The sequence below is a fragment of the Winogradskyella sp. ABM4_392 genome, assembly GCF_056160445.1.
This window is the reverse complement of record NZ_JBSWXE010000007.1, coordinates 1-57671: the sequence shown is the minus strand read 5'-3', so window position 1 is coordinate 57671 and position 57671 is coordinate 1. Positions and strand designations below refer to the sequence as shown.

Sequence of the window (57671 nt, the reverse complement as noted above, 5' to 3'; positions counted from 1 at the left end):
TGATATTACTCAGCATATCTAATTTAGCACCAAGTGTCTCAAAAGCTCTTGCAGTACTCTTTATGGTATACCCTTTGGTGACTTCCAAATCGTCCTCGTTATAATTTTTTCCATAGTCTTCTAAAATTTCTTTTACAAGACTGGTTGCTTCATAAGTTACATTGGTACGTATACCACTACTTATCGTATATTCTCCAAGATATTTGGACCCGGAAAAGCGAGATCGTATACCATAAGTGTAGCCTTTCCCCTCTCTTAATTCTTGTGTTAGTTGAGATGCAAAACCACCTCCACCTAAGCGATAATTCATTACATTGGCAAGATAAAAGTCTTTATGTGTAGCCTTTAAAGATGGATATCCAAAACGAATTACTGACTGTTTTGCGCCTGGTACATCATAAAAGTAAACGGTTGATTTTTCAGGATACAATGGTAATGGTAATTCTGGGATTGTAATTGATTTTTCTTCCCACTGATTATCAATTTTTCTTAAAGCACTTACAACCTCTTTTTCTGATATGGAGCCAACAACATGGAAATTGGCAAGTTGCGGTGATAAATTTTTATTGTAATAATCTTTTAAATCGATTATATCAATACTATTTACAGAAGTTTCTGTACCTCTGTTATTGTAAGCTAAAATGTTATTCTCTCCATATAGTAATTTTGAATATTCATCAGAAGCTATGGCATTAGGATTGGCTTTACTACGTTGAATACTACTGATGGTACTCTGTTTTAAAAGCTCAAATTCTGTCTCGTCCCAACGTGGTTCTAATAAGATTTCAGTAACCAATTCAATTGTTTTGTTAAAATGTTTAGAAAGTGTAGTGCCCGAAATGATAATATTTTCTTCAGTCGCATAGCTATAAATACTTGCACCAATACTTTCAATCGCGTTCTCAAGTTCCTCTGTGGTTTTGTTTTTTGTGCCTTTTGTCATTAATTCTGCCAAAAGGTTGGATACACCAACTTTATCCTTGTTTTCTAACAGTAAACCACCAGTTATTTGCATTTCAAACTGTACTAGTGGTACTTCATTATTTTCTATACCATAAACCTTAATACCAGATTTCAATTCTTTTTTCCACACCTTTGGAATGTTTAATTCAGGGCTTGGTCCATAAGGTGGTTCTATACTTCTGTCGAAACTACTAGGTGTTTTTTCATAAGTAGCAGCTATGCTTGCATCAAATGTCTCTTCAGCACCTTCAATAATTTTTTCTTCTTTTATATCGGCTAATTGTGAGTTATCTAGCACCAAATTCTTTTGTCCTTTTGGAACAAAACTAGTGGCTACAAAATTTTTGTCTTTTATATATGTATTGTACACACGCATTACGTCTTCTGATGTTACAGCAAGTATATTCTTAACATCTTGATTAATAAAACCAGGATCGCCAGCAAAAATTTCGTATTGTGCTAATTGAAACCCTTTGCCTAAAACACTAGATAATCCTTGGTAAAAATCTGTTTCTTGCCCTGTCTTTATGCGATTCAAGTCTTTTTCGGATATACCATTGAGTTCAAAATCTTTAAGTCCATCTTTTATTGCAGAAGCAACAGTATTTAAGTTGGTTTGGTCAAATGCGGTAACGGTGAGCATTAATTGACCAGCTAATTCTGAGTTGTATTGATAAAAAGAAACGTTATCAGTTAGCTTTTCATCATCAATGAGCACTTTGTTTAAAGGTGCTTTTTTGCCATTAGATAAATAGTTTGTAAGCACGCTTAAAGCATAAGAATCTTTGTGATATTGCGGTACACTTGGCCAAGCCATGGTGAGTCGTGGTGCTCTAGCAAAATTATCTTCGTAGAATAAGCGTTTTGCAGATTTTAAGGTTACTGGTTGTTTTTCCAGTTTGGGAATATCTTCACCTCTTGGAATTTCATCAAAATATTTTTTAACCCAAGTTTTGGTCTGTTCTACATCAATATCTCCAGCAATAGTAAGTGTAACATTGTTTGGTACATACCAGCGCCTAAAAAATTCTTTAACGTCTTCTAAAGTAGCGTTTTGTAAATCTTCAAGAGAGCCTATGACTTCCCAACTGTAAGGGTGTCCTTCAGGATAAAGATTACTGTTTATTACAGCGGAATTATGACCATAAGGTTGATTGTCTACACGTTGGCGTTTTTCGTTTTTAACCACTTGTTTTTCTTTTGCTAAAACTGGTTCTGTAACGGTGTTGATAAAGAAACCGAGTTTATCGGCTTCTGCCCAAATCATTTTTTCTAAGGCATCCTTTGGTACAGTTTGGAAATAATTGGTTCTGTCTCTACTCGTAGAACCATTGGCACCAGAACCTCCAATACGAGCACTCATTTGGTCTAAACCACCTTTGCCTAAATTTTCGGATTCTAAGAATAAAAGGTGCTCAAATAAATGTGCAAAACCAGTACGACCTTCTTTTTCTCTAGCAGAACCAACATGAGCTGTTAGTGCTACAGCTGCAACAGGATCTGATCGATCTACGTGTAGTATAACTTGTAAGCCATTATCTAAAGTGAATTTTTCAAAATCAACTTTAAATTCTGGCGTGGTTTCTTTGGTGTCATTTTGTTTACAAGCTGATATGGCTATTAAAACGAATAAACTTAGAAATAAGGATTTAATTGGTTTCATAATGTATTTTGATTGATGATAATTATAATTCGTATGCGTTATTGTTCACAAAGAAAATGGAGTTCACCAAGAATAATTTTCCGTTTTCCCAAAAACTTCTAAATAAGGTGTTGTCTACAAAATAGATAAAACTACCGTTACCTTTGCGTTCTTCACCAAATACTAAAGTGTTGTCTAAATTGGCTAATGCATCTTTACCAGCAAAACCAGAATATACTTTAGTGTCTGCTAAATGACCAACGTTGTAGCCGCTATCCAATAAATCATAAGCGGAACTCCCTAATTTTAAAGTGAAATAATCTTTGCTGTAACCAAAGGCCATTGGGTGTGTGTTGTCTATTTTAGTTTTAAAGATAGCACCAGTAATAAGATTGTTGGTGTACTCGCGCTCACGTTCTGCATAAGGTGTTAGATTGTCATTACTATTATTGTTGTCAGACGATTTATATTTTAAACTAAAACCATCTTTACCAGCAAAACTTCTAAGTGCACCATCAATAGCAATAATTTTTCCACCAGCTTGTACCCAATCATTAATCTTCTGCATATTATCATCATTTAGCACGCTGCCATAATAGCCATTAGGTATAATAAGCACATTGTATTTGTTGAGGTTGGTTCTGCTTAGATTGTCTGTATTTATAGATGTTAATGGATAATGTAATTGCTGTTCAAAGAAATGCCAAATTTCACCATAACTCAAAGAAGAAGTCCCTTCACCAGAAAGCACAGCAACTTTTTGCTTATTCACTAGCTTAATGTCTGGAGAGCCAATATCTGGTGTTGTTTGAGAAAATCCTGAGTTGATTTGAGTTAAGTGCTGTTCATGTTTCTGCTTGATTTGATTTAGAATCCCAAGAAAATCTTCAAGGTGTTTATTATCTCCTTTTGTGATTATTAGAGAACCTCTATCAAATTTTTCACCATTAGAGGCGAAAGGTTTTTCGGTAAATCTTACTTTAAAATCATGCTTTAGTAGATCTGCTAAAAACTGAGCGTCTTTTAATGAGTTCCATTTGCTTACGTAGCCATAAGCTTTGGCTAATACAGTTGGCATTTTGCTTTCATAAGCCTTAGTGCTGTTGACTTTAGATGTGCTGGCAATAGCATCTAAACCGTAAGCATATGGTACAGACCAAGCTGTAATATCATAAGTTAGTGAATCGTTTAATTTGGCGTTTGGTTCAAACAAAACTTTAACCATTTTGCCTTTTGGTTGATTGGTGTGAATTACTAGAGAATTGGTATCAAACGACATAGTTCCTTGTTTGCCAGTAGCATAATCATAACCTGAAACTTTCCCATTATTGGCATTTTCGAATTCGATATCATGCTTGCTTAACAAGCTTTTAAGGCTGTTCAGTTTGTCTTGGTTACCTTTCACTACATAGCTTTTATATTTTAAATCACTATTGTCAAAGAATTTTGCAAACTCAGTATTTAGTTGTTTTGCATTTTTTGAAGCAATTTCAACCGTTGAAAGTCCTGTAATGGTATGATGTGTTAAACGCTCTACTAAAGTGAGTACATGACCTTCATCGTTTAAAATTCCTAAGCCAGACATGCCATGTCCACCTTGTTCGTAGGTCATTCCAATGGCTCCCATATATGTAGGGTAGGTGTCACCATAACTTGGATAAAACAAATCGAAACGCTCTCTTGTGAAGAATAACCAACCTTCAGCATCAAAATACTTAGCGTGGTTTTTACCAATTTGAGTCTGAAAATCGCGTTGCCAATCGCTAATAATTTCATGGAATGGTTCTGCAGCAGGAGCAAAGTAATACGGCTCATTTGGACCTTGCTCATGAAAATCGACATGAATATGAGGCATCCATTTATTGTAAACTTTTAAGCGTTCTTGAGTTTCAATTTGTGTTGCCCAAGCCCAATCTCTATTCAAATCAAATAAGTAATGGTTTGGTCGTCCTCCTGGCCAAGGTTCTTTGTGCTCACTCGCCTGTTGGTCTATATCATAAGGCGTGCTTTTGGTTTCGTTATACCAGTTTACATAACGATCGCGACCATCTGGATTAATACCAGGATCTATAATAACTACAGTGTTTTCTAACAAATCTTTTCGTTCTGTGAGTAGCTTGTACAGTGTTAACATGGCAGCTTCAGAACTCGACGCTTCGTTACCATGTACGTTGTAGCTTAGCCAAACAATAGCAACATCAGTGTTGGTTGGGTTGCCTTCTAAAAGTCCAGTATTTTTTAAGTTGTTCTCACGGATTGTTTCGAGGTTTTCTATGTTTTCTTCAGAAGAAATGTAAGCTAATACAAGTGCTCTGCGCTCATTTGTAGTTCCGTATTGTTCAATTTTTACATTATTTGGAACAGTGTTAGCTACCGTCTTAAAATAATCGACAACTTGATGGTGACGACTAAATTGTGTGCCAATTTCATACCCTAAAAATGCGCTAGGTGATTGAATATTTTGTGCTATTGTTAAGGTAAAGCAACCAAGGACGACCAATACGACTAAAAGAATTTTTTGCATTAAATACGATGTTTTTTGTTTGAAAGCTAGTAAAGATAGTTCGTGAAATTGAATTAACTAAAAATTAGCAGTTAAAAAATAGAAGTAACTTATCTTTATGCCATAATTATGATTTTTATGCCAACTGACTGTATTCCGTTTAGAGCAACCGGATATTTCTCTGATTTTATTTGTGATTATTTAGATCAAAAACCTGAACTAAAACCATTATATCATCGTTTTCCAACCATAGAAAACTTTAAAGCACAGATTGAAGAAAAGTCAAAAAATGGTCACCTTGATCACAGTCGAAAGGTTCTTTCTGAAACTTTGAAAAATCAATATGCTAGTATTGAAGCTTCAGAATTAACTCTAAATAACATTGAAAGCTTAAAATCTGAGCATACATTTACCATTACTACAGGTCACCAACTTAACCTGTTTACAGGTCCTTTGTACTTTCTTTATAAGATTATTTCAACGATAAATCTTACTGAAGAATTAAAATCAGCATATCCTGATTACAATTTTGTACCTGTTTATTGGATGGCTTCCGAAGATCATGATTTTGATGAAATTAATTATTTCAATTACAAAGGGAAAAAGATTCAGTGGAATTCTAACCAAACAGGAGCTGTTGGTCATTTTAATACTAGTGGACTAGAGGATGTATATGAAGTGGTTGCGGCAGAATTTGGTTCAGGGAAGTTTGCTGAACAACTAAAAGTTTGGTTCAAAAATGCTTATCTCAATCACGATAATTTAGCAGATGCTACACGATACTTGGCAAATGAGCTTTTTGGTGAATATGGATTGGTAATTATTGATGCAGACGACAGAGAATTGAAGCGGGTGTTTATTCCGCAAATGCAAAAAGAATTGGTTGAGCAATCAGCTTTTAAAACAGTTTCAGAAACCAACAAAACCTTGGAAGATTTAGGGTTGAAAATTCAAGTAAATCCTAGGGAGATTAATTTGTTCTATATCCATGAAGATTTGCGTGAACGTATAGTTTTTGAAGACGATACTTTTAAGGTTATAGAAACTGAGATTACATGGAAAAAAGAAGAACTTTTAAATCATTTGCAGGAATATCCTGAGCGCTTCTCTCCAAATGTAATTATGCGACCTTTATATCAAGAAGTGATCTTGCCAAACTTATGTTATATTGGCGGAGGAGGAGAAATGATTTATTGGTTACAGTTAAAATCTAATTTTAAAGCTCAAGGTGTTGTGCTTCCTATGTTACTGTTGAGGAATTCAGCTTTAATAAAAACAAAAAAACAAGCAGAAAAATTAGAGAAACTCAATATTTCTAATGCTGACTTATTTTCAAATAGAAGCTCCTTTATCAATAAAAAAGTAAGACAGATTTCTAATATTGATGTTGATTTTTCGGATCAGATTAAACATTTAGAACAGCAGTTTGAGGATTTATTCAAATTGGCAGAACAAACGGATCAATCATTTATAGGAGCTGTAAAAGCACAAGAGGTTAAACAAATAAAAGGTCTAAAACATCTTGAAAAACGTTTGCTTAAAGCACAAAAGCGAAAATTAAAAGACGAAATAGAACGCTGTACAAACTTACAAGAGCAGTTATTTCCAGGAAAAAGTTTGCAAGAGCGCAACACTAATTTTTCGGAATTGTATCTAGAATTTGGTGATGCTTTAATCCCAGAATTAAAGAAGCATCTACAACCTTTAAAAGGTGAGTTTACTATTGTTACAATCTAGACTTGTTATAGCGTCAAAATTAATTCTTGTAGCGAATCTTCACTAGTTAGATTTAGTTTTTTACGTAATCTATATCGTGCTTTTTTTACACCTTCGGTTGAAATATTGAGGATATTTGCGATTTCTTTAGAAGATAGATTCATTTTTAAAAGAGACATCAATCGCAAATCGTTATTACTAACTTCTGGATAACTACTCATTACTTTGGAGTTAAAATCGGTATGCACATCTTCAAAATAGGTCCTGAATTGTTCCCAATTATTATCGTTGTTGATGTCTAGGTTTATAGTGTTAATTACTTTCTGGTAGTTTCTAGAATTTGGACTTTCGGATTTTAGTTCCTTCAATTGAGCTTTTAAATCTAATAGCACTTCATTTTTGTGTGCCAGATGTAATGCATGTGTAGTTAGTTCCTTTTCTTTAAAAGCTAAGTCATTATCTAATTTTTCGCGTTCAATTTTGTTGCGTTTCATTTTTTGGCGTAGACCATAGACTACTGCAATTGCAAGAGCTGAAGCACCTATTAGTGAAATTAGTAGAAACCATTTTTCGTTTTCGGCTTTTTGCTTACGCTCTTCTAAGAGTTTAATTTTATTTTCTTTGATGATAAGTTCTTTTTCTTTCTTTTCGGCTTGATATTGAATTTCTAACTCATTCATTTTTTTAATGTTCTCTTCGCCTAAAATTTCGTCATGAAGATTATGATAATCGACATGATATTCATAGGCCTTTTTGTAACGACCCAATCCTGCATAAGCTTTAGAAATTTCTAATAAATCTCCAATCTTTTTTTTGCGAGTACCCGTTTCTTCTGCGTTTTGAAGAGCATCTTTCATATACCTTAGTGCTTTTCGGTACTCTCCTTTTTTATTATAAAGCTCCCCAAGATGTCTATAGTTTAAACCTATTAATGATTTTTCACCATATAGTTTACTAATCTCTAGTGCCATATTATAATATTCTTCAGCAAGTATTAAACTATCCTGCTGTGCATAGATCCAACCTATATTGTCATAAGCACCAGCTAAATCATTATTGTAATTTCTTTCTTTATAATATGGGACAGCTTCAAAGAGAAGTGACTTGGCTTCTTCATACTGTTTCTGACCTTTTAAATTAAGTGCCAGATTAACATTAATAGTGGCTAAATCATCTTCAAGATTCAATTTTTTATAAATTACTTTTGCTTTGTTATAGTATTCATTTGAGATGTCGTAATTTTCAATATCTCCTTGTATGTTACCTATATTCCAATAACTAGCAGCAATACTTTCTTCAGTATCATTAATCTCTTCTTTAAGTTTTAAACTCTCCATGTGCACCTCTAAACATTCGTTATAGCGTCCCAAGCTTCTTAACGAATTAGCTTTGTTGTTCATGGCTGCAGATACTTGGGTCATATCACCAAGTTGAGTGTACATGCTAATAACACTATCATAGATTGCGAGAGATTCTTTGTATTGCGATGTCATGTTATGGTAAACACCTAAGTAGTTTGTTGTACGTGCAATGAACTTTTTATTGTTTAATCGTTTTGCTAGCACTAGAGTACTATCTAGATACGGTTTTGATGCTAATGGGTCTACATAAAGATATTCTGCCCATACCATTGCATAAGTAATAATTTGAGTTGTATCTGTTTGTGTAGAAGCTATTTTTAATAGACTATCTACACGTTTTTGATTTTGGCAAATACTTATTTGAGTAAATAAACTAAAAACAAGAATTATTAATGTTGGACATTTGTCCACCTTGATGTGTTTATTAATTAATCTTTTCAAAAAAGGGACATTACAGGAAGCTTTTGAGGTATACATAGTTTCTGGTTATTAGCTTATCTAAGATAAAGTTATTTAATTATTTGGTTTAAATAATTGAATTTCAATTTTTTATGTGTTTTTGTTTTGGCTTTGTCCACCTATAATAAATATCATTAATTTTTTAAAAAAGCGTTTTTTTTTACGGTGGACAAAAGGTGGACACACTCTATTTTGTTGAAAATCAGCCTGTTTTTTCTCTAATATTGTTTCAACAAAACTGGTCTCATGACTAAAAATTTTATCACTCTAACCGTTGCTTTGCTCTTTAGCTTTTTAAGTTTTTGTCAGCAATTATATTTTGAAATTGGTTCAACCATTTCGTCTTTTGATTATGAAAATTCTCAGGGACAACCACTCGATAATCTGTTGCCAAAGTCTAAAACACATTTTGGTATGGGATACAGACAAAGTATAAACAGAAGTAACACATTGTTTTTATCACTCGGAGCTTCATACAATAACTATGGAGCTATTGGTAGTGAAGCAAGTGTTGATAATTACTTTGAATGGGATGTAAGTTACTTAGGTGCTAAAGCAGGATTAGGTATAAAAATATTAGAACTAGGCGATATTACATTTTTAGGAAATGTCTCATTGGCTTGGGAGTTTTTAGTACGAGGTAATCAAACTATAAATAACGATGTCTATAATCTCGTTGGTGAAGAAGAGTTTAACAATAACATTTTTTTCTATAGAGGTGGTTTAGAAATGCAATATCCATTGTCTAGGAATACTGCAATATATGTAGGTTATTCTTATGGTAAATCAGTATTGCTTAGTACTCCAGATGTAGGTGAAACGCTAAAATTAAATACGCATCAGTTTGGTTTAGGATTCATTATAAATCTGCCAAGATGTAACTGTGATTATTACAGATTTTAAGTTTAGTGGACAAAAGGTGGACATTAAACAGATCTCTATTATTAATGAAAGTTTAATTATAAATTTCGGATAATGATTGATTTACATAAGACTAATAAACATAAGAATATTATGAAACTATCTATATGTACGCTATTGATTTTTTGTTTTATACAATCTAATTATGCCCAAGAAAACTCTGGGTATCGTATTGTTAGTTCCAACCTAGGAAGTGCTGGCTCATCACAAACTATACAAACTACAAATGGCACTTATAAAGTTAGCCAAAGTATTGGTCAGTCTAGTGTTATAGGCACGTATTATAACAATGGTTATTATTTAAGACAAGGTTACCAACAGCCTACAGATAAGTTAAAAGTAATTACAGATTCATACATTGAATTAAGAGCTAAAGTATATCCTAATCCTTTTAGTCAAATCCTTTTTATAAGCTTTAGCGATTTTATGCAAAGCGATATTTCGGTAAGAATTTTTAATGTAGAAGCTAAAGCTATTTACACTGAAGTTTTTCTTCCGGCACAACGAATTGAATTACAAATAGAAGGTATTTCAACAGGAACTTATTTTCTAAAAGTCTCATCTGGTGAAAAATACTTCAATACAAAACTCATAAAGATTTAAAAAACCAAAAAAACCTCCAATTATGAAAAAAATACTTACTCTAGCATTTTTTGTTTGCGCTATGTTTCAAGCTATGGCACAGACAGATGGTATTACATATCAAGCTGTAATTATAGGTCCTGATAATTTAGAATTGCCAGGAGTAGATTCCGAAGGTAATTATTTGCCAAATACAACTATAGCGATAAGGTTTACAATATACGATAGTGGAAATCAAGTGGAGTTTGAGGAAGTTCAAATCACTGAAACTGATGATTTTGGAAGAATTAATCTTTTAATTGGTGAAGCAGAACACGATTATTTTAAAGAAATAAATTGGGATGGTACACCAAAAGATTTAAAGGTGGAAATCGATTTTGAAGCTGGAAGTAATTTTGAAGAAATGAGTAGGGAGCGTTTAACATTTTTGCCTTATGCCTACCATAGAAATATAACAGCCACAGGAACTTTAACCGTCGATGACAGAACCTATTTAAATGGAGAATTAGAAGTTCATGGTCCAACAAATTTATACAGTTCTTTTACTGTATATGACAATAACTCAATATTAGGAGGTGACTTAACTGTAGATGGTGAAACAAACCTCAATGGTGCGCTTACTGTTAATAATACAAGTCCAACAAATCTAACAGGTACGCTAAATGTAGATGGCTTAACTAATCTTAACGATGATTTAGATGTATTAAGTGGGCACACCACGTTAAATACACTTACAGTTAACGGAGAAGCAGCTTTTGGTGATTTGGTTGCAGAAACATTAAAAGTAACAGATTCTACAACGCTTCAAGGAGGACTATATGTTAATACACATTCTCAGGTTAGAGTAAATAGAATATTTCAAGATAATTTTCAATTAGATACTAATATAAATCATCATGTTATGCTTATTGAAGGTGGTCGACAAGGATTAGCTATAAAGGTCAATGGAGGAAGAGATAATACCACAAATTTCATCACTTTTTTTGATGATTTAAGTGATGAGTCTTGGGGAAGAATAGAAGGTGAAAGAGTAGAGGATTTTGTAAATAATGCCGACTACGAATTTGGTTTAGAGACACTAGAGTATGATTCTTATGATGCTATTTTCGATACTGGTGTTGCAGCTTACGAATTTGCTAAATCTCTTGGTACAATTGGTATCGCATCTACATCATCTACTGGCTGTGTTGGTTTTGGTGCTTGTGTTACTGCACCTATACCTTCTTGGATAATTGGTAGTACAGCCCAATCTATTGTTGCAGGTCTTCAGATTGTAGCTGCTGGCATTGGTATTGGCATTACACAAGGTAACCTTAACTATTACCAAGATTATAAAGCAATGCTAGAAGGTGTTACCTATGCCTCTGGAGCAGGTGATTATGCCGAATATTTGCTAAGAGAAGATGTAAACGAAAAAATGGTTTTTGGAGATATAGTAGGTGTAAAAGGTGGTAAGATTACTAAAAATCTTTTGGGAGCTGATAGGATGATGGTGGTATCCTATAAGCCAATTGTTCTTGGGAATATGCCAGAACCTAACAGAGAATCTGAATACGAAAAAGTAGCATTTATGGGACAAGTGCCAGTAAAAGTATTTGGTAAGGTTAATATCGGCGATTACATAATACCAAGTGGTAAAAATGATGGTATTGGTATGGCAATTAAGCCAGAGTATATTTCATCTAGTCAACTTAAAAGTATTATTGGTATAGCATGGGCAGCAAGTGATGATCCTATGGGAATACGATTAATTAATACAGCTGTAGGTGTTAATAGAAACGATAGTCATTTTATTATTCAAAGATTAGAAAGTACAGTAGATGAACAAGCTAAAGAAATAACATATTTAAGAGGTCAAATAGAAAGTATTTTAAATAGAATTGATAGTATAGAAGATGGAAGCTATCAAGGGCAATTAGTTACAAATGAAAAAGAGAGCCATTCTAAATATGAAATCATTGAATCTCCAGAAAGCGATATCATATATCATAAAATTACAAGAGACGATTTTGAAAAAGGATTAATCCTTGCTGAGCAGATGATACTTAGCTCTAACAAAAATGGTGAAAACGAAAAATTAGTTGAAGCATTAAACAGACTTAAAACAGATGAGGAGTTTAAGACAACATTTTTTAATATGATTCAAGAAGAATTAAGTAAACAGATTCACTTCCATCAAGAGATTGATATTAAAGGAAGACATTAAAACAAGGTGTAGTTTGTAGTTGAAAACTAAAACATTATGAAAAAACTGGTTTTAATAACGTCATTCTTATCAATTATTTTATGGTCTGGTTTGAGTGCGCAGACAACTGCTATACCAGATGCTAACTTTGAGAATTATCTAGAAACACATGCTGCAGATGGTACTGAAGTTGCTGTTGGTGATGATACAAGTATGGGTGATGGTATTAGTAATAATGGATTGGTTTTTACTAATAGAATCAATACCGTTGTGCTTCTCGATGTTAGTAATTTGGGTATTGAAGATCTTACAGGTATTGAAGATTTTCTAGATTTAGAAAACCTACTTTGTAGTAATAATGATCTGGTTTCCTTAGATATCTCAAACAATACAAATTTAGTGTCATTAATCTGTGGCTCTAACAGTCTTACAGACTTAGTGTTGGATAACAACATTAACTTAGAATCCTTAAACTGTTCAGATAACCAAATTCAAAGTTTAGTAGTAGCTAATAATACAGCCTTAAAGAGTCTTACAGTTTCTGGTAATCAGTTACAAGGTATAGATGTTTCTGCCAATACAGAGTTATCATTATTAAGTGTTTCTAATAATAGAATTGATGGCGAATTAGTAGTAAGCAATAATACTAATTTAGAAAGTCTGTTTTGTGCATCAAACCAAATTACGATGCTAGATCTTTCATCTAATACGCTCTTAAGAAATCTTGATGTTTCTGATAACGCTTTAACCGATTTAGATTTAAGTGCTGTTAACTCTGTGGTTTGTCCAGATCCTCAAACAGATCCTGTTACGGTTTGTCAAGGTTTTTCATCAATTAATGTGTCACGAAATCAATTGTCATCATTGGTTGTAGCTAATGGATTTAATGATTTGGTTTCAATTTTCGATGCTTCAAACAATCCTGATTTATTCTGTATACAAATAGACAATGGTTTTACACCAAACGGATGGGTTAAAGATGATTGGACCTACTTTACAGATGCCAATTGTGTAGATATTTACACCTATGTGCCAGATGATAATTTTGAGCAAGCTCTAATTAATCTTGGTTACGATGATGTGTTAGATAATTTGGTACTTACTGCAAATATTGAAACAGTTATTGAATTAAATGTTTCTAATGCTTCCATAACAAGTTTAATAGGTATAGAAGATTTTACTGCGCTCGAAGTTTTAGATTGTAATAACAATACAGTCGAAACTATTGACACTTCTAATAATCTAGCCTTACAAGAAATAGATTTATCAAATAACAATTTATCAGCTTTGGACTTAAGTGTAAATACGTCTTTAGCTACTGTTAATTGCTCAGGCAATTCACTTGAAGAACTCAATTTAGAAACAAATACAGCTTTAACGGTACTGAATTGTTCTGGTAATTCATTGACTGGTTTAGATACAAGTAACAATTTATTGTTAACCGATTTAGACTGTTCCATGAATCAGATAGAGAATCTAAATGTTAGCTCTAATACTGCATTAACAAGTCTGTTGTGTAATAATAATAACTTATTTGCTCTAAATATTAACAATGGTAATAATAATGTAATCACCAATTTTAATGCAACAAACAATACTAATTTGTTCTGTATAAAAGTTGATGATGCTGCTTTTGCAAATGCAGCGGCAGGTTGGCAAAAAGATGCAATAGCTGTTTATAATTTAGATTGCGGAACTTATGTGCCAGACGATAATTTTGAGCAAGCACTTATAGACCAAGGTATAGATTCTGATGGGACACTAAATAATTTTGTGCCAACTGCAGATGTTAGTGGTGTAACGGTTTTAGATGTGTCTAGTTTGGCGATTGAAGACTTAACAGGAATTGAAGATTTTGCCGCTCTACAAGATTTAAATTGTTCTAACAATAGCTTAATGAGTCTAGATTTGAGTAATAATACTGCACTACAAATTTTAGATTGTTCTATTAACCAGATAGAAGATTTAGACCTTACAGTAAATATTGCTTTAACTTCAGTCCTTTGTAGTAACAATTCCCTAAGAACTTTAAATATCGAAAATGGTAATAACGCTTCACTAGTTGTATTTAATACAACAATGAATTCCTATTTATTCTGTATAAATATAGATGATGCTGTTGTTGGAAATATTCCTGCAAACTGGCAAAAAGATAATTTTACAGCGTATAATGGCGATTGTAATAATAATCGTTTTACATTAATTCCTGATACCTTTTTTGAACAAGCCTTAATCGATTTTGGGTATGATGATATTATTGATGGGCAAGTAATAACTGCTAATATAGAACACGTACAAAACCTAAATGTGAGTAATGAGAGTATATCAGATCTTACAGGAATACAAGATTTTCAATCTTTGATTGAGCTGGATTGTAGTGGAAATTTTTTAGATGCTTTAGATGTTAGCGATATGATAAATCTAGAACGTTTAAACTGTAGTTCTAATTATTTGCTTACCAATGATATTAATGATGCTAATGGACTACTTAATACTACAGGTACTGTTAATTTAGTAGAACTCTATTGCGCAAACAACAATCTAAATAATCTTGATACTTCACAGAACGTCAATTTACAATTATTAGACTGTGCAGATAATAACTTAGACATACTAAATGTTTCTGGCAATACCTTGTTATTAGAGTTAAACTGTTCTAACAATAACTTATCAGATTTAGATATAAGTAGTAATACGGTTTTAGAAAGCATTAATTGTGATAGTAATGCATTAAATAATTTGCAAACAGTAACAGTAAATAACAATACATTAATAAGTCTAAGCTGTGTTAATAATAACCTGCAAAATTTGTTGGTTAATAATTATTTAGGATTGGTAAGGTTAAATTGTGCATCTAATGAATTAACACAACTTAATACTACCAATAACACTTCATTAGAGTTTTTATCAATAGGTAATAACCAAGTTTCTGATATAGATCTTACAAGTAATATTAACTTGGTTGAAGCTTTATTATCTCAAAATAATTTAACGACACTTAATAGTAATTCTAATACACAATTAGAGTTTTTAAACTGTGATTTTAATGAGATTGCAAATCTCGATTTAAGCTCAAATACATTACTTAAATCTATAAGATGTTCTGGAAACGAATTGAGCACCTTAGACTTAAACAACAATATTAATCTAATAGAAGTTGATGCCAGTGCAAATATGTTAACGAGTGCAAGTTTGGGCACCGATTTAAGCTTGCTAAAAACATTAAATTTAAGTAACAATCAACTCGAAAATGATTTAGATTTAACTACAATTGCTCTTTCAGCTTGTGTTTTTCAGACAAATCAAACTGAATTTTGTCCAGAGAGTATTTCTATAAATGTATCTAACAATCTATTCAGTTTTATCAATATTCAAAACGGAATCAATCAAGATATTATAAACTTTAGTGCTTCTAATAATCCTAATCTAGAATGTATACAAGTAGATGATGTTAATAATGTTCCTGCAGGATGGATAAAAGATGAAGCGACATCTTATAACGAAGATTGTAATTTTGGTGAAACCTATGTGCCAGACGATAATTTTGAGCAAGCACTTATAGATTTAGGGTACGATTCAGGCCCTTTAAACGACTATGTACTTACTGCAAATATTGAAGGTGTCTTAGCCATAGATGTAAGTGGTAATAATATTGCAGATTTAACTGGACTAGAAGACTTTTTAGCTTTAGAGAATTTTAATTGTGCGTCTAATGCCATTTCAGAAATAGATTTAAACTCTAATACTAATTTGTTAGTTCTAGATTGTTCTAACAATCAACTATCAAGTTTAGATGTGATGAGTAATACAGCTTTAGTAAATTTAAATTGCTCAAATAATACAATTAGTAATCTAGATTTAGGTAATAATGCAAACCTTACAGAGTTAAATATAGCATCGAATGACTTTACTGAATTTCTTCCAAGTGAAGTGTTAACGCTTCAGGTTTTTAATTGCGATGGTAATGCTATATTAGATTTAGATTTTCAGCAAAATCAAGCTCTAACAAGCCTTAGTTGTCAGTCCAATGTATTAGAAACACTTAATTTAAGAAACACTCAAAATGCAATCTTATTAAATTTAAATGCGCAAAACAATCCTAACCTTACATGTATAGAAACAGATACAGGAGCAATACCAGCAGGTGCAACTTGGGCAATAGATGCTACAGCTCAGTTGGCAATAGAATGTTTTTTTGGTGAAACCTATGTGCCAGATGATAATTTTGAACAGGCTTTAATAGATTTTGGATACGATTCAGGTCCACTAGATGATTATGTTACTACTGAAGCTATAGAAGAAGTTGAATTTTTAAACATAAGCTCAAGAGAAATTTCAGACCTAACAGGAATTGAAGATTTTATTGGCTTACTGAGTTTAGATATAGAAGAAAATTTTATTGAAACTGTAGATTTTAGTAATAATGTGTTATTGGCTAGTCTTGACACTTCAGATAATTTGTTGGATGAAATAGATATTTCGGTTTTACCAAATCTTACAAACTTAGATGTTTCAGGTAATAATCTTTCTCAACTTATTGTTAGTGGCAATACAAGCCTAATCAACCTTGATATATCTAATAATTCTATTACAGATATAGATGTATCTACATTATTTGGTCTAGAAGATTTTAATTGTGCATTCAATTCACTAAGTAGTTTAGATCTTACACAAAATCCAAACTTAAATATCTTGTTTTGTCAATCTAATGCTTTGGCTGGTGATCAACTCAATCTTCAGAATGGTAATAATGAAAACCTACAAATTTTTAATGCTACAAATAATCCTAGTTTAGGATGTATTTTGGTAGATGATCCTGTTGCAGTAATTAATAATGAAGATGGCGTCTACGATAATTGGAGTAAGGATGTTTCAGCTAGTTATCAAATTATTTGTGAAGATGCGGATAACGATGGAGTGCCAAATGAAGATGACCTTTGTCCTGGTACAGCGTTTGGTGCACCTGTGGATTTATTTGGTTGTGCCATTATAGATTTGCCTTCAGACAATTTTATGATAACAATAACTGGCGAAACTTGTCTTAATAGTAATAATGGTAAGGTGACTATTATTGCCCAAGAGTTATATAATTATACAGTATCGCTTTTTAGTGAAGATATTATTGAACCTACAGGTGAAGATTTTTACCAAGAATACGATTTTACTAATGATGTAGAAATTTTTAATCTTTTGGCAGGTACATATAGCATGTGTATAACTATAGAAGAATGGCCAAACTATGAGTCTTGTTATACTATAGTGATAACTGAGCCAAATCCACTTGAAGTTTTTGCCAGTAGACCAGCTTCGAATAGTAAAATTGAGGTTGATTTATCTGGTGGTAATGTTTACAATGTGGATTTTAATGGTGAAGGATTTACTACCCATAACTCAAATTTAGAATTGCAATTACAACAAGGTGAGAACATTTTAAAAATAGCCACAGATTTAGAATGTCAGGGCAGTTATGAAAAACGATTCTTTTATGATAATCAATATCTAATATACCCAAATCCCTTTCAAGATGAAATAAAAATTTACAACGGTATAGTAGAGAATGATGTAAGTGTTAGTTTTTACAACACTTTAGGGCAGATGGTTTTAAGTAAAGTCATAGAAAATAAAGGTGCTGATATGACACTCTATACAGATAGGCTTAAAGATGGTGTGTATTTACTCAAAATCAGATCAAAATCAGGAGTGTCATCCTATAAAATCATTAAAAAATGAAAAAGACGATTTACATACTTTGTGCTTTAATGCTAATAGTTTCTTGTAGTGATACTACCAATGATGGCAACCCAAATGGCAATGGAAATGGACAAGATTTACCAACGGGAGTTAATCTTGTTTTCCCGCATCAGGATGATTTGTGTAATGAAGGCACTAATATTACGCAAACAGAGAGTACCGTGTTTTTTGAATGGGAACCAAATAGTAATGCAGAAACATATACACTTACTTTAGAGAATTTATCTTCGGGTAATACAACACAATATGAGACAAGTGATTTTATATTACCAGTAACTATTCAGCGAGCGGTTGCGTATAGGTGGTTTGTGGAGTATAATCACCAAGATGAAGCTAAGGCAAGTGCTATTTGGAATTTTTATAACGCAGGTCCTGGAGTTGTTACATATCCACCATTTCCAGCAGATTTAATAGCTCCTATGATGGCGCAAAACATTTCTAGTACTAATTCGGTGGTATTGCATTGGGAAGGCAGTGATGTAGAAAATGATATTGTTGGTTATGATGTATATGTCTCTACTAATAATCCACCAGAACTTAATACTAGTGATATTACAGCAAATCAACTAACAGTTACTGTAGCGCCAGACAACATTTATTATTGGAAAGTTGTAACAAAAGATGCCGAAGGAAACACCTCTGAATCTAACATTTTTCAGTTTAGAATTTTAGAATAATTGTTGTTAAAAAAATATCTAAAAAAGTTAACAACTCAAATCTTCAATGTGAGCGCATTTGTTATTTTTGCACATGCAACACAACAAAGTCCTTATTTTAGATTTCGGATCGCAGTACACGCAGCTTATTGCGCGCCGAGTTAGAGAGTTGAATATCTATTGTGAGATTCATCCGTTCAATAAAATTCCTTCAGATTCAGATAGTTTTAAGGCCGTAATTTTATCAGGAAGTCCAAATTCAGTTAGAGGAGAAGATGTACTTCATCCAGACCTTTCAAACATTAGAGGTAAAAAGCCAATGTTAGCTGTGTGCTATGGTGCGCAGTATTTGGCACATTTTTCAGGAGGTGAAGTCGCGGAATCTAACACCAGAGAATATGGAAGAGCAAATCTGGCTTTTATAAAAAGTAATGAAGATTTTTTCGAAAATATTCATGAAGGTAGCCAAGTGTGGATGAGCCATAGTGATACCATTAAAAAACTGCCAGAAGGTGGAGTTTTACTGGCAAGTACTGAAGATGTGGAAAATGCTGCATACAAAATTGAAGGTGAGGATACGTATGCTATTCAGTTTCATCCAGAAGTGTACCATTCAACAGATGGACATCAATTACTTCAAAATTTCTTAGTAAAAATTGCTAAGGTCAATCAAGATTGGACACCAAATGCATTTGTAGAAGAGACTGTTGAAGAACTTAAAGAAAAACTTGGTAACGATAAAGTAGTTTTAGGTTTGTCAGGTGGTGTAGATTCTTCAGTAGCTGCTATGTTATTGCACAAAGCTATAGGTGAAAATCTGTATTGCATATTTGTAAACAACGGTTTACTTCGTAAAAATGAATTCGAAGATGTACTTCATCAATACGAAGGTATGGGATTAAACGTTAAAGGTGTAGATGCTTCGGCACGCTTTTTGGATGCCTTAGCTGGTAAGAGCGACCCAGAAGAAAAGAGAAAAACAATAGGTCGTGTGTTCATTGAGGTTTTTGATGATGAAGCGCATCTTATACAAGATGTAAAATGGCTGGCACAAGGAACGATTTATCCAGATGTTATAGAAAGTGTTTCTGCAACAGGTGGACCAAGTGCAACCATAAAAAGTCATCATAATGTTGGTGGTTTGCCAGACTTTATGAAATTAAAGGTTGTTGAGCCTTTAAAAGCATTGTTTAAAGATGAGGTAAGACGCGTTGGTGCTTCTATGAATATGGATTCACACTTATTAGGACGTCATCCATTTCCTGGTCCAGGTTTGGCAATTAGGATTCTTGGAGATCTAACTCGTGAGAAAGTTCGTATATTACAAGAGGTAGATGCTATTTTTATTAATAATCTGCGTTCCTGGAATTTGTACGATAAGGTATGGCAAGCAGGAGCAATGTTATTACCAGTTAATAGTGTTGGTGTAATGGGAGATGAGCGTACTTATGAAAAATGTGTGGCATTAAGAGCTGTAGAGAGTACAGACGGAATGACAGCAGATTGGGTAAATTTACCATATGAGTTTTTGCAAAAGACCTCAAATGAAATTATAAATAAAGTAAAAGGTGTTAACAGAGTTGTATACGATATCAGTTCTAAGCCACCTGCAACGATAGAATGGGAATAAAATAGTGACGACAGCGTTGATTTTGTTTCTAAAAATCAGGATAAGCTAAATCAAAATACATGAAGAAATTATTAGCCGTTATAGTAATCATCTTAGGTCTAAATCTTAATGCTCAAAGCTATATTGAACATAAGATAAAAGAAGGGGAAACCATTGAGAGTATTGCAAAAAAGTATTTGGTAACACCTTTTGATATTTTTGCGTTAAACCCAGATGCTAAAACCAAATTTCAACCTAATACGGTTTTAATTATTCCAAATTCAAAAATTAAAAATGAACCTTTTAATGAAGAATCAAAAGAGTTAATAGGCTATAAAAACCATAAAGTAAAGCGTAAAGAGACACTCTACGGCTTATCTAAAAAATATGGTGTTTCAGAAGATGAAATAAAAAAGGCTAATCGTTTTTTGTATTCCGAAAACCTTAAGAAAGGTGATAAAATTAGAATCCCTAGATACAAGACTTTTATTTCAAAAGTTAGTCTTAAGAATACGGTTAAAAAGTATAAAGTACAGCCAAAAGAAGGGAAGTGGAGAATTGCATATAAATTTGGAATTACCGTTGAAGAACTTGAAGCTTTAAATCCTGACATGAAGCCTATTCTTCAACCAGGCGATGAGCTCAACGTGCCAAATATTGAAGACGAGGACGAGAAACCTATTGAGTCTGAATACAATTACTATGAAGTATTGCCTAAAGAAGGATTTTACAGGTTAAAAATAAAAACTGGACTAACGCAAGAAGAATTAGAAGACCTAAATCCTGAGCTAAAAGAGAGTGGTTTAAAAGCTGGTATGGTTTTAAAAATTCCTGCAACTGCAGAAACTACTACGGGTTTATCAGATGTTGAAACCACTAAGCTAGAATCTAAAATTAAAAACTTTAAGGTTAAGAAATTAGCTTTAATGCTACCTTACCGACTTAATAGAATTGATGTGGATTCTGTTGAAGAAGCAAAGGATATGATTAAGAAGGATAAGCTTTTACCAATCGTTTTAGATTTTCATGTTGGTGTAAGGATGGCATTAGATTCTGCTAAACAATTAGGAATTTCTACAGATTTAAAAGTATTTGATACACGCTATCAAGCATCAACGGCTAGAAAAATATTAGAGGACAACGACTTTTCGGAATATGATGCAGTTATTGGGCCTATGCAAGAACAAGCTTTCGATAGGGTTGCAAATGGTTTAAAAGGAGATAGAGTTCCTGTTATAGCAGCATTAAATAAGCCTAAAGAAGTTTATGCCAACGTTTTTCAAACTATTCCAGAGGATAAATTATTGCAGAAAGCAATGATAGACTTTGTAAAGGCTGATAGTTTAAAAACTAAAGTAGTTGTAATTGCAGATCAATCTCACAAAGCAGAAAGCGAAATGTTGAAGAAGCAGTTTCCAAATGCTGTTCAGATCTATTCACAAAAAAGTAAGAAGACAGGAAAGGATGCATACTTTATATATCCAGTTCAGTTAGAAAATGTTTTTCAACCGGGTAAAACCATAGTATTTTTAGAGACTAACAATGATGCACTTGCATCTAGTGTTATAAGTATGCTTAATGCACTGATTGTTGATAAAACTGAGATAGTTTTAGTTACACTAGATATCAATAAGGCATTTGAAGGTAAGGACGTTGATAATAATAATTTGTCTAATCTAAAATTCCATTATCCTTCTGTTCATAAAGAGTTTGATGAGTATAAGTCAAATGGCTTTGTAAAAGCTTATAAAAAGGAATTTGGTGTGTCACCAAGTAAGTACGCAGCAAGAGGATTTGATATTACATTAGATATATTATTACGTTTGGCAACAGAAGACAATTTATACGAAGCTTCAAATGAAGTTATTGAAACTGAATACATAGAGAACAAGTTTAGGTATAATAAATCATTATTTGGTGGTTATGTTAATGAGGCCGTGTATATTGTAAAATATGACAACTTAAGAATTGTTGAAGCCAACTAATTATGACCTCAAAAGTAACTTATTTAGGTAATCTTAGGACAGAAAGCGAGCATATAAAATCTGGTAACAGTTACATAACAGATGCACCTACAGACAATAATGGCAAAGGAGAAGCGTTTTCTCCTACAGATACTGTTGCTACAGGATTAGCAAGTTGTATGCTAACGGTTATGGGAATTAAAGCCAGAGACATGGATGTTGATATGTCCGGAACAACAGCTGAGGTTACTAAAACCATGGCTAGTAATCCGAGACGAATTTCTAAAATAGAAGTTGTACTTAATTTTCCGTTTAAAGCAGATTCTAAGACTAAAAAAATATTAGAGTATACAGCAAATACTTGTCCTGTGCATTACAGTTTACATCCAGATATCGAAAAGGATATCACGTTTAACTGGAAATTAAATGCAAATTAAACATCTTATAATTTCAATTTTGTTTTTGTTCGTTGGATCTTCTAATGAAGAAACCATAACATGGAACGATACTCGCAAATTGACCTGGGAAGATTTTAAAGGCAGTCCAAATCCAAATTCAGATGCAGTTGCTTTAACAGCTTCAGGAATTACTTTTGGATACTCAGTAAAAACAACAGGAAAACGTATTATTGATTATTCAGCGTCTGTAGAAGCACATTTTTATCCAAATAAGTCTTGGTATCTCTCAGAAAAGGCAGACGATTATATTCTTGCGCACGAGCAATTGCACTTTGATATTACAGAGTTATATGTACGAAAGTTTAGAGAACAGCTAGAGCGTTTAGTCGTTAATCAAAATATAAAGATTCAAATGAATCAAATTCATGTGGCTATTAATGAAGCATTAGATAAAACTCAAAAAACATACGACCAGCAAACCAACCACTCCATAAATGTTGATGCTCAAAATTACTGGGAAAATTACATTAAAGAAGAGCTTAAAAAACTAGAAAAATATAAGTCATAATACTATTGGAAGGAAGTAAAGAAGCATTAATTGAGCTAGCACACTATAAAATGCCTTTCGGAAAATACAAAGGTGAATATTTGGTTGATATCCCTGAGTATTATTATACATGGTTTAAGCAAAAAGGATTTCCTGAAGGAAAATTGGGTAGAATGATGATTCAAATGCACGATATTAAAATCAATGGTCTTGAAGAATTGATATATACCATTAAACGCGATTATAAAAAATAATTATTTTATCGCTTTTTTGTAATAATAAGCTGCAGAAATAAAAAGTACTACAATTAAAACCCATTTAGAAACAAAGACGCTTAAATCTACGTTTTCAAAAATTTCATTCACATTTCTATTGCTGAGATATCTTGTTAATTCATAGTCATTGTACATGTTCATGAATTTTTGGTTTGAAACGCGGTTGACCACAGGAAGAAAAATCAATACAATCATGAAAACCACAAACCAAAGTTTGGAATGTTTTGGTAAACTTAAATCTTTAGACCTGTTTTTCTTTACAAATAATTCAACAGTTAAAACTGCCAAGGAAAATGCAAGAACAATACCAACAATAAGCGAGTAGTACTTAAAATGTATTTCCCTAAAATCATTATTAAGGCCATAATGCATGTAAGTCACTAAGATAATTTCAATAAAAGCCTGTGCAGAAGCTATTAGAAGAAATCCAAATAGGATGTTTAGAATGCGTTTATTTGGTGTCATTTTTAGTTCTGTTGGTTAGGGAATTTTGAATCTTTAAAAATTAACGACGCTAACCAAATGTCTCATATTTACTTTAGTTTTTAAAATAAAATCGTGAAAATGCAAGTAATGGCAGATTTATACCATAGAAGGTGTTTATAAATGCGTAAAACTTATTTTAAGATTGCAACTTTATAATTGCACTTAAGCGAATTTTTATTGTAAATTTGCCTGCGTTTAACAACGCAACATGACCACAAACCCTAAGTATATTTTTGTAACAGGCGGAGTGTCTTCCTCACTAGGAAAGGGCATTATCGCTGCATCTCTCGCCAAATTATTACAAGCCCAAGGTTACAGAACTACCATCCAAAAATTAGATCCGTACATTAATATAGATCCTGGCACATTAAATCCGTATGAACATGGAGAGTGCTACGTAACGGATGATGGTGCAGAAACTGATTTAGATTTAGGGCATTATGAGCGTTTTTTAAATGTACCAACATCACAAGCTAATAACGTTACGACTGGTAGAATTTACCAGAGTGTTATTGATAAAGAGCGTCGCGGTGAGTTCTTAGGAAAAACGGTTCAGGTAATTCCTCATATTACAGATGAGATTAAGGATAGAATCCAAATTCTTGGTAATTCAGGTGATTACGATATTGTAATTACTGAAATTGGCGGTACAGTAGGTGATATTGAGTCATTACCTTACATTGAAGCTGTACGTCAGTTACAATGGGAATTAGGTGAGCATAATGCTTTAGTAATTCATCTAACATTAATTCCTTACTTATCGGCTGCTGGAGAATTAAAAACAAAACCAACACAGCACAGTGTAAAGACTTTAATGGAAAGTGGAGTGCATGCTGATATTTTAGTATGTAGAACAGAGCACGAATTACAAGAAGGCCTAAAAGAAAAATTAGCACGTTTTTGTAATGTGAAAAAAGAAGCTGTAATTCAGTCTATTGATGCTTCAACCATTTATGATGTACCTAATTTAATGCTAGACGAAGGTTTAGATAAGGTTGTTTTGCAAAAACTAGATCTTAAAAGTGACAAACCAAATCTAGACCAGTGGAACGAGTTTTTAAAGCGTCATAAAAATCCAAAAAGTGAAGTCACTATTGGTTTAATTGGTAAATATGTAGAACTTCAAGATTCCTATAAATCAATCTTAGAAGCTTTTATTCATGCAGGAGCAGAGAACGAAGTAAAGGTAAATGTAGAGCCAATTCATTCTGAATTTTTGAATGAAGATAATATAGATTTCAAGCTTGGTCATTTAGATGGTGTTTTAGTAGCACCTGGTTTTGGAGAACGTGGAATAGAAGGAAAAATAGATGCAGTTAGATTTGTAAGAGAAAACAATATTCCATTTCTAGGGATTTGTTTAGGAATGCAAATGGCAGTTATAGAATATGCCAGAAACGTTCTTAATCTAAACAATGCTAACTCTTTAGAAATGGATGAGCATACACCACATCCTGTTATCAGCTTAATGGAATCTCAAAAAGATGTTGTTAATAAAGGTGGCACAATGCGTTTAGGTGCTTGGGATTGTGATATTGTAGAAGGAAGCATAGCACATAAAGTTTATGGTAAAACAAGTATAAAAGAACGTCACAGACATCGTTTTGAATTTAATGACGATTATAAAGAACAGATTGAAGCTGCAGGAATGAAAGCAACAGGATTAAATCCAGATACTGGTCTTGTAGAAATCATTGAAATACCAGAGCACAATTGGTTTGTTGGTGTACAATACCATCCGGAATATAAAAGTACAGTTGCCAATCCACATCCTTTGTTTGTGGAATTTGTAAAAGCAGCTTTAAAATACAAGAAGAAAAAATAATGTGCCACTTTGGCGTAAAATGGATTTTGGATAACTTTTTGGGATAGCCAAAACAGTAATCATTCAATCGTAGCGTACGAACTAAATTATGGAAGAAAAGAAACTCGATATTAACTCAATCATTGGTTTTGTTCTCATTTTTGGGATTTTGGTGTATATGATGTATCAGAATGCACCAACAGAAGAAGAGATTGAAGCTCAGAAAAAAGCAGAGCAAGAGCAAGTAGAAGCAGAGAAGAAGAACAGTAAACAAAATGAAGCTGTTGTTACAACTGCATCAGATTATAGCAATACAAAAGATTTAGATTCTACACAATTAGCATCACTTCAAAGTAAAGAAGGATCTTTAGCTTATGCCTTAACAATACCTGGTGAAGACTTTACAACTGTAGAAACCGATGTATTTCAGTTAAAGTTTAGCAGAATGGGAGGGCATTTGGCAGAAGTAAAACTTAAAAAGTTTGTAACCTTCGACTCACTGCCAATATATATGGTGAAAGACCAAAATAGTGCTTTCAATATTACATTTGGTACGTCAGATAATCGTACACGTAATACAAAAGATTACCCATTTGAGCCAAGTGTAAGCAATAGTGGAGAAAATACTATTGTATCTATGAAGCTTAAGTTTTCTGAAACAGAATATTTAGAGTATAGATACGAGTTAAAACCAGATGATTACATGATTGACTTTTCAATCAAATCACAAGGTTTGAGTGGAGAGTTTAACACGTCGCAACCAATTACTTTAGATTGGAAACAAAAAGGAATTAGACATGCTAAGAGTATTAGCTACGAAAATCGTTATACAAGATTAACTTACATGCACGATGAGAATCGTGTAGAAAAGTTATCTCAAATGGGTAATGATGACGAAACGGTTGAGGATGTAGAGTGGTTATCGTACAGACAACACTTCTTTAGTTCTATATTGGTAGCTAAAGATAACCCGTTTTCAAAAGCAGAGCTCACCTCTGAAAATTTAGTTGAAGACGAAGAAGTAGATACCTTATTTACTAAACTATACACTTCAAAAATACCATTAGCCTATAATGGTGGTGAGGTAAATAAAAATCTAGGTTTATACTATGGTCCTACAGATGCTAAGGTTTTAAAAGCATATGACAAAAATTTACAGGAAAGTATTCCTTTTGGTTGGGGAATTTTTGGTTGGATCAACAAAGCACTATTTATACCGTTATTTGGTTGGTTAAGTAGTATCTTACCTTATGGTATTGCTATTATTGTAATGACCGTTTTAGTAAAACTTATGCTGTCTTTTGTGCAGTATAAGCAGTTCTTATCTCAGGCAAAGATGAAAATATTAAAGCCAGAGTTAGACGCTATTAGAGAAAAATACAAAGACAATAAGCTGAAGGCACAACAAGAAACTATGGCATTACAGAGTAAGGCTGGTGCTAGTCCGCTTAGTGGTTGTTTGCCTGGTTTAATGCAAATTCCTGTGTTCTATGCATTGTTTATGTTCTTCCCAACAGCTTTCGATTTAAGACAGAAAAGCTTCCTTTGGGCAGACGATTTAAGTTCTTATGATTCTATTTATGATTTTCCTCCAGGTGTAAGTATTCCATTTTATGGTGATCACGTAGCTTTATTCCCAATATTAGCAGCTATTGCTATTTTCTTTTATATGAAGATGACAACAGGTCAGCAGACAGCAATGCAAGCACCACCACAAGAAGGTATGCCAGATATGAGTAAGATGATGAAGTATATGATTTACTTTTCACCTTTATTAATGTTAATCTTCTTTAATAACTATGCGTCTGGTTTAAGTTTGTATTACTTTATTTCTAACCTAATTAGTATCGGTATTATGTTGGTAATTAAAAACTACATTATTGATGAAGATAAGGTATTGGCTAAAATAGAAGTAAGCAAGAGTAAGCCTAAGAAAGAAAATCGTTTCCAACGTAAAATGAAAGAAATGATGGAGCAAGCTGAGCAACAAAAACAAGCACAGCAAAGACGCAAAAAATAAGATTACATATAACATATTAAAAGCCTTGGTTTAATTAACCAAGGCTTTTTTATTTTCAATAAATATGAAGCTCTAATTCATTGTTAATAGATTATTGTTTTTGCCTAACACTTCATTATTTAATATAAAAAAACCCAGACTGTTGTCTGGGCTTTTCTACTAACTAAATCAATCAATATAAAAATGAGGTAATCAGCCTCGACTCTTATCTTATTAAGGTAATGGGAACAGTATAACTTTGTCTATTACATGTACTACACCGTTCATTGCTTGTATATCTACTAGAGATGTTACTATGTTACTTACACGGTTGTTAGCATCTGTCAATGTAAAATTACTAGTATCAGCCGTAATGTCTCCGCCTAAAGTTGTTACTGTTCCTGTAGATAATTGGTTAGATTGAACATTTGCGCCAACTATATGATAAAGTAAAACAGTATCAGTGGTTGCTGCGTTTAATTCACCTGTACCTTCACCAAATCCTGATAAACCTAATTCAGCTAAAACTCCATTTGTAGGATCGGTAAATGCATCATTTGTTGGTGCAAATACAGTAAATGGTCCGGCAGCGGCATCAGAAACGGTATTTATATATGGTACTGTAGGTGAGCCTGTATCTGCATAGGCAAGGGCATCAACTAAAACTGATAATGCAGGATTAGATGTCGCAAATGTTGCAATAGTTGGTAAATCTATAACCGTATTAACAACGTGTACTGTACCGTTTGTTGCGGTTAGGTCTGGCATGTCTACAGTAGATTGTCCATTAATTACTACACCATTTGTCGTATTAAAATATAAACTTAAGTTTTCGTTATTTGGTCCTGTAGCTGCTACATTAGTGTAGCCTGAACCAGCATTTACTAAATCAGTTGAAGATAGATTTTGCCCTATAATCACGTGATTTAACAAAATGTTTCTTACTAAATCTTCTTCAGCTGTAGAAAGATTGTTTAAATCTAAACCAGTGTTTGCCAAAAGTGTTGCAAAAGCATCATTGTCTGGGGCAAAAACGGTAAATGGTCCTGTACCTTGTAAGGTTGTTACTAAGTCGGTTGCTTCAAGGGCAGCTGCTAGAGAAGTTAAGCCATTTGCTAGTGCTACATCAACAACAGTTGTTGATTGTACGCCACCACCATTGTTGTCATCGTCGTCACTACATCCAGTTAAACCTAAAACCAATAGAAATACTGTCAGTAATTTGAAAGTTTTTGAAATAATTTTCATTTTTTTGAGTTTTTAAAATTGTTCAACATTACACAAACTTGGTTAGTTTGTTTAACAAAAATATAAAATGATTAAACAAAAAGTTTATTTCACACTTTTTTTTACAATAATTTTAACAATCGCTTTTGCTCAAAAGCCAGTAAATCAATTCGATAAGGATGGGAAACGTCACGGTATATGGACAAAGAACTACCATAAGACCGATCAAAAACGTTACGAAGGTCATTTTGTTCATGGTAAAGAGGTAGATACTTTTAAATACTACACACTCTCTAAAGGCAAAAGTGTATTAAGTGCCACCAAAGTCTTTAATTTAAAGGATAGTTTATCTGATGTAAAATTCTTTACTTCTAAGGGGAAAGTCATAAGCGAAGGCAAAATGAACGGTAAGCGCTACATTGGGCAATGGGTGTTTTATCATAAAGATTCTTCGGCAAAAATGATTTTAGAACATTATAATGATGAAGGCAAGCTAGAAGGTATTAGGACAGTCTACTATAAAAATGGACTAGTAGCCGAACAAACAAATTATAAGGATGGAAAATTAGAAGGAGAATCTAAATGGTTTTCAGAAAATAAAATGCTTCTTCGCCAATCTGTTTATAAAAATGGTGAATTAAATGGTAAGACCATTAACTACGATTCCGATGGTAATAAAACTTCAGAAGGCAATTACACTGGCGATAAAAAGTCTGGTATTTGGTTTTATTACGAATCTGGAAAGCTCAAAAAAGAAATAGACCATACTAACAACAAGGTCATCAAAAAATACTAATTGATTTCAACTATAAATAACATTGTTTTAAGGAATAGCTGTCTACTTTAGATTGCTATTTTTATTTGTAATTTTGCCGAAGTTTTTCGGACTAAAGCATTACTTGTCATTTCGAGTGTTACAACCGTAAGGAAGGAATGTATCGAGAAAAAAGAGTAAAAAAGAAATCAGGTCAATTAGTATGAAAAGAGTAATAGTAGGACTTTCAGGAGGTGTAGATTCAAGCGTTGCGGCTTATCTTTTAAAAGAGCAAGGCTATGAGGTTATTGGCTTATTTATGAAAAACTGGCACGATGATTCTGTGACCATTTCAGATGAATGTCCTTGGTTAGAAGACAGCAACGATGCTATGTTGGTAGCCGACAAATTAGGTATTCCGTTTCAAACGGTAGATTTGAGTGTGCAATACAAAGAGCGTATTGTAGACTACATGTTTAACGAATACGAAAAAGGACGTACACCAAATCCTGATGTGTTGTGTAATCGAGAAATTAAGTTCGATGTTTTTATGGACATTGCCATGGATTTAGGTGCAGATTATGTGGCTACAGGTCACTACTGCCGTAAATCTACAATCGAAAAAGACGGAAAAGAAATTCATCAGCTTTTAGCCGGAAAAGATAACAACAAAGACCAATCTTACTTTTTGTGTCAGTTGTCGCAAGATCAATTGGCAAAAGCGTTATTCCCAATTGGTGAATTAACCAAGCCTGAGGTTAGAGAGATTGCTAAGGCTCAAGATTTAATAACTGCTGAGAAGAAAGACTCACAAGGCTTATGTTTTATTGGTAAAGTAAGACTTCCAGACTTTTTACAACAACAACTAAAGCCAAAAGAAGGTGTTATTGTTGAAGTAGAAGACTCTCTTGATGTTTATAATCAAGAGCAACCAGAGTTTACTTCAAAAGAAGGTGAATTGGCATATTTAGCCAAAAAGCCAGAGTATGCTTTATCTGATGGAAAAGTTGTTGGCAAGCATCAAGGTGCACATTATTTTACCAAAGGGCAGCGAAAAGGCTTAGCAGTTGGTGGTACCAAAGAACCATTGTTTGTTATAGAAACTGATGTTGAAGAAAACGTGATTTACACAGGTCAAGGTAAAAATCATCCTGGCTTGTTACGCAATGTGCTTTTTGTGTCTAATGACGAATTGCATTGGATTCGTGAGGATTTAGCCCTAAACGAATGTGAAACTATGGATGTGATGGCAAGAATACGTTACAGACAACCTTTAGAAAAGGCAACACTTCATAAAGTCGCTTCAGGATTATACGTGGAATTCGAAAACAAACAATCTGCCATTACTGAAGGTCAATTTGTGGCTTGGTACAACAATGATGAGTTGTTAGGCTCTGGTGTAATTTCTTAATACTATTCCTGCGAAAGCAGGAATCTCTAGTAAATATTGTAACACTTTGTCAGTTCGAGTGTTTTTAGTCGATCGTAATGAGATTAAAAATGTATCGAAAACTAATAGTAGTTAAATTCTTATTCTCGATATAAATTTCACTCATTTCCATTCGTGAAATTCACTCGAATTGACGAATTTTATCAAAACAAATCATTGTCATGCTGAACTTGATTCAGCATCTTTTTGCATAACTTTACCCTATAAATTTTAAAATTCATGACAAACAGAATCACAGAACTTTTCAATATACAATACCCAATCGTACAAGCAGGCATGATCTGGAATAGTGGTTGGCGACTCGCCTCAGCAGCAAGTAACTCAGGCATTTTAGGCTTAATAGGAGCAGGCTCTATGTATCCAGATGTGTTGCGCGAGCATATCCAAAAATGTAAAGCTGCAACCGACAAACCTTTTGGCGTGAATGTGCCAATGCTATATCCAAACATTGAAGAAATTATGGATATCATTGTTGAAGAAGGAGTAAAGATTGTGTTTACCTCTGCCGGAAATCCCAAAACATGGACCAGCTGGTTACAAGAGCGTGGCGTTACTGTGGTGCATGTGGTGAGTAGTGTAAAGTTTGCGCTCAAAGCTCAAGACGCAGGAGTCGATGCTGTGGTTGCTGAAGGTTTTGAAGCAGGAGGACACAATGGAAGAGACGAAACCACGACACTCACTTTAATCCCAATGGTAAAAGAACACTTAGATATTCCATTGATTGCTGCAGGTGGTATTGCCACCGGAAAAGCTATGTTAGCCTGTATGGTTTTGGGAGCCGATGGCGTACAGGTTGGTAGCCGTTTTGTGGCGAGTGAAGAGTCCTCAGCACACCAAGGTTTTAAACAAGTTGTGGTGGATGCTAAAGAAGGTGATACACAACTGACCTTAAAAGAACTCGCACCTGTAAGATTGGTAAAAAACAAGTTTTTTAACGACCTACAAGAGTTTTATAAAACGGCACCAACACCAGAGCAGCTTAAAGAACTTTTAGGACGTGCCAGAGCCAAACGTGGTATGTTTGAAGGCGATTTAGATGATGGAGAACTAGAGATTGGCCAAATCGCAGGTCTTATCCACGACATTAAACCTGTTGCAGAAATCGTAAACGACATAGTGACTGAGTTTGAGGAGGCGAAAAAGCAGGTAGCTCAACTCTAAAAATACGTAACGTTACGTATTGACTTGTTGGTTTAAATATCCGAATTTAGCTTACTTGTGCTGAACTTGTTTTCAGTATCGATTAATATAGTTCATTGGAACGGAACTTTATCTTAACGTTAGTGATTATTATGAAAAAAACTATAACAATTTTAATACTGATATTATTTTCAATACAGAACATAAATTCTCAATCAATGGATTGGGGCTATAATATTGGTGGCCATGTCGGAGATTTACCAATTGATTTAGACAAAACTTCAGATGGTGTCTTATTAACAACGACAACTAGTCTACAAAGTAGCGGACTACATAAGTATGATTCTGATGGAAATTTACTTTGGCAATTTGACTCATTTGACAATATACCAATTGGAGGAGGGTATACAGATTATGGAGATCACGTCTTCTTGGATAGTGTAGTAGATGAGAATGATAATATTTATTCACTCTTAGATTTTGATGAGCCAACAACAATTGTAAATGGAGTTACAATTCATAATGGTGTTTCATTGTTAAAACTTAATCCAAACGGAGATATAATTTGGTGTGAAAAAATTTCAAATCTTGTAAGTATCACGGACATAAATTTATTGTATAATAATGGTGAAATTTTTGTGCTTGGGAATTTCTTAGCACCTGTAACGATAAATGACCAAATTACATTAAACGCCCAACAATATTTTGACTGTTTTTCATTTATTTGGAGAGATAGTATTGATTACTACATGGCTAAATTTGACTCAACGGGAGATTTTATAGATGCTATTAGTTTTGGAACAGAACATCATGATTATATTGTATCTGCTACTATAGATTCGAGTTCAAATATATATTTTACTGGTGGCTCTGATTTTCATAGTTGTGGTACCAGATATACTCATATTACTAAATATAATAGCAATCTTCAACTAGAATGGGAAAAAGAAATTAGCAAAGAAGAAAATGGGTCACAGCTCATATACCCTGCAAATCTCTATTACTCAGAATTATCAAATAAACTCTATTTATGGGGATATAATTTACAAGAAGTAATTCATATTGATTATAATATTCCTACATCACCATGTTATGGAAGAAGTGATGCTATAGGTGCTGGTGCAAATTTATTAGAATTTGATAATAGTGGTAATTTTATAAAGTATCGTCATTATCCAAATTGTACAGTTAATGATGTTTGGCAAGTAGGTGGCACGGTTAATACTGTTACAATCAATAAAGCTGGAATTGCAGAATATGGTGATGACTTGATAATACTTTCTAGCATACATGGTTCAATGGATTTTGATAACGGAACTTTTGAGTCTACTCACCTAATTAGCCAGTTTAATGAATTTATATGGGATGAGAATTTATTCCTAATGACAGTTAATAAAAATGATTTTAGCTCTGAATTTATAGCGAATTTTCCAGGTGAGAATATAAATGAATACCCAGAATCTATAGACAATCCAAATAAAATTCTACTAGAATCAACAAACCTATATTTATCGGCTTCATTTGAATGTAATCCAATACATATTTTTGGGTCACCTGTTAATAATAATAGCGGTAATAATGATAGTGACATTTTGATAGCAAAAGTAGATTTAAATAATGTTTTGTCTAATGGAAATGAATATTCTAATACAGATTTTCGTATTTATCCTAATCCGGCCACCAACTTCTTATTTTTCAACTCATCATCTCTAGACATTTCAAAAATTCAGATTTACTCATTAACAGGTAGTTTAATCAAAGAATCCGAATTAAATATTAATATTGAGAAGTTAGATATATCTGAATTATCTAACGGGATATATTTTATCAAATTAACAAGTTTAAATAATAAAGTTTTTGTTAGAAAAATAATCATTAACAATCACTAACAATGGCTATAATTAATTGCTTGTTCTCACCAACTTCTGAAAGTTCTCGTGGATTTTTAGTTTTGGGTATGGTTCCTAAATCAATAACTAAGAATGTTGCTCTACATAGTCCAGAACTAGATTTGTAAACATTAATAAGCTTTTGATTTATAGAAATAAATTAACATAATAAGATGAAAATGCATATTGTTAAACGTAATATATTTAGACTACTAGCACTTTTATCGTTAGTGCTTTTAATCTGTTTCTCATGTAGTAGTGATGATTCAGGTAGTAATAACAATTCAAGTAATGACAATTACTATGTAAAATATATAATTGATGCTCCTGGGCCATATGGTCGTTTCAGTAATTGGACAGCTTCTACACCAAGCGGTTTATATAGTAATAGTGGTTATCAGACAAGTGGTTGGACGCAAACTTATGGACCTTTAAATAAGGGATTTTTATGCAAAGTAGAGATTGGTGATTACCAAGGAGGAACACCAACTATTGAGATTCATGTTTCAAAGAATGATGAACCTTTTGCTCTAAAAAAAATAGTTACGGGTTCATCAGCTTCATACGTTATAAATTAATAAAATATATTCGTAGAATAAGTAGGTCTTTATTAAAACACATAATAAATATACTATAATACTATCATAAATAAACCTTAAACCTAAACCCAAAACCACTACCTTCGCGGCATGGTTTTAAGCAACTACACAAAAGAATTTCAATACAACCTAAAACTGGCTTCACCAGTAATGTTAGGCATGCTTGGGCATACTTTTGTGAGCTTTATAGATAATGTGATGGTTGGGCAATTGGGCTCAGCAGAGTTGGCGGCTGTGTCTTTGGGCAATAGCTTTATTTTTATTGCCATGTCTTTGGGTATTGGGTTTTCTACAGCTATTACACCTTTGGTAGCAGAGGCAGATACAGAGCAAAACTTCGTTAAAGGGAAATCGGCTTTTAAGCATGGGTTTTTCTTATGTACAGTTTTGGGTGTTTTACTCTTTTTAATGGAGCTGGTTGCCAAACCATTAATGTATGTTATGGATCAGCCAGAAGAAGTTGTAGAGCTCGCTATTCCATATTTAGATTTGGTGGCTTTTTCTTTGGTGCCGCTTATTGTGTTTCAGGCATTTAAGCAGTTTAGCGATGGCATGTCTTTAACCAAATACCCAATGTATGCCACGTTGGTGGCTAATATTCTAAACGTAGCCATTAACTATGTGCTTATTTTTGGGAAATTTGGGTTTCCACAAATGGGTATTGTAGGTGCTGCCGTTGGCACTTTGGTGTCACGCTTTGCCATGTTGTTCTTCTTATGGTGGCTGTTGGCAAAACGTCATCGATCTAGAGCATATGTGACCAATATAAAATTCTTTAAACTCAGTAAACAACCTCTAAAAAAGCTCACCAATTTAGGGTTGCCAAGTGCGATGCAGATGTTTTTTGAGGTGGCTATTTTTACTGCTGCGATTTGGCTGAGTGGACTGTTGGGTAAAAATGCACAGGCTGCCAATCAGATTGCACTTAACCTATCATCCATGACTTTTATGGTGGCTATGGGACTGAGTGTTGCGGCTATGGTCCGTGTTGGTAATCAAAAAGGGTTAAAGGATTATAAAAACCTAAAGCGTATTGCAGAATCTATCTTTTTTGTTGGGTTTATTTTCGCTGTCATTTTTGCGTTTCTGTTTGTGGTATTTCATAAAGCGTTACCAGAGTTGTATGTGGATTTAGATGATCCTGCCAATGCCATGGACACAGCTGAAGTGGTTAAAATCGCAGCGACTTTATTATTGGCTTCGGCAGTATTTCAAATTAGTGATAGTTTGCAAGTTATTGCGCTTGGAGCATTGCGTGGTTTGCAAGATGTTAAGATTCCGACCATCATTACCTTTATTTCGTATTGGGTGATTGGTTTTCCGATAAGTTACTATTTAGGCAAAGAAGACGCTTATGGTAGTTTAGGTATTTGGCTAGGCTTATTGGCAGGCTTAAGTGCTGCGGCTTTATTGCTCTTTATTCGTTTTCACTTTTTGACGAAGAAGTTGATTCAAAAAAGTACTTAGAATTATAAGTGCCTAGAGTACTTAAAGTTTAGGGTTTTCATAACTTTAGGGTACTTTAAATACTTATAATTTTTAACTTTAAATAATGACTAATAAAGAGTTTGCGCAGCAACTAGAGAAACGAACAGTTAGGTTTGCTATAGACATTATTAATCTATCATCTAGTATGCCTAGTACAACAGAATCTTTAGTTCTAAGAAATCAATTAACAAAATCTGGAACAAGTGTTGGTGCAAATTATAGAGAAGCTAATCGCTCTAGAAGTCCAAAAGATTTCAAGAATAAAATTAAGATAAGCTAGGCAGAAGCTAGCGAAACTGATTACTGGCTAGAAATTATAGAGGAACTTAATTGGCTAGAGTTAACAAAACTGAAGAAGTTAAGAGTAGAAGCTAAAGAATTGTTGGCAATTTTCACTTCCATTGCAAATAAACTTTAGGCACTTTAAGTACTTACAACTTTTAACTTTTACCTATTTTTGCCATAATAATAAAACTTTAGGCACTTTAAATACTTCAAACTTTTGACTTATGGAGTTACCAAAATTCATCTTAGGAGATAACACAGATTATCCAGATGCTATATTCGTTATTCATACTGAGTTTCCGAGATTTATAATCAATCTTGAAAATGATGAGGTAGAGTGGTTTGAAGAATTTGACCAACACGACCAAAAAGAACTCGAAACCGAAGCCGAAAACTATATTAGAGAAGCTACAGAATTCTACGATAGGGAAGTGGCACGTTACGACGAAGATTAATGCTAGACAAACTTTTAGATTTAGATACCGAACTTTTTGTATACCTCAATGGTCTTGGTTCACCTACTTGGGATGGCATGTGGTTGGCCATTACGCACGAGTTTACTTTTGCGCCTCTATATGCTTTACTACTGTTTTTAATCTATAGAAAACTGGGTTGGAAATCCTTATTGTTAATCATTGTGGTTATTGCCTTGATGATTGTTTTTACAGACCAAACCACAAATATTGTAAAGCGTACCGTTTTGCGTTTTAGACCTTGTGCTTGCGATGAGATAAAGGATAGTATTCGATTTATAGCAGAGCGATGCAGTAGCAATCGTAGTTTTTTCTCTGGCCATGCGTCAAACTCTATGGCTGCAGCTGTTTTTGGTGGTTTGGTATTAAGGCCTTACTTTAAAAATCTCATTTTTATACTACTATTTTGGGCATCAGTTGTGGCTTACAGTCGTATCTATGTTGGTGTACACTTTCCAATAGATATTTTATGTGGCATGACCTTTGGAGCTTTGGCTGGCTTTGGATTCTACAAGCTGAACACCTATTTGTTGAAACGGTATATTAATAATTAGAGTTACTCTTTTCTAGACAAGCGATAGAGTTTATTTACTAATCGAGATCTGTGCGCTCGAGTACCTTTTTCTGCGGTATTTAAGTCGTAAGTCGTAATAAATATAACGTGATATACTTCTGAAAGCACCTCATTATCTTCAATAGTTTCGTTGCCAACCAATAGATTAAATTCAGGCTCTTCTGGAATTATAATGCCTTCTTCGGTTTTTAAGGAATGGATTTTATCACCATAGTTGTAAATGGCTTCTGGAGAGACTTGGCTTAAACTGTACAAAGGCACACCAGAATTTACTAATTCAGAAACCGGTTTGTAATCCTTCTGAATATTACGTTGTGCCAATGGTAAAGCGAAAAATCCAATACTAAGCATCAAGGCAAGGCATAAATAGAAAACTGTTTTAATATCTTTTTTCTTTAAATATTGAATGATGAAAACACCAATGCTAATAAGTACGATAGAAGTTACAATATACCTAATGGCATAATCACTAAAGATAAAAGAACCTATAAAGAATTCAGACATCCAAAACAAAATGCCAATTAATCCTATCAGTCCAAAGTGAAAGTACACAGGATAGGTTTCGCGTTTATCCTTTAGGTTTTTAAACTCTCTGATTAAATACTCAATATAAAATCCAATATTAATAGCCAGAGGAATTAAAACAGGCATAAGGTAGCGTGATTTTTTTTCAGGAATTACGGACAATAAAATCACAGCAATAATCGTCCAGAAAAAACTAAAACGATAGGCTTTGAGATTACATACGCGCGATTTTAAATAAGGATATAATAAACTTATAAATGCAGGAACGGTCCACAGTCCACTCTGTACAAAAAAGCTCCAGTAATAATAAAAGGGTCTTACATTATAGCTGCTCCAATTGGATGTTTCTCTTGATGCAATTGCTGCAAATGTTTCAGGATCTGCAATACGAACATGCATATACCACCAGCCACCAATGATAATTCCAAAAATTAAAAGGCTAAAGAGTTTTAAAAAGTGTAAAATATTCCCTTTTAATTTAAATGCTATACCATAAGCAACCACAAAAGATATAAACAATACATATAAAGATACTGGACCTTTAGAGAGTACAGAACCAGCTATAAACAACACAAACAGAAGGCTATTGATAATGTTTGTTTTTTGATGCTTCAGCATAATGAAGAGTTGGAATAAAGCCATAAGCATAAAACCATGAGCGTAGATATCCCAAGGTGCTTCAACGGTAATACCAATAACATAGAATGAGCTCAATACAATAAAACCATTGATAAGGCTATGTGATTTGGTAAGTTCTAATTGTTTTGAAATCAGATAGGTAGAAATACCAATGCTAGCCATGAATAAAAGGGCTGGCCAACGTAAAGCAAGAATGGATTTTATACCGAAGAGCATACCAAAAAAAGCCGTTATCCAAGTTGGTAAAGGTGGTTTTTGGTAGCGTGCTTCGCCATTCATTGTGGTTAATATCCAATTGTTATCCGTAAGCATTTCTCTTGCCGAAATAAAGTTTCGAGCTTCCATTATGGTCACAGGAATTGCATCTATGGTAAATCCAAGCATAATTACCACAAAGAGTAAAAGGCTAACAATAGGATATTTTTCTATGAGCTTAATCATTGTTTTGTCTAATAAGATAAGCGTTTCTCACATAAATGATCAATCCGAAGAGATGACCAACAAATAAGACAGGATCTTGTCTTATGATAGCATAAGTTAAAATTAAAGAAGCTCCAATTAAACTCAGTACCCAAAATCCCATTGGTAAAGATGATTCTTTATGCTTTTCCGAATGAATCCACTGATACACAAAACGCAGCGTAAAAATCACTTGAGCTACAATACCTAAAATAAGTAACCATGTTGGTATGGCTTCGTTTTTAAATAGAAGCTCAATATCAATCTTATTGTTGTTATAATAGAAAATTACAATAAGAACCGGAACAATAAATAATAATATTTGAACCAGTTTTGGAAACTTTTGCCATTGACCTTGCAGCTGTAAATTTCGGATGTAGATAAAATACGTTAAACTCTGGCCAAGCATAATGGCAAAATCTAAGCGTAAGTATCCGTAAATAAATAACAAGAATGAGGCAATTAAGCTGAGTGTCCAAAACGTTGTTGGTGTTATAACTTTACGTTGTTTTTCGGACGTTACCCATTGTATGAGCAATCTAGACGAGAACAGTAACTGCGAAAAAAATCCTATGCTATAAATAATCCAGTCTTTCAAATCAAATAACTAATGGTTTCTGTCACATTGAGCGCAGTCGAAATGTAATGATGTAATGTATAAATGTTTTCGACTGCGCTCAAACTGACAATTATTTACTAGTTTTAGCAACATCGTAATTAATGTACTTTTTCTTCATCCATAAATAGGCAAAGCAATCCATTAATGGTCCAAGAAGACGATTCCAAAGTCCAAATTTTGCTGTTCCCGCTATCCTTGGAAAATGACGAACAGGTATTTGAGTTACTCTTCCATTTTGTAGCATAATCATTGCAGGTAAAAAACGATGTAAACCTCTAAACATTGGAATACGCTTGGCATAGTCTGTCTTAATGATTTTAAGAGGACAACCTGTATCATCCATGCCATCTTTGGTAAACGCACGTCTAATACCATTGGCAATCTTGGAAGACATATTCTTAACAAAAGAATCTTTGCGGTCGGCACGCACACCAGTTACTAATTCGTTGTCATTAATATGATCTAGTAATAGATTAAAATCCTCAGGAGAGGTTTGTAAGTCTGAATCGATATAGCCAACAAGTTCAGTATCAGCATAATAAAAGCCAGCTTTTATAGCAGCACTTAAACCTCTGTTTTCTTTAAAAAGTACATAATCAAAAGCCTCATTACGATTGCAAATAGCCTCAATCATAGCTTGACTTTTGTCTTTAGAACCATCATTTACAAATAATATACATGTTGGTACAGAAGCAATCTTTAAATAGTTTGAAAGCTCAGTTTCAACACGTTCTAGATTATCCTCCTCATTATAAACAGGTACTATGATGGTTAATTTGTAATTCATGTATTGATACAATTTCTGGCACAAAAGTATGCTTTTTTAACATTACGGAGAAAACCTTGATGGTTTAAGGTGAATTGAACTAAATTGAAAGATTGAGCAAATACTCAGCAGCAGCAAAAGGTGTTGTTTTTCCTTCTTCTACGAGTTTAATCTGAATAGGAAGCTCCTTTTTGATAATTTCAGATTTGTAGAAGTTAGATTTAAGGCGTTCCTCTATGGTTTGAAGCAACCAGAATTTGTTTTGATTATTTCTGTTGTGTTCAAAATAATGATTGGTAGACGTGGTTTTCAAGTACTCTTGTATTAATTCCCAAACTTCAGAAATACCTTCTTGTTTTAGAGCGCTGCAAAGTGATACTTTTGGTGACCAGCCAGACTCTTTTTCAGGATACAAATGCAAGGCTCTATTAAATTCTACTTTAGCAGATTTTGCAGCTTTTAGGTTATCACCATCAGCTTTATTAATAACAATAGCATCAGCCATTTCTATAATACCTCGTTTTATGCCTTGTAGTTCATCACCAGCACCTGCAAGCTTTAATAACAAAAAGAAATCTACCATACTGTGCACAGCAGTTTCGCTTTGTCCAACACCAACAGTTTCAATGATAATGGTATCAAATCCAGCGGCTTCACATAGAATAATGGTCTCTCTAGTTTTTCTGGCCACACCACCAAGCGAATCTCCAGAAGGTGAAGGCCTAATGAAAGCATTTTTGTCTTTTACCAAATCTTCCATTCTGGTTTTATCACCAAGTATACTGCCTTTACTTAGGCTACTACTTGGGTCAACAGCAAGTACGGCCACTTTTCTGCCAATGCTAGTTAGATAACTACCAAAAGCTTCAATAAATGTACTCTTACCAACACCAGGAACTCCAGTAATACCAATTCTTACAGATTGGTTTGCATAAGGCAAACAAGCAGTAATAATATCGTGAGCCTTTTGGGTATGCGTTTGGTTAGTACTTTCTACCAAAGTAATAGCTCTACTCAAATCAGTAATATTTCCTGAAGTAATTCCTTTTACTAAATCTTTAACAGAGGGTTGCTTTTTGCGTTTGGCTTTTATAAAATTTGCAGAATTAGTACTTAGAGTTTCAGGTGGTTCTATACCATCTTGTTCGTGTAAAGCAGATTTATATGTATCACCCTTTTTAGCCACAGTTTAGCATTGTTAGTGTTTGTGTGGATAGATCTGCATCGGAATTTCAATCAATGTCTGATCCCAAGCCATGGTAAGCTTTAAGTTACCAGTTTTATTATCAAAAGCAATAGTGAATTTTTCTACAGTTTCATCAATACTTTGCTTAGGGACTTCAATTTCAATAGCATCATAATTAGGGTCCCACATTGGTTCCATTTTTTCGTTAACTCCCCATTCATATTGCTTGGTGTTAAACATCACCTTCCAAGAATTTTCCATTGGTACGGTCCAAAGTGTGTACTTTCCTTTCTTAAGCAACATGCCATCAATCATTAAATCTTCATTGGTTTCAAATGTAGTAGCTTCGTTAGCACCAGTTCTCCAAACTTTATTAAAAGGAACAAGGGCACCAAAAATATCACGTTCGCGTTTTGATGGTCTGTTATATTCCACTTTTAACTTTAAATCGTTAAGCGTAATTTTTGCGGTATCCTTTGGACTTAGTCTTGAAGCGAAAATATTTTCAACAAAAACAGAATACAATAACAGACCTAAAGCTATTATTGATAATACAATAAGAATGCGTTTTAGCATAGTGAGATTACTTAAGCAGTTTTTAGCTAATTTATTTGTGCTGAAAATGTTTCAGCAAGTTTTAAAAAATAAAGATAATTCAATTCCCTAAATTTATAGAACAGAACGCAGAATTTTAAGCAAATCTTATAAAATCAATTTTTTTTAAATTTTTTGCAACACTTAAAAATTTGTGTCGTCTTTAAAGTGAGATCAACCAAAAACAATTAATCATCAATACGTTTCAGATTCATATTGTTGAAAAATGCAAACAGAATGACAGGCAAGCGCAAATGCAATTGTATAGACAATATTGCGATGGTATGCTTATAGTGGCACTTCGATTTGTAAAAGATACCATGGAAGCTGAAGATATAGTGCAGGAAGCCTTTATAAAAGCATTCTCTAGATTAGATCAATACAGAGCCGAAGTAAGTTTTGGTGCATGGTTAAAGCGCATTGTAGTGAATAGATGTATTGATGTTTTAAAATCTAAAAAACAACGATTAGTAGAGCTGGAAGAGCATCACCTCAATGTGGTTGACTCAAAGGATGAAAAAGGATGGATGGTTGATGATGATATTACTATTGAAGATGTAAAATCAGCAATTGAAGAATTGCCCGAAAAATATAGATATGTCGTCATGCTCTATTTAATTGAAGGTTACGACCACAGCGAAATCTCAGAGATATTAAATATTTCTGAAGTGGCTTCTAGAACACAATTATCCAGAGGAAAACAAAAGTTACAAACCGTATTAAAAACAGAAAGAAATGGCACAAGATCTTAGAAATTTATTTGAGAAAGATAGGTTGACACAGCGCGCAAAAATGTCTCAAGATCATGAAGCACGCTTTTTAGAGAAGCTAGATAAAGAATTGCCAATTGAGAAGAAATCTAGTGGATTTAGTTTTTTAAATATTGCGGCTAGTGTAGTCGTCTTACTTGGTTTAAGTTTTGGTGCGTATCAATTTTTTAGAACATTACCTGTAGAGCCAGTAAAGGTTGTAGATACAGATTTAAAGACACTTGGTGATGTATCACCAGACCTCAAAAAAGTAGAAGATTACTATTTGGCAAGCATCAATTTAGAATTGTCTAAAGTAGAGTTAACACCACAAAACAAAGAGTTGTTTGATGGCTATGTGTTACGACTTCAAGAGTTAAATAATGAATACGATAAACTTCTGGTGGAACTTGATGAAAACGGACCAAACTCTGTAACCTTAGATGCACTTATAGAAAATTTAAAGCTGAGATTAAACCTTGTAATGCGTCTAAAGGATAAGCTAGAAGAGTTTAATGACGATGCCTTTGAAGAAGAAATCGGATAATCAAATCAATAATTCATAAATCAAAAAACGAACAGTTAAATCAAAAAATCATGAACACAATTAGAATTTTAGTGTTGTGCTTGTTAACCACTTTTGGTTATGCACAAAAAAAGTTAAGTAAAATATCACAGTCTATAAAAGTAGATAAAGATGTTGTGGTAGACTTAAACACCAGTTATGCCGAAATTGAAATCGATACATGGAACAGAGATATCGTAGAAATTGAAGCGTATTTAGAAAGTGATAAACTATCTGAGGCAGAATTAGAAAAAGCACTAGAAGCTTGGAATCTTAAAGTTGATGGTTCTAATAATAAGGTTGTGATTTCTTCTCATGGTGGACGAGCATTAGCGTTTGTGGGAGAAGGAGACTATTCTGCATTATTGAAGGACTTAGAGTTTGAGTTGGCAGATTTTCCAGAAATTCCTGAAGTCATTGTACTACCTGAAATTCCAGAGCTAGCTGCTATGCCAAAGATGCCAGAATTACCAGAGATGCCAGAATTTCCTGAACTGCCAGAATTACCAGAAGGTATAAAAACTATCAAGTTTGATTACGATAGATACCAGAAGGATGGGCAAAAATACCTTGAGGAATGGAGCAAGCGTTACGAAAAAGAAGGTGGTAAGGAGCTTCAGAAGCGTATGGAAGAATGGGCAAAAAAGTTTGCAGAGTCTGGATACCAGGAAAAAATGGAAAAATGGGGTGAAGAGTATGGTAAGCGCTTTGAAGGAAAATGGGCTAAAGACATGGAAAAATGGGGTGAAGAATTTGGAGAAAAATATGCCAAAGAGATGGAGAAATGGGGAGAAGAATTTGGCGAAAAGTTTGGCAAGGAATGGGAAGAGAAAATGGAAGCTTGGGGAGAACGCTTTGGCCAACAAATGGAACGACAAGCAGAATTAATAGAACGACAAGCTGAACGCAGTGAGAGAATAGCTGAACGATATGCTGAGCGCTCTAAAGAAATGGCAGAACGAAGAGCTGAAATGGCTGAACGTAGAAAAGATGTACATAAGCGAAGAGAAGCTGCGATGGTAAGACGTTTAGAGTCTGGTAGCAATAGTAAAATTCGTAAGGTGATTAAAATAAAAATCCCTAAAAAAGCGAAACTAAAAACCAATATAAGACATGGTGAGTTAAAGATTTCTTCTGTTATATATAATTTACAAGGAGATATTTCACACACCTTTTTGGTAGCAGACAACATTGATGGAGGAGATACCTCCATCAATGTATCTTATTCGCCAGTAGTTATTAATTCTTGGAATTTAGGTACTTTAAATCTTAATTATGTCGATAAAGCTCAGATTAAAAATGCAAAGAACTTGGTCTTAAATGCTAAGTCTTCAAACATTAATATTGAAACCTTAACCGAAACTGGTATCATTGATGGTAGTTTTGGTGATCTTACCATTTCTAATCTAGAAGAGACGTTTAAAAATCTCAATTTAGTTTTAGAGAATAGTGATGCTTTTATCAACTTACCGCAAAATATAGATTATAGTATGTATTTCAAGGGTAATCGCTCTAAATTCAATAATAAAGCTACGACACAAAAAACTATTAGAAATTATCCTGATGGTCAAAGTTCTGACAGAAGCATCGTCGTTAATGCTAAGTTTAGTAATGTTATTATGAATTAACCCTTTAGATAGAGTATTATTTAAAGGGTATATTCAATTTTCTTCCTGTTTTCCATTAAAATAGATTCTTATTTTTGTGGAAATTTTGTTTTTTATGACCTTATCTTCTTTTGAAGAACTTCTTAATTCGTTTCAAGCACATCCTTTAATTCATCCAGAGGTTTCTAAGAATACCTATGTGTCACTTGATTTATCTATTCATAATAAGGAATTAGATAGTGTTGACGTATCATCTTCTAAAGCTTTAGAAGCATATATCTGGAATCATTTAAAAAGCAATAGTGCTAAAGTGGCCTTTGGTGGTTATTTAGAACAGCGAGGTATTTATAACCGAAGTGATTATTTTAATACAGAAATACCTGAGGAAGAACGAAACATTCATTTAGGTTTAGATCTCTGGGTTGAAGCAGGCACTGAAATTTATGCACCTCTAGATGGGAAAATTCACAGTTTTAAAAACAATACTAATTATGGTGATTATGGACCTACTATAATTTTAGAACATTGTATTGAAAACCAAACGTTTTTCACTTTATATGGTCATTTAAGTTTAGAGTCCATCAGTAATTTAAAAGTTGGAGTAGAAGTGAAGCAAGGAGACTCAATCGCAACTCTTGGCACAGCTGAAGTTAATGGAGATTATGCTCCACATCTACATTTTCAGATTATAAGGGATATTCAAAATTATAAGGGAGATTATCCAGGAGTAAGTAACCAACTCGATTTAGAGTTTTATAAAACGAACTGTCCAGACCCAAATCTACTTTTAAAGTTAGTTTAAGAACTTCTCAAAATCATCAATAGCAAAAGCCTTTTGGTATTGTTCCTCACCAATAGTTCCACCTTCAGAAGAATCATAATCCATAGTTATTTTCCAAGTGCCTTCACTCTTTTTTAAGAGTACATGAAACTGTCCGTAGTAGGCTTGTTCTTTGTCTGTACCTTTATTTCTAACCAATTTATAAATACCTCTTTCGCTAGCATTAGTATCGTTGTTTATACGTTCAAAAAAGCGGAGAGAAATAGTACTTGTTTGTCCTGCTGCTTTATCACGTTCAAAACCAGCTTTGTAATTGTTTATATAAGTGTCGTAATCTAAAATACGTTTTCCGCCAGAAACTCTCACCAAATCTTCAGAATGGATTTCTGCCATTAGCGTATAATCAAGGGTTTTAAAAGCTTTATAGAATTTTTCCCAAGTAGCATTGATGTCTCCTAAATTTGTTTTGGTTTGAGAGAAACCAAAAACAACAGTCAAACAAACAAAAAATACAGTAATGAGTGTTTTCATGATGCCTTATTGATTTGTTTCTCGGCTAAATGCTTACCAATTAAGAAAGCTACTATTACAAGGATACCGTCAGAAGCTGAAAACCAAAGTTCTTTTGGAAGCATAATGATGTTAGAAAAGGTAGCTAATATCATCAACCCACCAATAATATAAGATGGAATCATACTCGTTTTAGAGATTAAGGCTGCAATGTACATGCCAACAATTGGCCCAACAAAATGCGCTATAACAACCATAATTTTAGATCCTGTAGGTATTTTGTCCATATTGGCTTTTAGCCATTCCATATCCATAGCATTTGCACCTTCTGGAAGTGGAAAAAGTGTATGGCCTAAAAGTGTTTCGATAATAAAAACAGTAGCTGAAGCAGCTATAAACCCAGCAATTGTTGCTAATACATTTCTCATGATAGTTTTAGTTTAGTTAGTGGGTTTAAGTTAGTCAAAAAAAACAGAACTGCTTTTAATGCACTAGATCTAATTGTATCTGCGCTGTATATTCTTGGTAGAAAAGACAAACTGAATACCCATTTTAAGTAATAAAAAAGGAAGAATAATTAAGACTGAAGTCCATAGATTGTCTGGTGAAAATGTTTCAGGGAATGGTTTCACAATAAAAAACATAATGATACCTCCCAGTATTATAGAAATATGTAACACCAACATATTAGAAGTAAAGTGACCAATACTTGCTGTCGTTTTGTCTTCGTTGAGATTAATGTAGATATGTTCTAATAATACAAGCAGTAAATTAATATTGAAAAACCAATTCTGAAAGAATAGAATTTTCATATTGGTTAGTGTAATATCAGAGTTGTTCCAGTTGGCAATCAACCCAAAGAAAACAATAATAAATACCAAGTAGATAAACATCATAAACAATGACCCAAACATAAACTTAGATCCTATCCGATTTTCTTTACTGCTTTTGTTATGCTTGTAAAAAAGACTCCTAACTACGATTCTGATGAACTCATTCCACCAAAAAAAGTAGATGATATAAAATACCGTTGTTTGTCCGTAGCCAATAGATAGAGCAGTGAGAATGGTGAAAATTAAAAAATCCCATTCCCTAAGATGTTTTTTAGGCTGTTCTATAATGTTGGCTAGTTTGGACACTTTAATAGAGTTTTAAATTGAATTATAAAACTACTAATGTGCTTGCTATTATAGAATACGTATTTCTGCGTATTTATGCAGTATGCTCCAGAGCTATAGTTTAATAAGTTTTTTGGTCGTTTCTCTATTGTTAGAGCCAATTTTCACAAAATACAGTCCAGAATATAAATGTGAAATATCATAGACATCCCGTGTTGTGTACTTTGTAATTGTTTTGCCAGAAAAATCCATTATATCAATATAATCTATACTCATTGTATTAGAGGTCTTAATTCTAAAATGACTATTAGTTGGATTAGGATATAGTTTGATGGAATTAGATTCATCAAAGTCTTCGAGGCTTAGATTGTTTTCAACTACTGTAGTTTCGTTATTAGTTACAATAGGGAAATTATAATCGAAATAAATCTCAGCTTCATTACTGAAACTATCACCAAGTACTAACGAATTCAATGTTTTTATTTTGAAAAGTACATAGCCATCATTATTAGCATCGTCAAAAGGTAAGTTTATATTCTCGAATATAAATTCAACAGTATTACCATTTGTTATTCTAGTTGTGAAGTTGTGGCTAGCATTTATTGGAACTAATGAATTTATATCGTATTTAGACAAGTCGATATTGTCTTTTACCACTACATTAATGGCATCTGCAGTTCCTGTATTTTCAAACCTAATTAAATAGTGTACATCATCACCAACGTTTTCAGGCAAAATACTATCACCTTCTAAGCAAGTAATATCATTAGGGTCAAATGAGTTAACAGCCTCTTGGTTGAGTGTAAAAATATTATCCTCTGGTGTTTCGTCAGTGTCTAAAGGTAGAATAGAGGCGTTAAATTCTAATATATCTCCACTATTTACTGGGTAATTAGGATCTATTGGCTCGTTTATGTTTAAAGCAAAGTCAATCTCACGACTTTCAAAAGGTAAAAGGTCAGTGAAATTCCAAGATAAAATTCCTTGGTTTTGTGCATTGATATTAGGTGCTGCAGAAACAAAGTCCATATAATCATTATCAAAGCTAAAATCAACACTACCAGAAAGTGTTATATTTCCTTTGTTGCTGTAAATGAGTTTGTAAGGCACGTCAAAACCAGGTCTTGCAGGTTCTATTGGTACAATAATAACGTCTAAATCGTTATGTACGCCATTTGCCGAAATGCAAAAATCCTGTACTACTGGCGAACCATCATCAGGAAAATTTAAATTTATTACTGAAGGACTAACAGTCCAAAAATCTGAATTAACCAATAGGCTACTCAGTGTATGGCTACCTTCTGGTAATGTATAAGAATAAGTGTTAGAGGTATTGCCATAAAAGATATCGGAATTTGTATTATCTGTAACTGTAAATTGAACATCAAATAGTGGTCCATTCGAAGCTTCACAACCACTGCCTAAATCCATCAAAATATCACCAGTTACTTCATAATAATCACCACCCAAAACAAACGTACAGTAAGGATGTATAACAGCAGGATAGTCCGAGTTGTTATAACCATTTTCAACGACACTAAGCTCACCACTATCAACACATATAAACTGAATGTTACTGTCGTAACCATTACTAAAATACTGAAGATTATTACCGTTTTTCAGATTGAGTTCAGTAAGGTTAGAGCTATAAACTGTGACACGCTCAGATATTGTGGTAGATAAATCTAAAGGTACATTTGTTGTTAAATTGCTAAGCTGAAAAAACCGTAGTCCTTCAATATTATCAAAAATGATATTATCGGAGGTAATACTGTTTAATTGAAAAGAGGCATCTAATGAACTATCGATATAAGCAAAATTACTGTTTGTAAGACTAAAGGATTCATCAATGAAATAAGCCTCAATTTCGCCAATATTAACCGTGTTATTTGCAATTGATACCGAATTAGCTCCGCGTATAGTCACGTCAACCAATGCTTGATTATTAAATACTAAATCAAGGTTTGAAGGATCGCTAGAAGAATTATCTTGTTGAAAATCTAATGTTTCCAAAACGCCAGAAGCATCACTACCAGTTAGCGATGTTAAATTATCCGTATATCTAAAAATAAATTCCTCTAAAATTGTATTATTAGATATATCTAAAGTAGAACCTGTAAAATCTGCTATTGTAAGATATTTTAAATTTGGCATACCAGATAAGTTAAGCGAATTGTACTCGCCAGCAAGTATCCTTAATTCCTCAAGATTATTGTGCGTTCCAAAAACTAGATTGTCTGTTAATTGGTAACTCTGAACTCTTACATATTCTAGGTTGGGTAAATTTGTTAAGTCAAAAAGTGGGTCACTAAAACTAGTGTTTTGTAAACGAAATTCGGTTAGGTTTGGGTTGTTAAACACATAAGTTTCTATATCTGTAGAAGATAATCTTACCGATTCTAGAGTTGGCCAAACACTTAAATCTAAATAAGTAATGTCTATAGTTGTAACTTCGAGATGGAGTAGGTTGGTAAAATTTTCAAAACCTCCAATATCATCTATATTATGGGCTAGAGTAGTAAAACTAAAATATAGGACTTGTTCAGCTTCCGTTAACTGAATTTCACCATCATTATTAAAATCAGCTGTCGAATCTACAGAGCCGTCACCATCAGTATCTACACAATTTCTTGAAGTTAGATAAAAGAGTAAATCAGGATCATTAAACTGAATATTTTGAGTATAACCAAACGATGTGATTAATAAGAAAATGAAAGTAATTTTGCGCATATTTAGGTTTAATAGCTTCTAATTCAACAATTAGAATGTTACTCTCAAATCTAATGATAATAAATCTATTTTTTGTTTGAAACTATTTTATTTGCCGAAAAACAAGAAATCCTGATGCTAGACATCAGGATTTATCATTTAATTGTTTGGATTATTAATTAGGCATAAAGTAATTACCATCGTAGCTACCAGAAATTACTTGTCCATCGTTTCTGGTAAAAGTGAACGTAAAAGCAATGTTGAATTCCGTAAAATTAGTTACAGTGACTGAGCCAGACTGCGCATAAACATCTGATTGCGGATCATCATCAGAAAGTAAAACAGTACCAGGTGTAAATTCACTATTTACAATATTTCCGTTAATTGAGATGTCATAGTCTTCTATCTGACTGTATGTGGTATTCTGAATAGTAGTATCTTCAAAATCAAAGTACACGTAACTAATATCGCTTAAATCATTATTACCAGTAATCTCAGTACTGGTTTTGTTAAAAAGACTAATACTGATCTCACTTGGGTCATTATTTGCAGTATTTTCATCAACAATGATTGCTGAAACTAAATTATATGTCGTGCCATTAAAAGTAAACTCATTATTTGTTTCATCTGGAACTGAATTCGTATCGTCCGAAGAACACGATACTAATGCAATAAATAGCACTAACGCAAGTGTGCGTAATAGATTTGGGTTCATAATAAATTAATTATAAGTAGGTTATAGTGTAAATATAGGATAAAAATTTAATACACTCAATGTCTCATACTCAGCTATTAGTTAGCAATAAAAAATGTAAACGGTAGTTTGTATGAAACATTTACAGGTTTATCATCTTTAGTTGCGGGAGTTAGAGTAGGTAGTAAACCAACAACCTCAATAGCATGTTTGTTTAAAATTTCAGGTCCACCTGTAGCTTCAATATTTATAGCCTTACCTTCAGAGTCAATGATAAAAGTTATCATTATTTTAATTTTTCCAGTTTCATTTACATCAAGAGCCAAATCTGTATTAAATTTCCTCATCAAATGACGGTTTATGAATTTATTGGTACAGTTCCGCTTCTTTTCACTATCCCAGTTTTCTTTACATTCTGGTGCCAAAGGCGGATTTTCAGCATCCTGAAATTCTATAACATTAGTTTCATCAATATCTTTTGTAACAATTTCAGACTTAGAATAATCTACAGGTTCTACTGTAGGAATATCTTCCTTAGATTCTATCCATTCAGCTTCAGAAGGCTTGTCGTCACTTAGCTTTTTCATTTCTAAAGACATCATTGGTAAAGCAAAGAAGACTTTATCATCTTGTTCTTGATACCTAATGTTCATTAAATTAAAACCATTGCTTTTACTGCCAATTTTAATGAGTCCATTTTCTATAATCCAGTTGGTTTTATCTAGCATAAAAAGTTCCTTAATTCGCTCATCAGCCTCACTACCAAAGGTAATTCTAAAGACTTGGTTGCCTTTAAAATTAAATTTAGAGCCTAAAAAAGCATCTTCCATAAACTTAATAGCATCTTTTTGAGGAATCTCATCTGCATTTGCAATAATTACCTTAACAGCTTCCCATTCGCCCATTAGTTCAGTATCTTCAATGGTTTGGGCTTGAGTACTTATAACAGGAAATAAAATACAGATAAAAAATAATTTAAGCTTCATATACTTTGTATTGATTGGTTAAATGTAGCCATAAAAATTGAATGTCAGTTCGAGTGAATTTTAGGATTGAAATGAATAAAATTAGTATCGAGAACGTTTACAAATACATTACTTACATTCAGCCTGAGTGATTTTATTTTTCCATTGTATCCAATATTCTTGTAAACCTTCTTTCGTGGTTTTTAGGTCACTAATATTGAGTTGATGTCCTTTCATCAATGCTCCTTTTAGTTGTTCTTTTCTTTTGGAGAGGGCAGGAGAGTGGTTCCAACCACCAACATGATCAAAAGAGGTGTAAGCATCGCATTTTTGGGCAACCCTTACAAACGGAATTTTTAAATAATAAGTTACTGTGCCAGAACCCATACCTTCCGTAGTCATTTCAATTTTTGAAAAGTCCACTTTACTATACTTGCCAGCTTTGTATAATGCTTTTAGATGGTCACCTACTTTGGCAGACATGGTATTAGAGAATTGGTGTGCTACATCACTGCCATTTATAAATTCTTTGCCTTGGTAAGTACCTTGGCAGTTGTTGTCTATACAAACAATATTGTTGTTTTGAGTTAGGTTTGTGGCTAGCTCTTTTTTTGGGTTAGAGCATGAAAGACCTATGAATATTGCTCCAAGTATGATTATGATTTTGATTAACTTCATGTAATAAAATTAAAAAATCCTGATGGTTTACATCAGGATTTTAGATCCTGAAATAAATTCAGGATGACAATATTTGTTCAAGGTTTTAGTCATTAACCAAAACCCATTCTCCCTTATCAATTAAAGGAATAGCTTGTTTGTATTTTACTTGCTTGCTTTCGCCGCTCATCACATGCTTAATAGTTACTTTGTCGTTACGACCAATTTTTGGTTGCTCTCTAACAATAGTTTCTACCACTTGTTGCTGTTGGCGAGATGCTCCTTGTCCTGCAGCTCTACTTTGTGCAGCACGCTCGTCCATATTAGGGATTTCCTCTTTCTGTGTTTCAAGTTTTTCTTGCTTACGTTTCTTTGCTTCTTGAATCGTATTGGCAGTTTCCTGAGGAATTTCACCTTTAAATAAGAACGAAATCACATCTTTATTCACCTGATCTATCATCGCTTTAAATAACTCAAAAGCTTCAAACTTATAAATCAATAATGGATCTTTTTGCTCGTGTACCGCTAACTGTACAGACTGCTTTAACTCATCCATTTTACGTAAATGTGTTTTCCAAGCATCATCTACAATAGCAAGTGTTATGTTCTTTTCAAAATCGTTGATTAACTGCTTACCTTTTGTTTCGTATGCTTTTTCTAAGTCTGTTACAACTTGTAAATTCTTAACACCATCTGTAAATGGTACTACGATACGCTTAAATCTGTCGCGTTGTGTGTTGTACACATTTTCAATTACAGGATACGCTAAGTCTGCCGCACGTTGCATTTTTTCACGATAGTGCTTAAAGGCTTCTTTGTAGATAACTCCAGCTATTTCCTGCTCACCCATTTTAGCAAATTCTGCTTCAGTAATTGGCGATGCCATTGAGAAGTAACGGATTAATTCAAACTCAAAGTTTTTGAAATCGTTAGCAGCTTTGTTGCTCATAGCAATACCTTCAGACGTATCAAAAATCATATTGGCTAAATCCACACGAAGACGCTCACCATGTAAGGCATGACGACGACGTTTGTAAACTACTTCACGCTGAGCGTTCATAACATCATCATACTCTAACAAACGCTTACGAACACCAAAGTTATTTTCTTCAACTTTTTTCTGAGCACGCTCAATAGACTTAGAAATCATAGAATGCTGAATTACTTCACCTTCTTTAAGTCCCATTCTATCCATCATCTTAGCGATACGCTCAGAACCGAATAGACGCATTAAGTTATCTTCTAGAGACACATAGAATTGTGAACTTCCTGGATCTCCTTGACGACCAGCTCTACCACGTAACTGTCTGTCTACACGACGCGAATCGTGACGCTCTGTACCAACAATGGCTAAACCACCAGCTTCTTTAACTTCGTCACTCAACTTAATATCTGTACCACGACCAGCCATGTTGGTAGCAATAGTTACTTGGCCAGCATTACCAGCTAGTGCTACAATGTCTGCCTCACGTTTGTGCTGCTTCGCGTTAAGTACGTTATGTGGAATCTTACGAATGCTCAGCATTTTACCTAAAAGCTCAGAAATTTCTACGTTGGTTGTACCAATTAGTACTGGTCTTCCTGCGTTAGATAATTCTACAACTTCATCGATTACAGCATTGTATTTTTCGCGCTTCGTTTTATAAACTAAATCCTCTCTATCGTCTCTAGCAATTGGTCTGTTGGTAGGGATTTCAACTACATCTAATTTGTAGATTTCCCAGAACTCACCAGCTTCAGTAACTGCAGTACCTGTCATACCAGACAGTTTGCGGTACATTCTAAAGTAATTTTGAAGTGTAACGGTTGCAAACGTTTGTGTAGCAGCTTCAATCTTTACATTTTCCTTAGCTTCAATCGCTTGGTGCAATCCGTCTGAGTAGCGACGACCATCCATAATACGACCAGTCTGCTCATCTACAATCATTACCTTGTTGTCCATTACTACGTATTGTACGTCTTTCTCAAAAAGCGCGTAAGCTTTAAGTAATTGGTTTAGGGTATGGATACGTTCAGATTTAATTCCGAAGTCTCTAAATAATTCTTCTTTAAGAACTGCTTCTTCTTCAGATGAAAGTCCTTTATTTTCAATCTTTGCGATTTCGGTTCCCATTTCTGGCATCACGAAGAAATTAGGATCGTCCTTACCAGAAAGGTAGTCAACACCTTTATCGGTTAATTCAACCTGATTGTTTTTTTCATCGATAACATAATAAAGTTCTGCATCAACTTTTGGCATCTCTCTATTGTTATCTTGCATGTAGAAATTTTCAGTTTTTTGAAGTAATTGTTTTACACCTTCTTCACTTAAAAACTTAATTAAGGCTTTATTCTTAGGAATACCTCTGTAAACACGCAATAACTGGAAACCACCTTCTTTGGTATCTCCTGATGCAATTAGTTTTTTAGCTTCGGCTAATACACCTACTAAATACTTACGTTGTACATCTACAATCTGACTTACTTTTGGCTTAAGAACATCAAATTCGTGTTCGTCTCCTTTTGGGATTGGACCAGAAATAATTAATGGTGTACGTGCATCGTCAATCAATACCGAATCCACCTCATCCACAATTGCGAAGTGGTGCGGACGTTGTACTAAATCTTCTGGCGAATGTGCCATGTTATCACGTAAGTAGTCGAAACCAAATTCGTTATTAGTACCATAAGTAATATCTGCATTGTAAGCTTTACGACGTGCGTCTGAGTTTGGTGTGTGGTGATCTATACAATCTACACTAAGTCCATGGAACTCAAATATTGGAGCCATCCAAGCGCTATCACGTTTTGCCAGGTAATCGTTTACCGTTACAAGATGTACACCTTTACCAGCTAAAGCATTTAGATATACAGGAAGCGTTGCCACTAAGGTTTTACCTTCACCAGTTTGCATCTCTGCAATTTTTCCTTGGTGCATTGCAATACCACCAATCAACTGTACATCGTAGTGGATCATATCCCAAGTAATTGGCTTGCCTGCTGCATCCCAAGAGTTAGCCCAAATAGCTTGGTCACCATCTAGAGTAACGTAGTCTTTTGCACCAGATACTTCTCTGTCAAAAGCATTAGCAGTTACAGGAATTTCAGTATTGTGAACGAAACGCTTAGCAGTTTCTTTAACTACAGCAAAGGCTTCTGGTAAAATATCGTTGAGTACACCTTCAGTGACTTCATAGATTTCGTCTTCTATTTTATCAGCTTCTTGGTAGATGTCTTCGCGCTCGTCAATATCTTCTGTTTCTTCAGCTTTAGCTAAAAGCTCGTTCTGTCTTTCTAAAAGTGGTTTGCGTGCTTCAGCAATTTTTTGTTTGAACTCCGCAGTTTTAGCTCTTAATTCATCATGTGATAAGGCTTCAAGTGCTTGTTCAAAGGTTTTTATTTTGTCTACGATTGGTCTAATGGCACTAACGTCTTGTTTAGATTTATCACCTACAAATACCTTTAGTACTTTATCTAATATGCCCATTTTATATGTTTTGTTTCAGATTGATTGGTGTACAATCTGTGTATTAATTTTAGTAAAATTTATTGGCTAAAAAGCCATTGAGGTCTTCTCGTTTAAGAGAATCCGAAAATAAAAAAAGTCTCTCAGTTAAGATAACGCAAGAGACTTTTTTTGTGATTTTATTATATGTTAATATTCATCCTCATTCCAGAGGTAATCTTCATCTGTTGGATAGTCTGGCCAAATTTCTTCAATAGAGTCATAAGAATCTCCTTCATCTTCTATCGCCTGTAAATTCTCTACAACTTCTAAAGGTGCTCCAGTTCTAATAGCGTAATCTATGAGCTCATCTTTTGTTGCTGGCCAAGGTGCATCACTTAAATACGATGCTAATTCTAATGTCCAATACATTTGCGTGTGTTTTTAATTTTTTGCAAAAATAATTTTTTAGCTGAATAATTCAAGAAAAAATTAAATTAATTCATCATTAATAAAAAGAACGTGTAATCTTCAACTTCATTAAACCTAAATATTGCATTATCAAGGTTTAATAACTGAATGAAATAAGATTACGATTCTTTTTGAGGAATCCACTTAATTTCTTCAGCTTGCAAATCATGTGACAACTTCCGTGCCAACACAAAAAGGTAGTCAGAAAGGCGGTTAATGTACATTAGTGTTTCTGGTTGAAAAGGCTCTAAATCATTAAGGTGCGAGGCGATACGTTCAGCTCTACGGCACACTGTACGAGCTATGTGACAGAATGACACGGTTTGGTGACCACCAGGTAATACAAAATGCGTCATTGGTGGTAAACTTGCTTCCATAGTATCCATTTCATTTTCTAAACGCTCAATATCTTCATTGGATATTTTTGGAATTTTTAAGCGTTGCTCACCATTTTTTAAAGTGGCTTTTTCGGGATCGGTTGCTAAAATGGCACCAACAGTAAATAAGCGATCCTGAATATGCATTAAAGTGTTTTTGTACAACTGATCAATCTCTTGATCTCTTATGAGGCCTATGTGTGAGTTAAGCTCGTCAATAGTACCGTAACTTTCTATGCGAATATGATGTTTAGGAACACGCGTGCCACCAAATAGAGCAGTAGTGCCTTTGTCTCCTGTTTTTGTGTATACTTTCATAAAAACAAAGTTACGAGTTAAAAGTTGTAAAGTAAAAAGTTGGTTAAATTGTTTACTGTCGAGCTTTTTTAGTTGAAGTGTGTAACTGTTTAATCGTGTAAAAATGATACAACTTATTTGTACGTGAGTTTTAACTGTTTAGCTTCACTAATCACTAATCACTAATCACTAATCACTAATCACTAATCACTAATCACTAATCACTAATCACTAATCACTAATCACTAATCACTAATCA

At 33.7% G+C, this 57671-nt stretch carries 46 protein-coding genes and 1 pseudogene (1 of these 47 running past the window's edge); 27 read left to right on the top strand and 20 right to left on the bottom strand.

All coding sequences use genetic code 11. The features are described from left to right. A protein-coding gene (locus ACXAFS_RS13480; protein ID WP_475307586.1) for a M16 family metallopeptidase crosses the window boundary here: on the bottom strand, window positions 1-2626 show its 5' portion. 218 nt of this gene lie to the left of the window's left edge; only the first 2626 of its 2844 coding nucleotides appear in the window; the start codon lies at window positions 2624-2626; the stop codon falls past the left edge of the window. Window positions 2627-2648: 22 nt separating this feature from the next. Further along, window positions 2649-5129, bottom strand: coding sequence for a M14 family metallopeptidase (locus ACXAFS_RS13475; RefSeq protein WP_475307585.1), 2481 nt, complete (start codon window positions 5127-5129; stop codon window positions 2649-2651). A gap of 117 nt (window positions 5130-5246) precedes the next feature. On the opposite strand from ACXAFS_RS13475, the gene bshC reads away from it, so the two are divergent. Further along, on the top strand, window positions 5247-6845 hold the full coding sequence (bshC, locus tag ACXAFS_RS13470; protein WP_475307583.1) for a bacillithiol biosynthesis cysteine-adding enzyme BshC: 1599 nt from the start codon (window positions 5247-5249) through the stop codon (window positions 6843-6845). A gap of 5 nt (window positions 6846-6850) precedes the next feature. Here bshC and ACXAFS_RS13465 read toward each other — a convergent pair whose 3' ends face one another. Beyond that, window positions 6851-8626: a tetratricopeptide repeat protein gene (locus ACXAFS_RS13465; RefSeq protein WP_475307582.1), complete on the bottom strand. Its 1776-nt coding sequence runs from the start codon at window positions 8624-8626 to the stop codon at window positions 6851-6853. Between the two features lie 264 nt (window positions 8627-8890). On the opposite strand from ACXAFS_RS13465, the gene ACXAFS_RS13460 reads away from it, so the two are divergent. The 10 genes from ACXAFS_RS13460 (at window position 8891) to ACXAFS_RS13415 (ending at window position 23511) form a co-directional block, all read left to right on the top strand. Next, window positions 8891-9547, top strand: a complete 657-nt coding sequence (locus ACXAFS_RS13460; protein WP_475307581.1) for a hypothetical protein — start codon at window positions 8891-8893, stop codon at window positions 9545-9547. A 111-nt stretch (window positions 9548-9658) separates the two neighbouring features. Further along, entirely contained in the window at window positions 9659-10168 is a 510-nt protein-coding gene (locus tag ACXAFS_RS13455; RefSeq protein WP_475307579.1) for a T9SS type A sorting domain-containing protein, read from the top strand. 22 nt (window positions 10169-10190) lie between these two features. After that, window positions 10191-12353, top strand: a complete 2163-nt coding sequence (locus tag ACXAFS_RS13450; RefSeq protein WP_475307578.1) for a hypothetical protein — start codon at window positions 10191-10193, stop codon at window positions 12351-12353. A gap of 36 nt (window positions 12354-12389) precedes the next feature. Further along, entirely contained in the window at window positions 12390-18062 is a 5673-nt protein-coding gene (locus ACXAFS_RS13445; protein ID WP_475307576.1) for a T9SS type A sorting domain-containing protein, read from the top strand. Continuing rightward, window positions 18059-18760, top strand: coding sequence for a hypothetical protein (locus tag ACXAFS_RS13440; RefSeq protein WP_475307575.1), 702 nt, complete (start codon window positions 18059-18061; stop codon window positions 18758-18760). The genes ACXAFS_RS13445 and ACXAFS_RS13440 overlap by 4 nt, the downstream gene beginning before the upstream one ends. A gap of 73 nt (window positions 18761-18833) precedes the next feature. Beyond that, the gene (guaA, locus tag ACXAFS_RS13435) at window positions 18834-20369 is read left to right on the top strand and encodes a glutamine-hydrolyzing GMP synthase (protein ID WP_475307573.1); all 1536 of its coding nucleotides are present in this window, start codon (window positions 18834-18836) and stop codon (window positions 20367-20369) included. 59 nt (window positions 20370-20428) lie between these two features. Further along, the gene (locus ACXAFS_RS13430) at window positions 20429-22333 is read left to right on the top strand and encodes a LysM peptidoglycan-binding domain-containing protein (RefSeq protein WP_475307572.1); all 1905 of its coding nucleotides are present in this window, start codon (window positions 20429-20431) and stop codon (window positions 22331-22333) included. Window positions 22334-22335: 2 nt separating this feature from the next. Then, window positions 22336-22749, top strand: coding sequence for an OsmC family protein (locus ACXAFS_RS13425; RefSeq protein ID WP_475307571.1), 414 nt, complete (start codon window positions 22336-22338; stop codon window positions 22747-22749). After that, window positions 22739-23278 carry a DUF922 domain-containing protein gene (locus ACXAFS_RS13420; RefSeq protein ID WP_475307569.1) on the top strand — a complete coding sequence of 180 codons (540 nt, stop codon included), beginning with the start codon at window positions 22739-22741 and terminating at the stop codon, window positions 23276-23278. Before ACXAFS_RS13425 ends, ACXAFS_RS13420 begins: the two co-directional genes overlap by 11 nt. 5 nt (window positions 23279-23283) lie before the next feature. After that, window positions 23284-23511, top strand: coding sequence for a DUF3820 family protein (locus ACXAFS_RS13415; RefSeq protein ID WP_475307568.1), 228 nt, complete (start codon window positions 23284-23286; stop codon window positions 23509-23511). On the opposite strand, the gene ACXAFS_RS13410 is transcribed toward ACXAFS_RS13415, so the two are convergent. Next, a complete protein-coding gene (locus ACXAFS_RS13410) occupies window positions 23512-23997 on the bottom strand; it encodes a hypothetical protein (protein ID WP_475307567.1) in 486 nt (161 codons plus the stop codon). 229 nt (window positions 23998-24226) lie between these two features. On the opposite strand from ACXAFS_RS13410, the gene ACXAFS_RS13405 reads away from it, so the two are divergent. Further along, on the top strand, window positions 24227-25843 hold the full coding sequence (locus ACXAFS_RS13405; protein ID WP_475307566.1) for a CTP synthase: 1617 nt from the start codon (window positions 24227-24229) through the stop codon (window positions 25841-25843). An 88-nt stretch (window positions 25844-25931) separates the two neighbouring features. Continuing rightward, entirely contained in the window at window positions 25932-27842 is a 1911-nt protein-coding gene (gene yidC, locus ACXAFS_RS13400) for a membrane protein insertase YidC (protein WP_475307564.1), read from the top strand. Between the two features lie 213 nt (window positions 27843-28055). On the opposite strand, the gene ACXAFS_RS13395 is transcribed toward yidC, so the two are convergent. Continuing rightward, window positions 28056-29069 (bottom strand): fasciclin domain-containing protein, encoded by a 1014-nt coding sequence (locus tag ACXAFS_RS13395; protein ID WP_475307563.1) that lies wholly within the window; start codon window positions 29067-29069, stop codon window positions 28056-28058. A 67-nt stretch (window positions 29070-29136) separates the two neighbouring features. On the opposite strand from ACXAFS_RS13395, the gene ACXAFS_RS13390 reads away from it, so the two are divergent. The 10 genes and pseudogenes from ACXAFS_RS13390 to ACXAFS_RS13345 all read left to right on the top strand — a co-directional run bounded on the left by ACXAFS_RS13390 (window position 29137) and on the right by ACXAFS_RS13345 (window position 37680). After that, on the top strand, window positions 29137-29844 hold the full coding sequence (locus ACXAFS_RS13390) for a toxin-antitoxin system YwqK family antitoxin (protein WP_475307562.1): 708 nt from the start codon (window positions 29137-29139) through the stop codon (window positions 29842-29844). Window positions 29845-30025: 181 nt separating this feature from the next. Beyond that, a complete protein-coding gene (gene mnmA, locus ACXAFS_RS13385; protein WP_475307561.1) occupies window positions 30026-31213 on the top strand; it encodes a tRNA 2-thiouridine(34) synthase MnmA in 1188 nt (395 codons plus the stop codon). Window positions 31214-31471: 258 nt separating this feature from the next. Beyond that, on the top strand, window positions 31472-32413 hold the full coding sequence (locus ACXAFS_RS13380) for an NAD(P)H-dependent flavin oxidoreductase (RefSeq protein WP_475307559.1): 942 nt from the start codon (window positions 31472-31474) through the stop codon (window positions 32411-32413). A 197-nt stretch (window positions 32414-32610) separates the two neighbouring features. Then, entirely contained in the window at window positions 32611-34281 is a 1671-nt protein-coding gene (locus tag ACXAFS_RS13375) for a T9SS type A sorting domain-containing protein (RefSeq protein WP_475307558.1), read from the top strand. A 2-nt stretch (window positions 34282-34283) separates the two neighbouring features. After that, complete coding sequence (locus ACXAFS_RS13370) at window positions 34284-34409, top strand: hypothetical protein (RefSeq protein ID WP_475307557.1); 126 nt, start codon at window positions 34284-34286, stop codon at window positions 34407-34409. Window positions 34410-34454: 45 nt separating this feature from the next. Beyond that, entirely contained in the window at window positions 34455-34859 is a 405-nt protein-coding gene (locus ACXAFS_RS13365; protein ID WP_475307555.1) for a hypothetical protein, read from the top strand. A 111-nt stretch (window positions 34860-34970) separates the two neighbouring features. Next, window positions 34971-36347: an MATE family efflux transporter gene (locus ACXAFS_RS13360; RefSeq protein WP_475307554.1), complete on the top strand. Its 1377-nt coding sequence runs from the start codon at window positions 34971-34973 to the stop codon at window positions 36345-36347. Window positions 36348-36432: 85 nt separating this feature from the next. Then, window positions 36433-36786: pseudogene (locus tag ACXAFS_RS13355) on the top strand (four helix bundle protein). Between the two features lie 91 nt (window positions 36787-36877). Further along, entirely contained in the window at window positions 36878-37108 is a 231-nt protein-coding gene (locus ACXAFS_RS13350) for a hypothetical protein (protein WP_243472493.1), read from the top strand. Beyond that, entirely contained in the window at window positions 37108-37680 is a 573-nt protein-coding gene (locus ACXAFS_RS13345) for a phosphatase PAP2 family protein (protein ID WP_475307553.1), read from the top strand. The genes ACXAFS_RS13350 and ACXAFS_RS13345 overlap by 1 nt, the downstream gene beginning before the upstream one ends. A gap of 2 nt (window positions 37681-37682) precedes the next feature. Here the strand turns inward: ACXAFS_RS13345 and ACXAFS_RS13340 are convergent, their stop codons facing one another. From ACXAFS_RS13340 to ACXAFS_RS13320, 5 genes are all read right to left on the bottom strand, one after another. Further along, window positions 37683-39305, bottom strand: a complete 1623-nt coding sequence (locus tag ACXAFS_RS13340) for an ArnT family glycosyltransferase (protein ID WP_475307551.1) — start codon at window positions 39303-39305, stop codon at window positions 37683-37685. Next, window positions 39298-39921 carry a lipid-A-disaccharide synthase N-terminal domain-containing protein gene (locus ACXAFS_RS13335; protein ID WP_475307550.1) on the bottom strand — a complete coding sequence of 208 codons (624 nt, stop codon included), beginning with the start codon at window positions 39919-39921 and terminating at the stop codon, window positions 39298-39300. Before ACXAFS_RS13335 ends, ACXAFS_RS13340 begins: the two co-directional genes overlap by 8 nt. A 91-nt stretch (window positions 39922-40012) precedes the next feature. Further along, window positions 40013-40729 carry a glycosyltransferase family 2 protein gene (locus tag ACXAFS_RS13330; protein ID WP_475307549.1) on the bottom strand — a complete coding sequence of 239 codons (717 nt, stop codon included), beginning with the start codon at window positions 40727-40729 and terminating at the stop codon, window positions 40013-40015. Between the two features lie 79 nt (window positions 40730-40808). Further along, the gene (gene meaB, locus ACXAFS_RS13325; RefSeq protein WP_475307547.1) at window positions 40809-41894 is read right to left on the bottom strand and encodes a methylmalonyl Co-A mutase-associated GTPase MeaB; all 1086 of its coding nucleotides are present in this window, start codon (window positions 41892-41894) and stop codon (window positions 40809-40811) included. A gap of 12 nt (window positions 41895-41906) precedes the next feature. Continuing rightward, the gene (locus tag ACXAFS_RS13320) at window positions 41907-42470 is read right to left on the bottom strand and encodes a DUF2911 domain-containing protein (RefSeq protein ID WP_475307546.1); all 564 of its coding nucleotides are present in this window, start codon (window positions 42468-42470) and stop codon (window positions 41907-41909) included. Between the two features lie 212 nt (window positions 42471-42682). Between ACXAFS_RS13320 and ACXAFS_RS13315 the strand changes: the two genes are divergently transcribed. The 4 genes from ACXAFS_RS13315 to ACXAFS_RS13300 all read left to right on the top strand — a co-directional run bounded on the left by ACXAFS_RS13315 (window position 42683) and on the right by ACXAFS_RS13300 (window position 46211). Continuing rightward, complete coding sequence (locus tag ACXAFS_RS13315) at window positions 42683-43240, top strand: RNA polymerase sigma factor (RefSeq protein WP_475307675.1); 558 nt, start codon at window positions 42683-42685, stop codon at window positions 43238-43240. Next, the gene (locus tag ACXAFS_RS13310) at window positions 43224-43784 is read left to right on the top strand and encodes a hypothetical protein (RefSeq protein WP_475307545.1); all 561 of its coding nucleotides are present in this window, start codon (window positions 43224-43226) and stop codon (window positions 43782-43784) included. The genes ACXAFS_RS13315 and ACXAFS_RS13310 overlap by 17 nt, the downstream gene beginning before the upstream one ends. Before the next feature lie 50 nt (window positions 43785-43834). Beyond that, window positions 43835-45430, top strand: coding sequence for a hypothetical protein (locus tag ACXAFS_RS13305; RefSeq protein ID WP_475307543.1), 1596 nt, complete (start codon window positions 43835-43837; stop codon window positions 45428-45430). Window positions 45431-45524: 94 nt separating this feature from the next. Next, window positions 45525-46211, top strand: a complete 687-nt coding sequence (locus tag ACXAFS_RS13300) for a peptidoglycan DD-metalloendopeptidase family protein (protein WP_475307542.1) — start codon at window positions 45525-45527, stop codon at window positions 46209-46211. Here the strand turns inward: ACXAFS_RS13300 and ACXAFS_RS13295 are convergent. The 10 genes from ACXAFS_RS13295 to ACXAFS_RS13250 form a co-directional block, all read right to left on the bottom strand. Next, entirely contained in the window at window positions 46203-46721 is a 519-nt protein-coding gene (locus tag ACXAFS_RS13295) for a nuclear transport factor 2 family protein (RefSeq protein ID WP_475307541.1), read from the bottom strand. The genes ACXAFS_RS13300 and ACXAFS_RS13295 overlap by 9 nt on opposite strands. Next, complete coding sequence (locus ACXAFS_RS13290) at window positions 46718-47128, bottom strand: hypothetical protein (protein ID WP_475307540.1); 411 nt, start codon at window positions 47126-47128, stop codon at window positions 46718-46720. The genes ACXAFS_RS13295 and ACXAFS_RS13290 overlap by 4 nt, the downstream gene beginning before the upstream one ends. A gap of 69 nt (window positions 47129-47197) precedes the next feature. Next, a complete protein-coding gene (locus ACXAFS_RS13285; protein ID WP_475307538.1) occupies window positions 47198-47839 on the bottom strand; it encodes a hypothetical protein in 642 nt (213 codons plus the stop codon). A gap of 93 nt (window positions 47840-47932) precedes the next feature. After that, on the bottom strand, window positions 47933-50548 hold the full coding sequence (locus tag ACXAFS_RS13280; protein ID WP_475307537.1) for a T9SS type A sorting domain-containing protein: 2616 nt from the start codon (window positions 50546-50548) through the stop codon (window positions 47933-47935). A 154-nt stretch (window positions 50549-50702) separates the two neighbouring features. After that, window positions 50703-51242: a hypothetical protein gene (locus tag ACXAFS_RS13275; protein WP_475307536.1), complete on the bottom strand. Its 540-nt coding sequence runs from the start codon at window positions 51240-51242 to the stop codon at window positions 50703-50705. 77 nt (window positions 51243-51319) lie between these two features. After that, entirely contained in the window at window positions 51320-52207 is an 888-nt protein-coding gene (locus tag ACXAFS_RS13270; RefSeq protein WP_475307534.1) for an energy transducer TonB, read from the bottom strand. A 108-nt stretch (window positions 52208-52315) separates the two neighbouring features. Beyond that, complete coding sequence (locus tag ACXAFS_RS13265; protein ID WP_475307532.1) at window positions 52316-52864, bottom strand: hypothetical protein; 549 nt, start codon at window positions 52862-52864, stop codon at window positions 52316-52318. 85 nt (window positions 52865-52949) lie between these two features. Beyond that, the gene (gene secA, locus ACXAFS_RS13260; RefSeq protein WP_475307531.1) at window positions 52950-56309 is read right to left on the bottom strand and encodes a preprotein translocase subunit SecA; all 3360 of its coding nucleotides are present in this window, start codon (window positions 56307-56309) and stop codon (window positions 52950-52952) included. 168 nt (window positions 56310-56477) lie between these two features. Beyond that, window positions 56478-56699 (bottom strand): DUF2795 domain-containing protein, encoded by a 222-nt coding sequence (locus tag ACXAFS_RS13255; protein ID WP_008272287.1) that lies wholly within the window; start codon window positions 56697-56699, stop codon window positions 56478-56480. A gap of 158 nt (window positions 56700-56857) precedes the next feature. After that, window positions 56858-57433 carry a cob(I)yrinic acid a,c-diamide adenosyltransferase gene (locus ACXAFS_RS13250; RefSeq protein ID WP_475307530.1) on the bottom strand — a complete coding sequence of 192 codons (576 nt, stop codon included), beginning with the start codon at window positions 57431-57433 and terminating at the stop codon, window positions 56858-56860. Window positions 57434-57671 lie beyond the last annotated feature (238 nt).

Excerpts from the sequence above, each read along its gene's own strand:
- ACXAFS_RS13390 (WP_475307562.1), top strand. The coding sequence starts at position 29,137 with ATGATTAAACAAAAAGTTTATTTCACACTTTTTTTTACAATAATTTTA.
- ACXAFS_RS13420 (WP_475307569.1), top strand. The coding sequence starts at position 22,739 with ATGCAAATTAAACATCTTATAATTTCAATTTTGTTTTTGTTCGTTGGA.
- ACXAFS_RS13280 (WP_475307537.1), bottom strand. The coding sequence starts at position 50,548 with ATGCGCAAAATTACTTTCATTTTCTTATTAATCACATCGTTTGGTTAT.
- mnmA (WP_475307561.1), top strand. The coding sequence starts at position 30,026 with ATGAAAAGAGTAATAGTAGGACTTTCAGGAGGTGTAGATTCAAGCGTT.
- ACXAFS_RS13475 (WP_475307585.1), bottom strand. The coding sequence starts at position 5,129 with ATGCAAAAAATTCTTTTAGTCGTATTGGTCGTCCTTGGTTGCTTTACC.
- ACXAFS_RS13425 (WP_475307571.1), top strand. The coding sequence starts at position 22,336 with ATGACCTCAAAAGTAACTTATTTAGGTAATCTTAGGACAGAAAGCGAG.
- ACXAFS_RS13395 (WP_475307563.1), bottom strand. The coding sequence starts at position 29,069 with ATGAAAATTATTTCAAAAACTTTCAAATTACTGACAGTATTTCTATTG.
- ACXAFS_RS13405 (WP_475307566.1), top strand. The coding sequence starts at position 24,227 with ATGACCACAAACCCTAAGTATATTTTTGTAACAGGCGGAGTGTCTTCC.
- ACXAFS_RS13290 (WP_475307540.1), bottom strand. The coding sequence starts at position 47,128 with ATGAGAAATGTATTAGCAACAATTGCTGGGTTTATAGCTGCTTCAGCT.
- ACXAFS_RS13320 (WP_475307546.1), bottom strand. The coding sequence starts at position 42,470 with ATGCTAAAACGCATTCTTATTGTATTATCAATAATAGCTTTAGGTCTG.
- ACXAFS_RS13375 (WP_475307558.1), top strand. The coding sequence starts at position 32,611 with ATGGATTGGGGCTATAATATTGGTGGCCATGTCGGAGATTTACCAATT.
- ACXAFS_RS13370 (WP_475307557.1), top strand. The coding sequence starts at position 34,284 with ATGGCTATAATTAATTGCTTGTTCTCACCAACTTCTGAAAGTTCTCGT.
- ACXAFS_RS13450 (WP_475307578.1), top strand. The coding sequence starts at position 10,191 with ATGAAAAAAATACTTACTCTAGCATTTTTTGTTTGCGCTATGTTTCAA.
- ACXAFS_RS13365 (WP_475307555.1), top strand. The coding sequence starts at position 34,455 with ATGAAAATGCATATTGTTAAACGTAATATATTTAGACTACTAGCACTT.
- guaA (WP_475307573.1), top strand. The coding sequence starts at position 18,834 with ATGCAACACAACAAAGTCCTTATTTTAGATTTCGGATCGCAGTACACG.
- ACXAFS_RS13270 (WP_475307534.1), bottom strand. The coding sequence starts at position 52,207 with ATGAAGCTTAAATTATTTTTTATCTGTATTTTATTTCCTGTTATAAGT.
- ACXAFS_RS13445 (WP_475307576.1), top strand. The coding sequence starts at position 12,390 with ATGAAAAAACTGGTTTTAATAACGTCATTCTTATCAATTATTTTATGG.
- ACXAFS_RS13460 (WP_475307581.1), top strand. The coding sequence starts at position 8,891 with ATGACTAAAAATTTTATCACTCTAACCGTTGCTTTGCTCTTTAGCTTT.
- ACXAFS_RS13380 (WP_475307559.1), top strand. The coding sequence starts at position 31,472 with ATGACAAACAGAATCACAGAACTTTTCAATATACAATACCCAATCGTA.
- ACXAFS_RS13310 (WP_475307545.1), top strand. The coding sequence starts at position 43,224 with ATGGCACAAGATCTTAGAAATTTATTTGAGAAAGATAGGTTGACACAG.
- ACXAFS_RS13330 (WP_475307549.1), bottom strand. The coding sequence starts at position 40,729 with ATGAATTACAAATTAACCATCATAGTACCTGTTTATAATGAGGAGGAT.
- yidC (WP_475307564.1), top strand. The coding sequence starts at position 25,932 with ATGGAAGAAAAGAAACTCGATATTAACTCAATCATTGGTTTTGTTCTC.
- ACXAFS_RS13250 (WP_475307530.1), bottom strand. The coding sequence starts at position 57,433 with ATGAAAGTATACACAAAAACAGGAGACAAAGGCACTACTGCTCTATTT.
- ACXAFS_RS13360 (WP_475307554.1), top strand. The coding sequence starts at position 34,971 with ATGGTTTTAAGCAACTACACAAAAGAATTTCAATACAACCTAAAACTG.
- bshC (WP_475307583.1), top strand. The coding sequence starts at position 5,247 with ATGCCAACTGACTGTATTCCGTTTAGAGCAACCGGATATTTCTCTGAT.
- ACXAFS_RS13300 (WP_475307542.1), top strand. The coding sequence starts at position 45,525 with ATGACCTTATCTTCTTTTGAAGAACTTCTTAATTCGTTTCAAGCACAT.
- ACXAFS_RS13295 (WP_475307541.1), bottom strand. The coding sequence starts at position 46,721 with ATGAAAACACTCATTACTGTATTTTTTGTTTGTTTGACTGTTGTTTTT.
- ACXAFS_RS13340 (WP_475307551.1), bottom strand. The coding sequence starts at position 39,305 with ATGATTAAGCTCATAGAAAAATATCCTATTGTTAGCCTTTTACTCTTT.
- ACXAFS_RS13455 (WP_475307579.1), top strand. The coding sequence starts at position 9,659 with ATGAAACTATCTATATGTACGCTATTGATTTTTTGTTTTATACAATCT.
- ACXAFS_RS13430 (WP_475307572.1), top strand. The coding sequence starts at position 20,429 with ATGAAGAAATTATTAGCCGTTATAGTAATCATCTTAGGTCTAAATCTT.
- ACXAFS_RS13305 (WP_475307543.1), top strand. The coding sequence starts at position 43,835 with ATGAACACAATTAGAATTTTAGTGTTGTGCTTGTTAACCACTTTTGGT.
- ACXAFS_RS13255 (WP_008272287.1), bottom strand. The coding sequence starts at position 56,699 with ATGTATTGGACATTAGAATTAGCATCGTATTTAAGTGATGCACCTTGG.
- ACXAFS_RS13410 (WP_475307567.1), bottom strand. The coding sequence starts at position 23,997 with ATGACACCAAATAAACGCATTCTAAACATCCTATTTGGATTTCTTCTA.
- ACXAFS_RS13350 (WP_243472493.1), top strand. The coding sequence starts at position 36,878 with ATGGAGTTACCAAAATTCATCTTAGGAGATAACACAGATTATCCAGAT.
- ACXAFS_RS13440 (WP_475307575.1), top strand. The coding sequence starts at position 18,059 with ATGAAAAAGACGATTTACATACTTTGTGCTTTAATGCTAATAGTTTCT.
- ACXAFS_RS13345 (WP_475307553.1), top strand. The coding sequence starts at position 37,108 with ATGCTAGACAAACTTTTAGATTTAGATACCGAACTTTTTGTATACCTC.
- ACXAFS_RS13275 (WP_475307536.1), bottom strand. The coding sequence starts at position 51,242 with ATGAACCCAAATCTATTACGCACACTTGCGTTAGTGCTATTTATTGCA.
- secA (WP_475307531.1), bottom strand. The coding sequence starts at position 56,309 with ATGGGCATATTAGATAAAGTACTAAAGGTATTTGTAGGTGATAAATCT.
- ACXAFS_RS13265 (WP_475307532.1), bottom strand. The coding sequence starts at position 52,864 with ATGAAGTTAATCAAAATCATAATCATACTTGGAGCAATATTCATAGGT.